Source organism: Hydrogenovibrio sp. JE_KL2 (assembly GCF_009296185.1).
Lineage (GTDB): Bacteria > Pseudomonadota > Gammaproteobacteria > Thiomicrospirales > Thiomicrospiraceae > Hydrogenovibrio.
This window is the reverse complement of record NZ_WBJR01000007.1, coordinates 1-57,671: the sequence shown is the minus strand read 5'-3', so window position 1 is coordinate 57,671 and position 57,671 is coordinate 1. Positions and strand designations below refer to the sequence as shown.

The window sequence follows — 57,671 nt, the reverse complement described above, 5'->3', positions numbered from 1 at the left end:
TGTTGGTATTTCAGTTGTTTCGTGGCCGATTTTGGATACGCACTTTCCATAACTTCATAAACAAGGATGGATTGGATGCCGTAACCGTGTTGTCTTACACCTCTCTGGTAGGCGTTGTTCCCTTTCTCGGGGTGATTATCAGCGTGCTCTCGGTTACCGATTATTTCAAAAATCGTTCGGCGGATATTGTTAACCAACTGCTGGCACATTTGCTACCGAGCAGCTCGCCCATGGTCGAACAATATCTGCTCGAATTTTCTTCTCATGCCAGCCATTTGAAGGGCGTGGGCATCCTATTTATTTTCATCACCTTTCTATTGATGTTGTGGTCGATTGATAACAAAATCAACGCCATGTGGGACAAGAATACACAACGTAGATTGTGGATTAGCCTGCTGAGCTATTTGAGTATCGCGCTTGTCGGTCCACTGTTGTTGGTGATAAGTTTTACCATGACATCGGTTTTACCAGCATTGGGTGGTATTTCTCCTCAGATAGCCAACTCAGTTTGGTTGTTCAATCTGCCAATATTGATGAATGTGCTGGGCTTCTGGTTCCTGTTTCACTATGTACCTGTCGCCAAGGTCGCGTGGCAAGCCTCGTTCATTGGCGCACTTATCGTCTCGTTTCTGTTGGAAGTGCTCAAACAGGCATTCGTGTTCTATGTTCAGTGGTTCCCAAGCTATGATTTGATCTATGGAGCATTCGCTGCGGTACCGCTGTTTTTGCTTTGGATGTATGTGGTTTGGATGACTGTAATTTTAGGGGCCTCAGCGGTTTATGAGTTAAATCTTGCGCAAAGAGCACTCTTGAAAGAAAAGTTTGAAAGAAATCCAACTTAAAGCAGGTCTAATAACAAAAGAACAATACTCTGTTCAAAAAGCTAGAGACACGAAACTTGAAAAAAGCCCACCCCTTTTTTGAAAAATTAGTCAGAGCCTATGCCAGCGACCTGTATCGGGTGGCTTTCTGGTTGGCAAAAGACAAGCAAATTGCCGAAGACCTGGTGCAAGAGACCTTTGCGCGTGCTTGGAAGTCGATTGACCATTTGCAGGACGAGAAAGCCGCCAAAGCTTGGCTGATGACGATTTTACGAAGAGAAAATGCAAGACGTTTCGAGAAGAAAACACCGGAATGGTTGGAGATAGAAGAGGCTTTGGTGGCCGACGACCCAAGCCACGAACCGGCTGAACAACTGGCGCAGCAACAACTTTACCATGCCATTATGAAACTGGATAACGAATTTAAAGAGCCTTTATTGATGCAAGTGATTTGGGGCTTTTCCGGTGATGAAATCGCCGAACAACTCGACTTGAAGTTGGCAACCGTCAATACCCGACTTTTCCGTGCTCGTCAGCAGTTGAAAAAGTTGATGACCGATGTCCCCGGAAAAGCGCAAATGAAAGGAGGCAGTCTATGAAATCATTCGATGATATTCGTCTAGATGACATCAGCTTCCAACAGCGCCTATGGCAATCGCCAAGTGAATTGGACGATGAAATGAAAGCCTACCTTGAGCAGCATCCTCAAAAGGTCGAATTGGTGAAACAAGCCAAACAGTTTGAAGAGCGTCTGGAACAGGTATTGGATGTTCCGGCACCGGAAGGGTTGCATGAGCGTATTCTCATCAAAAACAGTTTTGAAGCGGCAGGTTCAACAGCAACATTGGCAAAAACACCCAAGACGCGATTCTTAAACTTGGCGGACTTTTCCAGATGGAGCGCGATGGCGGCGTCCATTATGGTATTGGCGATTGGCTTGTCTTTTTATGATTACCATTCCAGTCAAAACGCTTCTGCATTGCAGGGCGATGCTGTTGAAATGGAAAATGCGGTGTTGCAGCACATTGTTGCACACGCAAAAGAAGAACCGGCAATCATGACGAAGAATGCACCAGAACCAACGCCGAAAGAGCTACAACGCATTTTCAAATATGTTGGCGCAACCTTGCATAAGCCGATTGATTTCATGAGTTATGCCGGCGACTGCGAGGTGGATGGCCAAAAAGGGCTACATATCGTTCTACAGGAAGAAGAAGGCCCTGTAACGATTATTGTCTTGCCGCATCGGCAATTGAACGGCATGTATACCTTTGTGCAGGATGGACTGAAAGGTCAGATTATTCCCGTAAGAGGTGCTGTGGTTGCGATTGTGGGGGCGACCGATAAGCAATTGGCGATGGCGCAAATGCATTTCTTTAAGTCGGTAAGTTTTGGCTGATTTGAGCTAAGTTGCTCTAAGCAGGTTTAAGAGTGTGAAGGCGGGGATACCCCAACCTGGTAGATTTTGAATATTTTTCAGGAAAATCTGCCAGGTTGGGGGGCTTGTCTAAAAGATTTATAAAGCGAAATCGTTGAAGTCGTCTTTCTCGACTTTGGAGTCAACCTGACCCACCAAGTAAGAACTGATTTCCGACTCTTGAGGCGCAACCTGAACGTTGTCACTCACCAACCAGTTGTTCATCCAAGGTAGCGGGTTACTCTTGTTCGGGAAAATAGGTTCAAGCTTCAAAGCTTTGATACGGATATTGGTGATGTACTCAACGTAGTCTTTCAATATGCTGGCATTCAAACCGATCATTGAACCGTCTTTGAACAAATATTCCGCCCATTGTTTTTCTTGCTCAGCCGCTTCACGGAAAATTTGGTAAACCATTTCTTCCTGCTCTTTGGCAATATCGACCATTTCAGGATCATCCTTGCCTTCTTTCAGCAGGTTGATCATGTGTTGTGTGCCGGACAGATGCAGTGCTTCATCGCGGGCAATCAACTTGATGACTTTGGCATTACCTTCCATCAACGAACGTTCTGCGAAAGAGAAGCTGCAAGCGAAAGACACATAGAAACGAATGGCTTCCAGTACGTTCACCGACACGATCGTCAGATAAAGTGCCGTCTTGACTTTCTTACGGAACGCATCGTCTTTTTCAATGTCGATTTCTTCTGCATACATCTTGTTGGTCAGGGCGATCAACTCGTCGTAATACTCGGTAACGGTGACAGCACGCTTGACGATTTCTTCATTGGTAACGATGTCGTCGAAAATCAATGAAGGATTGGAAACGATATTGCGGATGATGTGTGTATAAGAGCGACTGTGAATCGTCTCTGAGAAAGACCAAGTCTCAATCCAGGTTTCCAGTTCTGGGATAGACACCAAAGGCAAAAGTGCGACGTTTGGCGAACGACCTTGAACCGAATCCAAAAGGGTTTGGTATTTCAGGTTGCTGATGAAAATATGTTTTTCATGTTCTGGCAAATCCGCATATTCACCGCGGTCTGAAGATAAGTCGATTTCTTCTGGGCGCCAGAAAAAGCTCAATTGCTTTTCAATCAGCTTTTCAAAAATAGGGTGTTTCTGCTGGTCATAACGAGCAACATTGACGTTTTGTCCGAAGAACATCGGCTCTTTCAATGCGTTATTGGATGAACGACAAAAAGTTGAGTAAGAATGTTGATCTTTACAGCTCATATAACCTGTTCCCGTGATATTTTCCTGTGTTTAAATGAACAACGTATCTGTTTAGTTTTATGAAAAAAACGACAGCATTTTTATGTGTTGTAAATGATAATTGTGACGAAATAGTATAGCCAAAAAACACACTTTGCAGTAAAGAAAAGCGGCAATTTTCTGTTAGATTTTTATAGAGAGGCTGGGAATCCTGCGCCAGCTCTAGCATAATAGAGAAAAAACAAGAAAGAAGTCGGCCGTTATGCGGTCATGAGGAGGTCAGTTTTGGATAAATTGTCTTGGATTCAGGGTCGAAAAATTGCGATTTGTGAACCGGATGCAACTCGCGCGCAGCAAATGAAAGCTATGTTGGCATCGTTTGGTCTGGAAATCGCACTTTTCTCGACGCCGGAAGAGGTGACCGTCGAAATCAAACGACGTCACTACACGACACATCGGATTTATCTGACAATATTGATTGACTTTAATTTAGCCAAAACCGCTGAAGCCGAGTGGATGGCTGTCACCCATGACAATCCGAGTATTCTCGAAACACCGATTGGCTTGATGTACGAGCCGCAACATATCGATGACGCGCAAGCCATGCTCAATAAGAAACAGGTGCGTTTCATGCTTCAACAACCTGTGTCCGAAGATGCACTGTATAGACTGTTGAAATTACTGAACCGCTGGAAAGGCAAGCAGCGCCCCATGGCAAATAAAGCAGAGGCAGCTGCTAAGTTGAGTCGCTAGTCGATACAATCGCTCGATTAATTGATTTTCGCTTCTAAAATTTCCCAGCGTTCAAACGCCTGCTCCAGCTCCGCTTCGTGCTTTGCCATATCGTCCAACACTTGCTGATAACCTTCCTGCTGATAAAAGTCTGCTTCAGACATCTTTTCAGCGGCTTGCTCCAATGCCTGCTCCAAAGATTCAATCAACCCCGGAAGCGCGTCATATTCCCGTTGCTCATTAAAGCTGAGTTTCTTGGTTTTGGGTTTGTCGGTTGCCGCAGGACTGGCGTTGTTTGCTTGCTTATCGGCAGTAGATTTTTCATTTGCCGCATGCAATGCTGTGAAACCTTCTGGACGCTGGCGTAACCAGTCATCATAGCCACCGACATATTCATTGACGATGCCCGGTGCATCGAAAACAATCGAGCTGGTCACCACCGAGTTCAAGAAAGCACGGTCATGGCTGACGATGAGCACGGTGCCTTGATAGTTAAGGAGTAACTCTTCGAGTAGTTCGAGCGTTTCAACATCAAGGTCGTTGGTCGGTTCATCGAGAATCAGCAGGTTTGATGGCTTGGCGAATACGCGCGCCAACAATAGGCGGTTGCGCTCTCCACCGGACAACGCTTTAACCGGCTGGCGAGCACGTTCCGGCGAGAAGAGGAAGTCCTGTAAATAGCCCATGACATGCTTACGTTGCCCGTTGATTTCGATATAGTCGGATTCTTCCAGCACGCTTTCAATCACTGGCGCTTCTTCATCCAGTTGCGCACGATGTTGGTCGAAGTAGGCGATTTGCAAATTCGTACCCAATTTGACACTGCCGGATTGCGGTTCCAGTTTGCCCAGTAGCAGGTTGAGCAGGGTCGATTTCCCGCAACCGTTTTCTCCGATAATCCCGACTTTATCGCCACGCATTACCATGGTGGAGAAGTCTTGAACAACGGTCTGGTTCGGCCAAGCAAAAGACAGGGCTTCCACTTCAATAACTTGTTTACCGGATTTATCGCCAACATTCGATTGCAACTGCGCCTTGCCTTGAACACTACGACGCGCTTTGTGTTCTTCTCTAAGCTTTTCCAAAGCACGCACACGCCCTTCATTACGAGTGCGACGTGCTTTGATGCCTTGGCGAATCCAGGTTTCTTCTTGAGCCAGTTTCTTGTCGAATTCGGCATTGGATTTTGCTGCGGCTTCCATCTTTTCTTCTTTGCGCTGAAGATAGGTTTGGTAGTCACATTCCCAGTTGCTCAGGCTGCCACGATCAAGTTCAACAATGCGTGTTGCCAGCGCTTGCAGGAAAGCACGGTCATGCGTGATGAACACCAGACTGCAATTCAGGTTTTTCAGAAAATCTTCCAACCATTGGATGGACGGAATGTCCAAGTGGTTAGTCGGCTCGTCCAGCAACAAAATATCCGGCTCTTGTACCAGTGCTTTTGCCAGTAACACGCGGCGTTTCATCCCGCCGGAAAGGGAAGAGAATTCGGCATCGGCAGGCAAGCCAAGTTTGGAAATCACGGTTTCGACACGTTGACTGAATCCCCACCCATCGGCAGCTTCAATCTTCTGTTGCGCCTTGGTCATTTTGTCCAGCACTTCGTCGGAGTAGTTTTCAGCTACCTCATGGCTCAATTGATGGAATTGCTCGATCAGTTCGCCAATATCACCAAGCCCTTGAGAGATGATGTGAAACACGCTGCCATGCATATCATGCGGTACTTCCTGCTGTAGCTTGGCGATTTTGACACCATCCTGCACGATACGACTGCCGTCATCGGCTTCAATGCTGCCCTCAATGACTTTCAACAGAGTGGATTTCCCTTCACCATTTCGCCCGACAATACAGACGCGCTCATTCGGCTCGATCTGAAAGTGGATATGGTCCAGTAAAGTTTGGGTGCCGTAGCTGAGTTGCATGTCGCGTAAGAAAAGTAGAGCCATAAACCGAGTGTCGCCTAAGTGGTTAATATTCAGGGTGATTAAAATTCAGGGCGTTATTATACCAATGCGCCAGATAGGAAGCAGGATAAGAAAGGGGATGTCCGCAGAAATCTGCTAAAAGCCTGTTACAAGATGCTTAAAATGACATTCCCAGTCGACTTGGTGCGCACAATGCGGATTTTGTACTCCGACTGCCTTTCCCAAAATTTGATGATTGCCAAGGTCGAGTCCGGCGAAGAAGCCCATAAATTGAAGAGTAGCAGACAGTTTTTATGTTTCAGGCTTTTGAGTTGATACAAGAAAGCTTCATCACAAAAAACGTCTGGCATGGCATCGCCATCATATAGGTCAACAAGTACTGCCGAATAACTGTCACCGTTTTGTACCGATTCGTCGATAAAATCCAGCGCATCGCGATGATGCACGAAGATGGCCGGGTCTTCCGTCATATAGAAATAGGTCTTCGCAGCCTCAATAACCGCTTCACGAAGCTCCACCACATGGTGTTGTGCTTTCGGCCAGAAACAGTGCAAGTGGTTGGTCAGTAAGCCGCCACCCAGACCAAGCATCAATGTCTTTTCAACAGCATGCTTTTGCGCAAATTCATCCAATAAATCCAACATGCATTGTTGGTATTCAAACGCCAAGGTCATTGGCGCTTGGAAGAACAGACGACTTTGTTCCACCGGCGAGTCGAAGTACAAGCTGCGGGTGGTATCCGTGTCGATCACTTGTATCAAACCGTGTTCATCCCGCACGGAATGAATCAGTCGACCCTTTGCCGGATAAGACACTTTTTTTATCATGAATTTAGACAGTTTTTTCAGCAAGGTTTCGGTTCCAAATAGTGGTCGATTACTGCAAATACCACAAACGGGCTTTCAGCCCCATGCTGGTGGTGAAGCCGACTTCCACAAACTGTATCTGACCTTTTTTGTCGACGATAAAGCTTGCCGGCACCGCGCGAGCGCCAAAGGCTTTCATCAGCTTGCCATCTTGGTCATTCACAATCAAATTAGGGTTCATGCCATGTTCTTTAGCAAACGCCAGCAGTTCGGCATCCGTACCCGATTGCGTGGCGATGTTGATGACATTGTATTTCTCTGCGACACGTTCGATGCCGTCACGCTCATAAGCGCAAATCGGGCACCAAGTCGCCCAGAACTGAATCAAGACCGGCTTGCCTTGGTAATCCTGAATATGTACGGGCTTACCGGTGATGCTGGTGGTTTGGATGTCCGGCACTTGACCATGAATCACATCGCCTTGCATCAGGGGGCGGGCAATTAAAAACAAAATAATAGTGCCGACAATCCAATAGGTGTTTTGCACCCAAGTCTTACGCCAGAATGGCGTCTCCTCGGTTGAAGGAGGGTTGGGTGGAGTTTCTTTTTGTTGTGTATCGCTCATGGTTTGCCTTGAATTGATGTGTTTGCGTTGCATGCTATTATAAGCATCATTCACGAATATAAAAATTGGAGACAGGATTGCAAAACGATTTTTGGCATCAAATGTGGGCATCCGGCGTAGTTGGGTTTCATCAACCGGAGGTAAACGCCTATCTCAAAGCACACTGGCATAAATTACTCACTAGCGATAACAAGGCAATGGCGGGTGAAGTGTTGGTACCGCTTAGCGGCAAATCACTCGATATGCTTTGGCTGAAAGAACAGGGGCACGACATCCTTGCCGTCGAGTTAAGCTTAAAGGCTTTGGAAGAATTCATTGAAGAAAATCATCTGCACCGTCGTTTTAGCATTCAAGACTTGGCGCATGAGCGTTTTTGCGGCTATGAACTGGAAGCTATGCGTTTGTTCTGCGGGGATTTCTTTCATTTAACCCGTGAAGATTGTCAGGATGTTGTTGCCGTTTATGATCGTGCGGCGTTAGTTGCCTTGCCACCAGAGATGCGCGCGGATTACACCAAACACCTGCTTGAAATCTTACCGTCAGATACCCCAATGCTATTGATTGCCTTGGACTACGACCAAAGCGTTAGAAACGGTCCGCCGTTTGCCGTCAGTGAACAAGAAATCCACACACTGTATGGCGAGCACTACCAAATTGAAAAAGTGCAGGAAGATAAGTTTGAGCGCAAAGGTGTCGAGACGGTGGAAACAACCTATTTATTGGCGCCTTGTTCAAAGTGAAAGGAATTTTAATGGATTGTTTTGCTATTTTAAAAACATCAAAAATCTACCAGGTTGGGGGAGCAACATTCGTTTTTATTTTTTTGTTGCTTTCAAGCCATCAAGCAAGTGCCGAAAGTTCACCCCCTGTTACGGCTGAAATGGTTGATAGCTATTTAGAGCAAGCTTTGAGTACTTTTTCTGATCAAAAAATCCAACGCTATGAAAAGGGTTATTTAGAGACAGCAGGTATACGCAGTAAATACCCGCTATTACAGGATAAGAAAGAATATCTCAAAGCAGATTTGTCTATGGTCTATATGACACCAGAAGAAAAAAAAGAGTATCGAGCTGCTTTTGAGAAAAATATACAGCGCTATAGAAAACTCACCGGGTTAAACATTCGTATGACGACACAACAGGAACGAAATGCTTATTTCAATATGGTTATTACTAAGACAGATATAACCGCAATTACCAGTTATAAAGGTTATAAAAACTACTTCTAAAAATCTAAAAATCAATGGGGTCAGACTCGATTGATTTCGTGCTTAGGGTAGGGGTTATGCAAACAACTAAACACTTAGCACAATAAGCAATGTTAAAAATTTACCAGGCTGGGTATTTTTGTGTAGAAACAGGATGAGGCATCAACCATGAAGAAAAGCATCATGAATCAAAGCAAAAATACATCATTGTTTTTTCAGTTTTTGTCTGTAAGCGAAAAGAAAATTATAGGTTTAACTTTTTTAATTTGCTTGGGCGGGATTCTCTTTTATCTCGGCAATACTTATGCAAACCCAGCACCCAAAAGAACGATTGTAGATTCTTATGGACGTTGTAAGTTACAACAGGGAACTTTAGTCAACATCGATCCTAGTTCTGTTAAATATCCAACGCCTGTTTATGTTTGGAAAAAAGATGGGCATAGAGAAGTTGTTGAAAACTGTATTCCCGATTTAGATCAAAAATTAGTAAAGTCACTTTCTAAAAAGCGAAAGGAACAACTCGTCACAAATTTCTTTGCTATTTATCGAATGACTGAACACAGTAATAAAGATCCCAATCTTTATCCTAAGGATGTTGATGATAGTAAAGACAACAGGGTCAGTACGGCTTTCTTGCTAATGCAGAAAGAAGTTCAGAAGGGTTCAGAGTTAGCCTATCTGGATATGCATTTGCATGATTACTATAATTTGGATATGGGGAATTATCCTCTTCAATTTTCAGAAGAAAATCCCTATTATCAGCGTTTAAAAAAATTGGCTTATAGTGGTGATGCAGATGCTATGTGTTTGTTCAGTCAGCGCATTCCAACGCCATTTGCTGGATACAGTGATTTAATTCAGAAAAGTAGAAAAACAGAAAATAAAACTCTTCAAATAAGACGTTTTAAACAAGGGCCTAAAGATAAATGGATCAGAGGTATTATAAAGGCTGCTGAAATGGGATCTGGGCAGTGTATGAAGTTCTATTCAGATTTTTTGCTAGGCAACATTATGGGAGTCAGCTATGCAGAAATTATTCCGAAAGATAACATACTAGGCAAACATTATCTTATTAAAGCTGGGCAAAAAAATAATCAAAATGCTATGTTTGCTTTAGCGTACAACTATGGGAATGCGGCTAACGGTTTTTCTTATAACTTAGGCAAAGCCAAGTGTTGGGCAGATAAGTTATCAATGGCAACTTCCGAGCTGAACTATCGCATAGCGGGTCTTAGATACAATATCAAAGGCGATATCTATTTGGCGAAACTAAAAGGTATTGCGTTAAACCAATTTAATAGTTATGACCCAGACAACAACTGTGAATTAATGAAATAAAGCATTAAGGCATGATTTCATTGAAGTTCTCAAAATGAGGGAAACCTTTGGGGTCCACTTTATCCATATTCGGGCTAACGTGCGTGGCCGCAACACAGTATCGAATACCAAAGTCTTGTGCGGTTTGCAGTGCGTGGATATTGTCATCAATCAACAGTGTTCTTTGCGGGTTGAATGGGAAGTCTGACTGGATTTTACGCCAGATATCGGCGTTTTCCTTAGGTATGCCATAGTCATGTGCCGAGACCATGGCATCGAAATAATCACCGATTTCCGTCATTTCCAATTTAATTGCCAAGCTGTCTCGGTGGGCGTTGGTGACCATAATCACTGTTTTTCCCAATTCCTTTAGGCGTCTCAAGAAAGTCATGACTTCAGGATGTGCTTGAATCATGTGCTTCAAGTCACGCTTCAATTCGGCAACGGGGAGTTGTAGTTCTGTTGACCAGTAATCTAAACAGTACCAGTTCAAAGTGCCGGTTTGTGAGTGAATCTTCTCATGGATGATTCGGTTGGCTTCATCAATGGTGAGGTTATTTTCATTGGCATAAATCTCCGGTAGATAGGTCATCCAGAAGTGCCAGTCGAAATGTAAATCCAGTAGAGTGCCGTCCATATCCAATAAAACGGTATCGATGGTTTGCCAGTTAATGGTGGTCATAAGTGTGAGTGCTTTGCCTATTTTTATCTTGGGTTGAAAGGGTTTTTATCGCTTTTTCAGTTGCCTTTCACTATGATTGCATTATGAAAAACGAAAATCCTTCAGAACAATTTCCTCGTATTTTAGCGAAAAACGAAACGGTTAAGTCGCGGATTTTTACCGTGGAAACCATGGCGTTGCAATTTGCCAATGGCGTTGAGGTGGAATACGAGCGACTTATCAGCTCCAAAAACGGTGCGGTGCTATTGGTACCGGTGTTGGAGGATAAGATGGTACTGATCCGCGAGTATGCGGCTGGCGTTGAGCGCTATGAGCTAGGCTTTCCGAAAGGCAAAATCGATGCGGGTGAAGGCTGGGAGCAAGCGGCTATCCGTGAGAGTCAGGAAGAGATAGGTTACTTCCCGCAAAAGGTTGAGTTGCTGGATTCGTTGACCTTGGCGGCGGGTTACATGACACACCATACCCATATTGTTTTGGCAGAAGAACTGACACCACAAACCGCAGAAGGCGATGAACCTGAACCTTTGGAGGTGGTTTATTGGCCGTTGCAAGAGTGGCAGAGCTTATTGGCGCATCCTGAGTTTTCGGAAGGACGGGCTTATGCCGCTTTGATGTTGCTGTTGAACTATAAGGGCATTATTTGAGGCTATGTTGAATTGCCCCAACCTGGTAGATTTTATGCAAAAATCTACCAGGTTGGGGTAGCTAGGAGTAAACCTAGATTAAGCTTTCATAAAGCTGTCGATGCGGTTTAGTGCTTCAACCAAGTTTTCCATGCTGGTGGCAAAAGAGATACGCAAGTAACCTTCAGACCCGAAGCCAGAGCCCGGAACGGCGGCAACATCCACGTCTTCCAAAATCGCTGTAGCGAAATCGGCATCCGATGAAAAGCCTTTCATCTTCATGGCATCTTTTACATCCATAAACGCATAGAAAGCACCTGCTGCTGGAATACACTTGAATCCAGGAATCTGATTGATGCGTTCTACCACGAACTCATGACGTTTTTTGAACTCAGTCAACATGACTTGGATGCATTCTTGAGGGCCATCCAATGCTTCAACTGACGCATACTGCGAAATAGAGCAAGGGTTAGAGGTGCTTTGCGATTGTACTTTACGCATTGCAGCAATCAAATCTACCGGGCCACCTGCATAACCGATACGCCATCCTGTCATTGAGTAGGCTTTTGATACGCCGTTCAATACCACAGTGCGATCCGTCAACTCTGGAGAAACCTGTAGGATGTTGGTGAATGGCATATCGGTTAACAAGATATGCTCGTACATGTCATCTGACGCGATGATGATGTTTGGATGTTTTTTCAACACATCGCCGATGGCTTTTAACTCATCTGCCGAATAAACCGCGCCCGTCGGGTTGGATGGACTGTTTAGTACGAACATTTTGGTTTTTGGGGTGATGGCCGCTTCCAATTGCGCCGCGGTGATTTTGAAACCTTGTTCAATGCCCGCTTCGATAATGATTGGTTCGCCGCCTGCCAACAATGCCATGTCTGGATAAGATACCCAGTAAGGCGCAGGGATGATGACTTCATCACCATCGTTCAACACGCCTTGGCACAGGTTGTAGAAACTTTGTTTTCCGCCGGATGACACTAGGATTTGATTCGCTTCAAAGTCTAGCGCGTTGTCACGTTTGAATTTGGCGATGATGGCGTCTTTTAGCTCAGGAATGCCGTCGACTGCCGTGTAACGCGTGTGCTCCTTTTCAATCGCCTCGATCCCCGCTTTTTTAATATGCTCAGGGGTTCCGAAATCCGGTTCTCCGGCACCTAGGCTGATAATGTTACGGCCTGCGCGACGAAGTTCTGCTGCTTTTGCGGTGATGACAAGGGTAAGGGAAGGTTTGACACGGTTGACTCGATCAGACAGTCTAGAATTTGAGGGCATTGTTTTCGGTTCTCATCCAAATTTTTAGCTAGAATAGTTTCGTGTTATATTTCGTTGCTTTGCAAACTTTAAGATCAAAATTTGACCAAATTTTTTCGACTGGCAAAATGCTGTGTTAAATACTTTGTGGAAACAAGTATTTAGCAAAGAGTTTTGATGGCTAGTTCACATGTTTTAGGTATATAAAGCACAACCCACATTTTACAACCAATTGCTTTATTTTTTAAGTAAATTTTTGACGTTTACGAGTGTTTTTTCATGGCGAAAAGCTTTCAGATTTCATCACAATATCAGCCTTCTGGAGATCAGCCGACAGCCATCGCGAGTCTGGTGGAAGGTTTGGAGGACGGCGAAGCCTTTCAAACCTTGTTGGGTGTGACCGGCTCCGGTAAGACGTTTACCATGGCAAATGTCATAGAAAACGTACAACGCCCGACCATTATTTTGGCGCACAACAAAACGCTTGCAGCCCAGCTGTATGGCGAGATGAAAGGCTTTTTTCCGAAAAACGCGGTGGAGTATTTTGTCTCCTACTATGACTATTATCAGCCAGAAGCCTATGTGCCGGCATCCGACACTTACATTGCCAAAGATTCCTCGGTCAATGAACAAATTGAGCAGTTGCGTTTGTCTGCCACCAAGGCATTGATGGAACGTGAAGATGTCATCGTGATTGCCACGGTATCGGCTATTTACGGTTTGGGTGACCCGGACCAATACCTCAAAATGATTTTGCAGTTGCGTTTGGGCGACCCGATTGCTCAGCGCGATATTCTGCGCCAGCTTTCCACCATGCAATACACCAGAAACGATATGGAGCTTTGGCGCGGGACTTTCCGCGTGCGCGGCGATGTTATCGACATTTATCCGGCGGAGTCGGAAGAGTATGCCGTGCGCATTGAGCTGTTTGACGACGAGGTAGAAAGTCTGGCATGGTTTGATCCTTTGACGGGGGAGATATTGAGCCGTCCATCACGCATCACGGTTTATCCGAAATCCCACTATGTCACGCCAAGAGAGCGGATTCTGCAAACCATCGAAGTGGTGAAAGAAGAGCTGAAAGTTCGATTGGATGAGTTGCGCAGCTTGAACAAGCTGGTTGAAGCGCAGCGTTTGGAAGAACGCACCCGACTGGATATCGAGATGATGCAGGAGTTGGGTTATTGCTCCGGTATCGAAAACTACTCACGCTATTTGTCTGGCAGAAATGCGGGAGAGCCGCCGCCGACTTTGCTGGATTACTTACCGAAAAATGCATTGATGTTCATTGATGAAAGTCACGTGACGATTCCGCAAATCGGCGGTATGTACAAGGGTGACCGTTCCCGAAAAGAAAATCTTGTGACTTACGGTTTCCGCTTGCCTTCGGCGTTGGATAACCGCCCGATGCGTTTTGATGAGTTCGAGAAAATTCTGCCACAAACCATTTTCGTCAGTGCGACGCCGGGTAACTATGAAGCAGAACATCAATCCAAGGTGGTTGAGCAGGTGGTGCGTCCGACTGGATTGCTTGATCCGGTGCTGGAAGTGCGCCCGGCCCTGACGCAGGTGGATGACCTGTTGGGTGAAATCCGCCTCAGAGTTGAGGATAATGACCGTATTCTGGTGACAACGCTGACTAAACGCATGGCAGAAAATCTAACCGAGTACCTGGAAGACCATCAGGTTCGTGTTCGTTATCTACACTCGGATATTGATACCGTTGAACGGATTGAAATCATTCGTGATTTAAGACTCGGCGAGTTTGATGTGCTGGTCGGGATTAACCTGTTGCGAGAAGGGTTGGATATCCCGGAAGTGTCTTTGGTGGCGATTTTGGATGCTGACAAAGAAGGTTTCCTACGTTCCGAGCGTTCTTTGATACAGACCATTGGTCGTGCGGCACGAAACGTCGCCGGGAAAGCGATACTTTATGCCGATAAAATTACGGATTCAATGAAGAAAGCCATCGGTGAGACAGAGCGCCGCCGCGCCAAGCAGATTGCTTATAACGAAGCCAAAGGTATCCAGCCTCAAGCATTGAATAAAAAAGTCACGGATATTCTGGAAGACTCGCCTTATGCCGCAAAAGGCATGAAACGTGCTGGAAATCAAAAGGTTGCGGAGCAAGCAGGCGATTATGACAAGGCTGTGCTGGCGAAGATGACGCCTGCGCAAATCGCCGCGCAGATCAAGGCATTGGAGAAAACGATGTTTAAAGCGGCGAAAGATTTGGATTTTGAAACCGCAGCGCAATTAAGAGATGAAATCAAACAGTTAAAAAGTTCTATGGTCGGTGTTGGGGATTTACGTTAAAATAGCAAGGTTAATCAATAGCGTAGACCAGAATAGATACAAGAAAAAAAGCGTCAAGTGCTGTTAAATCATTCAATAAAAAAACAAATTTAGACAGGGCAACAAGTGTCGGAAAGCATTGGAAAAGGGAATTTGAAAAACGGGTTTTTGGTATTTGGCTGGATGATAAGCATTTTTTGCTGTCAGGTAGCCTTGGCACAAGAAAGCAATAAAGATTACACAGAGCGCTTCACTCAAGCTGAACAAATGGCGCAATCCGCGACCAAAGAGGGAGCTGATAAAGCCATTGAGCTATGGAAAGGGATGTTGAAAGACTATCCGAACGACTTGGCGGTATCGAACAATTTGGCGGCGACTTTGATGAAAGAGAAAAAGTACGCCGAAGCGCAGAACTATTTGGAATCGGCATTGAACGCCGACCCTAAAATCGCCATCATTATGGCGAACTTGAACGACATCTACGCCTATCAAGCGCAGTTGGCTTATCAGTCCGTGTTCAAGCCTTCTGAAATCAACTACCCGAAAGGCAAGTGGGTTGCACTGACAAGCGAGACGGTGAAGACACCGGAAAAGGCGCAGTTGGAAAAAGCGAAGAAAGACATGCAGCGCGTGTTGAACCGTGTGGAGAATTGGCGTGTCGCTTGGTCTTCCAAAGACGTGAAATCTTATTTGAGTTTTTATGACAGCAATTATCATTCGGATAAGTTCACCAATCACAAAGACTGGGCTAAGAACCGTGAAAATAGCCTTAAGCGCCCAAAATATATTAAAATCCATTTGAGAGACGTAAAAATTGTACCTTTGGCAAACCATACGTTCCAAGTCAGTTTTGTTCAGAATTACGATTCCAATCGTTTTAAGGATTCGGTGAAGAAATATCTGGTTTGGCAGGAAGTGGGTAAAAGCTGGAAAATCATTCAGGAAAAAGTGGTTTATGACTAATCGGTTGCGAATCTCATTGAGCGCACCACGTGCGCGCCTTATTGCCTGTTGCCTGTCGGGAGCTCTCTTTTTGCCTTCGATTGCAATGGCGGAAAGCGCTGAAACACAATTGCTGAGTGGCTTTAAGTCTATCCACGACTATTCGTTCAATCAGGCGATGCAACACATCGAAACCCTGGCAAACGAGAATCCGAAATATCAGTTGGCGCAATTGATGAAGGCCGACTTCCTGGCGATTAAAGCCGGTAAGTCTCGTTGGATTCAAGAGTACCGCAAAGCCTATCCAAAGAAAGTTCACTCATTACTTGAAGAAGCCAAGGTTCGTTGGCAAGCGACAGGGTTGACGCACCAAACCGAGTCGGAAATCCTTGGGCAATTTGTATTGAAGTCGAGCACTCAGCCTTACCTGATCATTGTTAATTCTGAAGCGCATCGTTTGTTTTTGTATCAACAAACTGCGGGTGCTTACCATGAGGTGGCTAACTACTATGTTTCCATTGGTCGTAAGGGCACAGGAAAACAGACCAAGGGAGATTTGAAAACGCCAATCGGTGTCTATCAAATCGTCAAACAATTATCCGATCGTCAGTTGCCGGAACTTTATGGTGTGGCGGCTTTGACATTGAATTACCCGAACCAATGGGATAAACAGTTGGGTAGAACCGGCTCCGGTATTTGGTTGCATGGTACTCCTCGCTCAACCTATAGCCGCCCACCGATGGCGAGTAAAGGGTGTGTGGTGTTGAACAATCCGGCAATGGCAGATTTGATTGACCGCTATCGTCTACCACCGGAAACGCCGGTAATCATCGCGACTAAAGCTGAAGTGTTGCCAGTGCCTAGCGATGCTGCAGAAATTCTTCAGTCCAATGACAAACAGCAGGTGTTGAGCCGCATCAATGAATGGTTGCGTGAACAACAGGAATATGAGGTTGACTGGTCTAAAGTGGGCGTCTTCCACTACCCTGGGGAAAAGGATATGTACTATGTGACTTTCCCAACCCATGTGAAGGGTAGAGAGCAAATGGTCGAGCAGTTCTGGAAAAAGACAGCCAGTCAAAATGGTTGGCAGTTGGTGTTGAAAGTGCAACAAACCAGCCCATCTCAGAAAACACAGGTTGCTTACAATATAGCCAGTCGTTAATGCTGGTTGTTAAAGCTCTATCGCCAGGCATTTTTAAGTTTGGCAGTATCATGCCCCGCGCGTTTCAAGCAATATTCGATTAACCCCAACCTGGCAGATTTTTCGGGTAAGTTACCAAAAATCTACCAGGTTGGGGGTTACGGATTACATATCTTCTTCGCGTTGTTTGATCTTATCGTTTACCCACTCTTCCAAATCTTCCAGCATATTATGGATTTCTCGGTCATTAGGCATACGCCCTGCGGATTTTAATTCCAGCGTCAATACCGGAATATTCAAGTATTCCCCCGCGTAACGCCCTAGAGACCCTGGGTAAGTACCAAGTTCTCGTCTCTTGAGGTGCCCGATTTTGTTGGGTTGAGCATGCTCAGGCCCATCGTAATCCAGCAAGCCATAAGGGGCGTGGATGGAGATGATGGCATCTGGTTGATAGGCCTTGATGATTTTGACTATCCACTGGGTTTCCGGCTCACTGTTGGCTGTGGGACCTGGGTAACGTCGAGGGCTGGAGTGGGTGTGATTTTTCCATGATTTAAGTGCGAGTTTTTCCCAATCAGGGGAAGGGAAGTTGCGGTTCAGGTCGACACCATGAGCGTTGATACGCGTGGAGTTTTTTTGCAAGAGTCCGTCCGGGTTGGCAACGGGCAAAAACAACCAATGATAAGGCGTTCTGTTTTCAGGCTTCAACAGTGCCTGCAACCAGAGGTAGGTGATACTAATCGCTGCATACTCGTCGCCATGAATACCGCCGATAAACAGGATTTTACCTTTAGGCGGAATGTCGCTGTTGGGGAGAATTTCACGGGTAGTCAAAGGTTTGTGTTTAACCGAGTAGTCCGATACATGAAGGTGTAGGGAAAGACAGCCTTGGTAATCAATGGTTCTAAGCTTGTTCGACAGGTCTTTACACAGGTGTTTAATCACAAGATTCGGGTCGGCTTGTTCCGTTTGCGCTTTCGCTGTTTCTGGCGTGTTTTCAGCTTGCGGCAGGGTTGCCTTGGCATAAGCCGATTGTAATGAACCGAAAAGCACGGTCAGCGTCAAAATGGAACGTGAAAGCAATACCGAAAAACGCATAAAGTTAAGAGTCCTGAAGGCTTAAATTAGAGGGGGTATTATCCCCGTTTGTGGTTTCCTGTGCAAAGCGTTGGCTTTCCAATTTAAGCTTTAAGCGCAAATCGTTCAAGGAATCCGCATTGCGAAGGGTGTCTTCGTAGCTGATTTTCCCTTCTTCATAAAGGGTAAACAATGCTTGATCAAAGGTTTGCATACCTGGTTCGGCGGATTGTTTCATCGCTTCTTTCAGCTCGGCGATTTCCCCTTTGAAAATCAAATCAGCGATACGCGGTGTGTTTAGCATGACTTCCACCGCTGCGATGCGACCACCATCTTGTTTTGGAATCAACCGCTGGGAAACAATGGCTTTCAAGTTCAGCGATAAGTCCATCAGCAGTTGAGCGCGGCGCGCTTCTGGAAAGAAGTTGACGATGCGTTCGATGGCTTGATTGGCATTGTTTGCATGCAGTGTCGACAGACATAGGTGTCCTGTTTCCGCAAAATTCAATGCGTGTTCCATGGTTTCCTGAGTGCGAATTTCACCGATTTGAATCACATCGGGTGCTTGTCTCAGAGTGTTTTGCAAGGCCTCTTCATAAGAGTCGGTATCAATGCCGACTTCCCGTTGGGTAACGAGGCATTTGCCGTGAGGGTGGATGAACTCAATTGGGTCTTCGATGGTGATGATATGACCTTGTGAGTGATGATTTCGGTAGTCAATCAAGCTTGCCATGGAGCTTGATTTACCGGAACTCGTCGCGCCCACAAACAGGATGAGTCCACGTTTTTCCTGAATGATTTCGGTCAGTATATCTGGCAGATTCAAGTCTGCTAAATTCGGGATGTCGCTGCGAATCATACGGATAACACTGCCGACATAGCCCTGTTGGAAAAACGCATTGACCCTAAAGCGAGCGCCATCGGCAAGACGGTAGGCAAAGTTGCTTTCCTTTGTTGCTAGGAACTGTTGCTGCTGTGCGTCGGTCATCAACCCTAAAACCAACTGTTTGCAGGCGTCAGGGGAGAGTTCGCCTTGCGTTATGGGAATCAGTTGTCCATCTTTTTTCATGGAGATGGCGCATCCCTGGGTGATGAATAAATCCGAACCGCCTTGCTGTACAAATGCCGATAGCAAGGTCTGGATTTGGGAAAGGGTTTGTGAATGGGTCGCTGGCATGGATTACAAGAAATCTGCTTTGTTGATGGCCTTGCTGCGCGCTTCGTCCTTGCTGATGATGCCGTTATTGACCAATTGTTTCAAGTCTTGATCCAAGGTTTTCATACCGACTTTATTAGAGGTCTGAATCATGGAGTACATTTGCGGCACTTTGTCTTCACGAATCAGATTGCGAATTGCCGAAGAGCCAAGCATGATTTCATGGGCAGCCACACGACCACCGTCCACTCGTTTTAATAGGGTTTGAGAAATGACGGCCTGTAGAGATTCGGAGAGCATGGAACGCACCATGGATTTTTCTTCGGCAGGGAAGATATCAATGATACGGTCAATGGTTTTGGCAGCGGAGTTGGTGTGTAGTGTGCCGAACACCAAATGCCCGGTTTCCGCAGCAGTCATCGCCAGACTGATGGTTTCCAAATCGCGCAACTCACCGACCAGGATAACGTCCGGATCCTCACGCAGTGCCGAGCGCAATGCATTACTGAAACTTTTGGTGTCGCGGTGAACCTCACGCTGATTGATCAAGGCATTCTTTGGTGGGTGAACGAACTCAATAGGGTCTTCAATCGTCAGAATATGAACGTTTTGCGTAGCGTTGATATAGTCGACCATGGCTGCCAGCGTTGTCGATTTCCCTGAGCCAGTTGGTCCCGTTACCAAAACCAGGCCTCTTGGCATGAGTGCGATGCTCTTGAAGATTTCTGGTGCGTGAATGGCATCTAGTGACAATACAGTACTGGGAATGGTACGAAAAACAGCACCCAATCCGCGGTTTTGTTGGAAAACATTGACGCGGAAGCGCGCTATATTCGGCAGCTCAAAAGAGAAGTCGACTTCCAAATGTTCTTCAAACTGCTTGCGCTGGAGGTCGTTCATCACTTCATACACCAACGATTTAACCGATTCATCCGTTAAATGATCGGTATCGAGTTTTTGGATATCGCCATCTTTTCGCAACATGGGCGGCATGCCGGATGACAGGTGTAGATCGGATGCGCTCTGTTGGACGGAAAATTCTAGAAGCTGGGTAATATCCATTGCGTTGTGCCTTTGTATAGCCTTTATTTATAGGGTCTTATTTTGAAGGTGGAATTTTGTGGATGGTGGGTTCAATTCCTAAGGCTTTATACTGTCGCCAGCGTTCACGACCTCTTTCGATCAAAGCTTCGGATTGATCCAGTACTTCAATGGTTCGGGTGTATTGTTTGAAGTCCTCGGCAAAGTCGGTGTGCAGATTGAGCAGGACATCTTCGCAAGGCTCTGAAACCTGTTGCACCCAAAGTTGTATCGGCGCCGAAACGTCCAATGCTATTGCATGAGGAATAAAGGCTTCCGGGCGAAACTGCCACAGGGCGATATCAAGACGTTGAGTTTCTTGATCGTTGCCACAGCGAATGTCGCATAGACGGTTTTCGCTGTAAATCTTGTTCACCAACTTGGTGATGAAAGCATCTCTTTGTGCGGTTTCAGTACTTTCCAAGACGTAGAAAAGTACGTCTTGGCTGTTGCTTTGGGTGCCTGTCTGTTGTGACATGTCTTGGTTGTCTCAGTGAGTCTGTGCGTTTAATCTACTTGTTTTAGCAGGTATTCAACCAACGCAGGAACCGGACGGCCTGTGGCACCTTTGTTACCGCCGCTTGTCCAAGCAGTGCCGGCAATATCCAAGTGTGCCCAATCAATATCTTTGGTAAAGCGAGCAAGGAATTGCGCGGCGGTAATAGTCCCTGCCGGACGGCCGCCGATATTCGCCATATCTGCAAAGTTGGATTTCAACTGCTCGTCGTACTCTTCGCTCAGCGGCAGTTGCCAGAAACGGTCGTAGGTGGTTTGGCTGGCTTCAACAAGGTCGTTCACCAAATTCTGGTCGTTACCCAAAACTGCGGAGATGTGGTGTCCCAAAGCAATGATACAAGCCCCTGTCAAAGTCGCCATATCAATGATTTTACTTGGCTTGTAGGTTTGTTGCGCATAGGTTAAAGCATCACATAAAATCAAGCGTCCTTCGGCATCGGTATTGAGAATCTCAATGGTTTGGCCGGAAAGGGAAGTGACAACATCACCTGGTTTGATAGCATTGCCGGACGGCATGTTTTCAGTTGCGGGAATGACACCCACAACGTTGATTTCAGGCTTAAGACGGCCTAGGGTTTCAAACACACCCAATACGGTTGCCGCACCACCCATGTCATATTTCATTTCATCCATGGCAGCGCCGGGCTTCAAAGAAATACCGCCGGTATCAAAAGTCACACCTTTTCCGACCAACGCAATCGGTGCTTGGGATTTATCGGCACCTTGATATGACAAACAAATCATCTTTGGTGGCGTGATAGAACCTTGAGCAACCGCCATGAAAGAACCCATGCCCATGTTGATCATTTGTTCCCTTTCAAGGATGTTGCAGTCAAAGTCGTAATCTTTCGCCATTTGTTTTGCAGTTTCTGCCAAATAAGAAGGGGTACAGAAGTTACTCGGCATGTTCGCCAACTCTTGAGTGACCGCCATGCCTTCAGCCGTGGCTTGCGCCTGATTGATTTTAGCTTGCCATTCGTCACGGGCATTAATCATGTAGGTGACTTTTTCCAGGCGAACTTCTTTAGGTTTGAACTCTGCGCTGCGGCTGACATGAGTATATTCATAAAGACTTTTTTGTGTTGCCAGTGTCAGGTGGTAAAGCACGCCGGCTTGGTTGATTTTGTCTGAGAACACACTTCCGGCAAGGCTAAGCAGGTTGACTGCACCGGATTTGGTGATGGCTTTCGCCATGGCGTCTGCCGTTTCGGTCAGAGATTTTTCAGTCAGTTTTTCCGGTGTGCCGAACCCTACTAAACAAATGCGGGAAAAGCCTTTTTGATCGAACAGCATCAGACTTTCTCCCGACTTTCCTGCGAAGTCTCCTTGCGCCACCAATTTGCTCACCAAGTCTGCCAGATCCCAGTGGGCAGCAGATTCCGGTACGGAACCATCATCAAAAACAGGTAATAATAAGGTGTCGAAGTCTGCGCTGTCAGCAGAGGATTGAAGAGAGAAGTCGATATGTTTCATGGAATCCAATAGCCTTTCTTTAGGTTGATATTTACTGTCGAAGACAGTCACTATCATGATTATTTCTGGGATTAAGGTATAATTTTGCCATTCTTGGTCGACACTGAATAACGCATTTAACATTTTGTGGGATGTTTAAGTGGGTAGACTCTAGGCGTGGGTTGTAGGTAAAGGTGCTTCCTTTGCCAAGAGCCACAACAACGAGTATGCCCGCTTAAACGCCCATCCGATGGAGCGTCACCAGCTTTCCTCAACATCGTTGGCTTTTCTCATGCTATCCAGGTAGCCTTTCAAAAGGCCGCCTCATTGAGAAAAATCTGGTTTTGCCAAAATTTAAATGTATTATTCAGTGTCGACCACTTATTTTATTCATCTATTCTAGCGTTTGGCGGTGTTTTTTGCGAATACTTGATAAGTATCTCTATAAAGAATTGTACGCAACCTTTTTTGCCGTATTTTTGGTGTTGTCGTTAATTACTTTCGGAACCGAAGCCACCAAGCTGTTGGCGGTTGCGGTTGATGGTGAAATTGCGCCGTCTGCTGTCCTTCGTGCCTTACTCTATAAGATGCCGCCGGCACTAGAAGTTATTTTGCCACTGGTTGCTTTGTTGTCTGTGATGTTAGCGGTGGGGCGCTTGTATCAAGATCAGGAAATGGTGGTATTGAATAGTTGCGGTATTTCTCCCGGTTATTTCCAGAAAAGAGTATTTTGGTTCTTGCTGCCTCTTGCGCTGATGACCGCATGGATTACCCTATATGTCACGCCATGGAGTTTCAAGCAGGAAAGAATGTTGATGCTTGAAACACAGACGGCAACGCCCTTAGCGCTACTAACCCCCGGAAAGTTTAATGAATTGCCGAATGGTGAAGGCGTTTTTTATGCTAAATCCATTACGGATGACAAGCAGTTGCAATCGGTTTGGGTGCGTTTGCACAACCAAGATCGCGATGTATTGATGGTTGCACCGAAAGGACAGTTTGAATGGATAGATGGCAAGCTAGCGTTGGTGCTGTTCAATGGACACAGCTATGAAGGTTTGGTGAATGGCGATACTTTTACTGTGCGAAACTTTGCCCGATTTGAAGGCTTTTTGCCGGAAATCCAAGGGGCTATGCCGAAAAAACAAAAGTATGAGACGCCCACTGCGGAGCTTTTGTCGTCGTCTTCGTTAGAAGATCAAGCACTACTACAATGGCGCTTAGTGACACCACTATCAATTGTCGTTCTGGGACTGCTTGGATTGAAGATGAGTAAGACTGCGCCGCGAGAAGGGCGCTTTTCTAAAGTCTTCTTGGCACTGGTGCTGTACGTCGTGTTCAATCAGTTGTTGGTGACGACGCGTGATTCCATGGAGCATGGTGTTTTCCCGGTGATGATCGGGCTATGGCCGATTCCTCTTCTTTTCCTGGTGTTTGCCTTGTATCAAGGCACTCTTAAGCCCAGTTGGTTCGAGTTACCTTCGTTGCATCAAATGCAAAATAAACTGACCCGCAAAGCAACGGCAAAGGGCGAATAGCGCAATGAATCTTATTGAACGATATTTGGGACGTGTTTTGGTGAGCTACACCTTAATCGTATTGATGGTCTTGCTCATTATCCTCGGCTTTTCCGAATTCATGATTCAGCTCGGTAAGTTGAATAATCACTATACTTTGGCAATGGGATCGCTCTATACCTTACTGAAGCTCCCCGTTTACGGCTATGAGATTTTTCCGGTGGCGTTACTAATTGGTACGCTGTTAGGGTTGGGCGGCTTGGCGAACCATGCCGAGTTGACCATTTTGCGCGTGACGGGCTGGTCGATTCGCCGCGTATTTTGGGGCGTGATGAAGTCTGCGCTCATATTATGGTTTGTGGTTGCTGTGATTGGTGAGACGGTTGCGCCGCATGCTGAAGCTTATGCGAAAAAAATGCGAAGCGAAGCGTTGAATAGAGATTTTTCCATCGGCAGTTCCGCAGACTTTTGGATGAAAGACGAGGATGTGTTTGTTCATGTCGGCAAGGTGATTTCCGAGCGTCAGTTCTTCAATATCACGCTTTACACTGTTAAAAATGATCGTTTGGAGAAAAGGGTTTTTGCCAAAAAGGCGGAATTTATACCCAATAGTGAGCATCAATGGCGTTTAACGGGCGTGACGGAAACCGCTCTGGGCTGGCAGAAAGAAACCTTGCCGGATTTACCGATTCTCCAAGGCAAGAGCAGTTGGCAAAAACTGGATTATCAACAAAAGCAGATGAAGACGATGCAGGTGTCTTTGCCGGTGAACCCCGAACTCTTGCAGAGTCTGCATGTTGATACTCGTTACATGGGGATTGTTGATCTATACCGTTATATCAACTTCTTGGAAAAGAATGATTTGGATGCCGAGTCCTATCGTCTGGCATTTTGGCGAAAAATTGCGATGCCGTTGGTCATTATCAGTATGGTGTCTTTGGTGTTTCCGCTGATTTTCGGATCACAGCGTCAAGTCAGTATGGGGCAACGGGTGTTTGTCGGGATTCTGATCGGGATGTCTTTTCACCTGCTGAACCAAATCTTCGGTAACCTGAGCGTGGTTTACCATATCTCTTCAGTTCTCGGTGCGTTCTTGCCCGCAGTAACCTTGTTTGTCATTTCGCTGTTCTTGATGAGGCGGTTGCGATAAGTTAAGGCTTGTTTTCCACCCCAACCTGGCAGATATTTAAAATCTACCAGGTTGGGGGCGGCATTAATAATCCAGTTGGATTTTGACTTGCTGGTAAACCGTATCGACAGTAATGGCATCCATGCATACCGGTTCGGTGCAAGGCGTTTTACGGTGGTTGGCGGCACTGACACAAGGCGAGCAGGCAAGGCCCGCAAAAATGGGCGTGCTGTTGCCGAGTGAACCGTAAAGTTTAGGGGTTTCCGGCCCAAACAATACAAAGGTCTTTAGTGGCGTGATGGACGAAAAGTGTCCTGGGCCAGAATCGTTCGTTACCATCAAGTTTGAGATGGTGTATAGAATCGGCATTTCCAGCAGCTTGAGTTGACCCGCAAAGTTCACGCAATTAGGGTGATTGACCTGTTTTCTGAGTTCTTCTGCTTCCGGCTGCTCGTTTGGTGCGCCGGTAATCAATACCAAAACATCCGGGTAGTCATTTAAGATGCGTTGCATCAATTCGATAAAGTTTGCTTTCGGCCAACGGCGTTGTGGCAACAAGTCACTCGCATTGGGATTGATGAGAACAATACGATGTTTGTCTTGCTCATAATCCAAATGACAGTGCTTGATTTGTTTATGGATGCGCGCTTGTTCCGCCTCGGTAAAGGTGACTTGATCAAGTTTGGTATCTTCATCGGTAATAAGTACTTTCGAGAAGGGGACTTCTGCTGTTTTTGCTTCCAGCGCATAAATCAATGAGATGAAATTTTTGGCAATATGGATATGTGGGTTATAGCTTACCTTGTGGGTCAGCATTTCTCCGCGATAAAGCCCTTCGCCATGAAAGTTATGGTATCCCACGCGATTCTTAGCACCACTGAATCCGGTCAATAAAGCCGATACCCGAGAGAAGAGTTCTAGGTCGATTGCGGTATCGATTTTGTGCTTACGGCACCAGAATAAATAGCGGATGGCATCACGCATCAAGGTGAAAAGATTGTCTTCACAAAGGGTAAAGATGTTGTCTTGAGGAATGGTTTTCAGCAAATCCAAGCTGGGTTTGTTCTTTTTAAAGATGACGAAGAACAGATTGGCGTTGAAGTGCTTTTGCGCGCGTTTCATTGCCGGATCGGCGATGATGGTGCTACCCATTTCAGACAGTTCGACAAATAGGATGTTTTTGGGCGTGACGGGCTTTTGTCCGGTGATCCAGTGAATCAGCTTCAACCAATAAGTTGCTAAAAATGTGAGTGGAATTCCAACATGGTGGTCCACTTTACGCATCATATCAACATTCATTTTCGCAAAAGTTCCCTAATTTCTTATGTGAAGCATTATATATGGCAAGGTTGCGTTATAAAAACTTATGTTTACTTTTTAGGTAATAGTATAGCCCTGGTAAGGCGCTCAAAATCAAAATGAACCCATAGAGCAGTGACATGGCAAGAACTTGGGTTTGGTCAACGCCAATCAGTAGGAAAAGTGCCACCAAAGCGCCTTCACGAACCCCCCAGCCTGCAAAGGAAATCGGTAGGATGGTCAGCAAGATGGCTGGCGGAATCAATACCAGATAAGTGACCAGTGGTTCATTGATGCCCACGCTGTGCCCGATACCGAAAATACAAACCATGGACAATAGATGCGTTAAAACCGATAGCCCCATTTGTTGGCTGATACGCTTTGGCGTGCGATAAATGAATCGGAAGCGATTCGATAACTGATAAAAAATACGGGTGATTTTATAGCGGTCAAACAGGGCGACTTTACGAATCAACAACAAAACCACTAAACCGACGATCCCTAAGATCAAGACAATATTGATACTCCAAAAGACTTCTTCAGGCAGTAGGTTGCTTTCAATCAGATTTGCCGCCAAGTTCAGCAATAACAAACCGACCAAACCGACAACACGGTCGATAAACACACCATAGAAAGCTTCTTTCACCAAACCACCGTTGGCAGAGACTTCTGCAATACGGTAGGCATCCCCACCGATGCTGGTAGGTAATACTTGGTTGAACAGACTGCCTTTGAAGTAGCTGCGGAAGTAGAAGGAAAATGGGTGGTCGAATTTCAGCAATCCCATAATCAGAGACCAACGGTAGGCGGCAACACTCTGACTGAGAATCTGCATGACAAGCGCGGCGACCAGTAACCCGATATTGGCGGATAAAATGGTATTCAGTACGCTACTCATTTCAAACTTATAAAAGATAAATCCGATAATGGCGGCAGATAACAGCAGTTTAATGATATTGCCCAAAAGTGTCTCCAAGCCGTTTTGGTGTTTTTTGTGAAGGTGTCAATAACAGTCGGGTATTATCGCAAAAATAGAAGCCGGGTTGATAGAATTCCTCGCTAAAGTATTCTATTCACGCATATTTAGGGGGTTGGAGTCTCTTGTCGAATGGCTTTTTGCACACTTGGCAGTTGTGCTGCCCAACCAGCATAAGCGGGCTCTTGAAAGCCTTGGCAGAAAAACAGGCGATAGGTGACGATGATGTGGTTGTGCGCTTCAATCGGCAGGGTTTTTTCCAACTGGCAGGTTTTGAAGTGCCCGGGTTCGTTCAGTTTCAAAGTTTTGCTTTCATAGTTGGGAACGATGACGATACCATCGCTATTGGCTTTCGGGTTGCCGAACCAGAGGTCAAACTGGTCGAAACGGTTGTCGGTCACATACACAGGCTGCGGGTAAGCATACCAGCCGATGCGGCTTGCTTGTGTCCAGTTAGCGGCGAAGAGTGGGGCGTTGCCATGTTGTTTTTGTAGTGCCTTGGCTTCTGTTATGGCGAGCTGCCATCCATGCAGATCGCGCACAGGATTGTCTTTAGATTTGAAAGGCATCCACGGGCTGTAAAGCTGAGTATTGAGCAGGAGTGCCAATACCAGACTGAGACCACTGAAAAAATAAACGAACCAACGCAAAAGCTTTGATGTCCAATGCTGCCACGCCCAAAAAACAACAGCAGGTGAGATGAACAGCCAAGCCAGTTGTGTCCAATGCGGCAGGCTCATTTCATAGCCGGAGTTCATGGCAAATAGCAGAATCGTCGGTAATGAGAAGGCGGCGAGCAGTTTGTTCGAAGGCGAGTGTGACAACCATGCGGTCAGCATCAGCCAAAGTCCCAGTAAATAGAGTGTTGGCGTATATAAGCCGAATTGTGCCAGTTGTGTGCTGATGACTCTTGTCCAAGACCAATCTTGGTTGTGGGTACCATGGTGTATTTGATACAGAAAAGAAATCCAATCATGGGTTGCATTCCAGTAAAGCACTGGGGTAATCATGATGCCAGCCAAAACAACTGCTAGCCAAAGCCCTTTGTCGGTTAACCACTTCCAACGGCGTTCCATCAGAACGATCAGCACCAACGACACCACCAAAATGACAGACGTATATTTTGAAAGTCCTGCAAACCCTATCCAGAACCCGAGCCATAGCCAAAATTTCAATCTGGGAATGCGTTGTTCAGTTGCATCACGTAGGTTCAGTAGTTGCCAGACAACCATCAGGCTGGCAAACATCAACGGTGTGTCCGGCAGCATTGAGGTGGCAAGCAGCTCAAACATAAAAGCCGAGTTGACGAGTGCCAGCGTCCAGAACCCTACCCAACGGAAGCTTGGGTATAAGCGGCAGGCTAAGTGGTAGAGCACGAAATTTGAGGCGGCGAAAAAGGCGATGGGAATGATGCGTAATCCGAAATCGCTATGCGAAAAATGGGTGGCAATCGCATTCAACCAGCCGACCATCGGCGGATGGTCGAAATAACTCCAGTCCAGTTTCAGACCATAAAGCGCATAGTGTGCTTCATCGACACTTAAGTTCACTCGACCAGCCAGCACCAAATGCCAAGCGGTCATCGCCACAATCAACAGCAATGCATAGCCGTATGCCGGGTTGTGATGGAGGTTGTGTCGGTAAAATGGATTTTGCATTGGTTTGATTATGTTTGGTTGATAGCGTCTGCTAACAAGGTTTCATGTATCGGTATTTTCATATATTGGCGTCTTATAGGGCTCTCCGGCGATTTCCCGCACCAGTTTCGGCACAAGATACCCCGGTAATTCTTTGCGGAGCGTTTCGAAAATCTGCCAGGTTGGGGGGGGGTCCACTTCAAAATGCGCGGCACCTTCGACCCTATCCAGTAGATGACAATAATAAGGTAATACGCCTTGTGAAAAAAGCTTTTTGCTTAATTGCTTTAAGGTGTCGGCAGAATCATTGACGCCTTTTAGCAGAACCGATTGGTTAAGGAGTGTGACCCCAGCCTCTCGATAGTGCTGGAATGTTTGATGTGTTTCATCACTCAACTCGTTAGGGTGATTGCAATGCACGACCAATACCTTATTGAAACGAGAAGCCTTGAGTGCTACCAGCCAATTGGTCATGTTGGCGCGTTCGGGGGCGACCACCGGTGTGCGGCTGTGGAGGCGCAAGGTTTCCAAATGCGGAATTTGTTCCAGTTGATGAAGGAGTTCAATCAATCCGGCTTCAGATAAAGTGAGTGGATCGCCGCCACTCAATATAATCTCATGGATGGAAGTATCCGCCGCCAAGTGCTCAAGTGCCTGTTGCCAATGGCGTTTTTTCGCCTGCTCATAAGGAAAGTGGCGGCGAAAGCAGTAACGGCAGTGGATGTCGCACTGCGGGCTGGTAATCAGCAAGGCTCTGCCCTCATATTTATGCAACAGACTTTCGGTTGGGTTGGCGTTTAAATCGCCAACCGGATCTTGAGAAAAGCCTTCGGCAGTTTGCGCTTCTTCAATGCTCGGCAGTATTTGGCGGAGCAATGGATCGTTAAGATTGCCTTTTTCGATTTGTTGCGCGAAATGCACCGGCACTTTCAGCTTGAAATCAGAGTCGAGCGTTTTTCGTTGCAGGATTTCCAGCGGAATGTCTATCTGGGCGGCAAGTTCGTCTAATCGTTGAATAATCATGATGTTATGTGGTTAAAAAGTTGTTTGACATTGGGCACCTCGAAGAACCTCCGATGGATTCTGGCAACGCCAAGTTTGACAGAACAAGGCGTGAAGTTGAAGCAATGTCTAGACCTTGCAAGACTTCGCAACGCTGGGCTGTCAAACTTGGCTAAGCCCCTTCGGGCGAGGCTTAAAGGCCGCTTCTTCGTTGTTGTGCGTCTTGACCTTAGAATGACTAAGATCGGCAACGCACGCCTAGAAGACGTGGCCTTTGAGTCTCGCAGAATCTCATTGGTGGTTTTTTGAGGTGCCCATTATGTGAAAGTCAGCGATTGCCCATTAGACGACGCATAAGTTAAAATATGCCGCTTATTTTAGAGGTTTTAGCGGTAAGCGCAAATCCAATCGGCGGCGCGGCTTTAAATCGCCTCACAATATTATGACAATCAAATAGGTGAAATATGGCTAGTATTAGCACAAGTGAATTCAAAAACGGTTTGAAGTTTTTAATGGATGGTCAGCCTTGTACCATTATTGACAATACAATCGTTCAGCCAGGTAAAGGCCAGGCGTTTAACCGCGTGAAATACCGTAACTTGATTACCGGTAAAGTATTGGAAAACACTTTTAAGTCCGGCGAAAAGGTTGAAGGTGCAGATGTTATCGATACCGATTTGCAATACCTTTATAACGATGGCGAATTTTGGCACTTCATGGATCCGTCTTCATTTGAGCAATATCAAGCGGGTCCAGCGGCAGTCGCAGATATGGAAAAATGGTTGGTTGAGCAAGATACTTGCACAGTCACACTTTGGAATGGTGATCCGATTGCGGTTAAACCCCCTAAGCAAGTTGTGTTGGAAGTGACTGATACAGATCCAGGTCTGAAAGGGGATACGGCAGGAACCGGTGGAAAACCTGCAACTTTGTCTACAGGTGCGGTTGTACAAGTCCCTTTGTTCATCACCATTGGTGAGAAAGTCATTTGTAATACTGAAACGGGCGAATACGTTTCTCGCGCGAAGTAAGTGATTTCTCACAAAATCGACATCTTGAAAAAACGCTCGGATGCTTTGCATAAGCTCCGGGCGTTTTTTTATGCGCAAAATGTCACCGAAGTGGATACCCCAATCCTGTCTCGAGCGGCAGTGCCGGATGTACACTTGGCTTCATTGCAAACGAGCGTTGATTTGCCGAATGTCGGGCAACAGCTAACCTATTATTTACATACTTCATCGGAGTACCCGATGAAGCGTTTGTTGTGTGAAGGTATAGGAGATATCTATTATCTCGGTAAGGTTTTCCGTAATGGCGACTTGAGCCCACGACATCAACCTGAATTCACCATGATTGAATGGTATCGCTTGAATTATCGCTTGAAGGATATGGTTGAAGAAACCTTTGCGGTCGCTCAACAGTTACTCGGTGACGTGCCAACACAAGTCATGACTTATCAGCAGGCATTTGAGCGCTTTGCGGGGATAGCGGATATTCACCATACCTCTGCCGAGGTTTGTCTGAATTGCTTAAAGCAAAACAATGTTCCCGAGATTATCGGTGTGGATGCCGACGATAAACCGCTTTGGGAGCAGTTGGTCTTGACCGAAGTCATCGAACCCCTACTGGGTCTGGGTCAGTTGACTTGTTTGACGCATTTTCCGGCAAGGGATGCTTCCTTGGCGCGTATTTCGCCAGACAATGATTTGACTGCTGAGCGTTTCGAGATTTTCTACCAAGGCATGGAGCTGGCAAATGGTTACCATGAATTGCAGGATGCCGATGCCTACCGCCAACGTTTTGAAGCGAATCAAGCCTTACGCCGCCAAAACGGATTGGCTGAAGTGCCGATTGATGAAGCCTTATTAGACGCTTTGTCTTCACCCGGGCTGCCGGACTGTTCCGGCGTGGCAATGGGCTTTGATCGTTTGTTTGCCTTGTCTCAAGGTAAGCAAGACTTGTCGGATGTGCTTGCATTCGGCGCGCTTGATGCCTGATGCACGAAGGCTCTTTTCCAGAGTTTATCCAGCCTTTTTCAGCCTAAACGGTCGATAATGCTATCGAGGGCAGAGGACTTGACAGCCAAGGTATAATAAATAGACCTTATCTAAATAGATTCAATGTGGAGTTAAAAAGTATGTCAGATTTGTCAATGGTTCAACGTTCGGTGATGACCCTGTTTTCAGACCCAAAAGGCCCAAGCTCTCACCGCGTGCGCTTAATGGCAAAAGAAAAGGATATCCCGATGGATATCGTTGAAGTGAACCTTGAAGAAGGCATGCCGGAAGACTTGATGGAACTAAATCCTTACGGAACGCTACCGACTTTGGTCGACCGTGATTTGGTACTGTACGATCCACAAGTCATTATCGAATATTTGGATGAGCGTTTCCCACACCCACCATTGATGTCTGTTGACCCGATTTCCAAAGCCCGTTCACGTCAAATGCTTCGTCAGATCGAAGTTGAGTGGTATCCATTGGTAGAAACCATTCAAAGCAGCCAAGACGAGAAAGAAGTCAAAGCGGCACGTCGTAACCTGCAGGAAAGATTGATTCAAATGATTCCTGTTTTCGAGCATCAGCCATTTTTCTTGAATGAAGAATATTCTTTGGTGGATATCAGCTTGGCGGTGTTAATGTGGCGTTTACCTTACCTTGGTATTGAGCTACCTAAGTCAGCGAAACCGATTACAGATTACGCTAACAAAGTCTTGTCTCGTGAAGTCTTTATGGAATCTTTGTCCGACGATGAGTTGGATATGAGAGATGTGGTTTAAGCGAGCGACGGATGATTTCTAACCGCCCTTATTTGATTCGTGCGATGTTCCAGTGGATTGTTGATAATCACTGGACACCGCATGTTCAAGTAGACGCGAACTATCCTGGGGTCGTGGTGCCGCAGCAGTATGTTCAAGAAGGCATGATTGTGTTGAACATTCATCCTGAAGCGGTGCGAGAGCTGCAAATGGATAACCATCTGTTTCGGTTTAAGGCTCGTTTTCAAGGTGTGGAGCAACAAATTTTCTTCTCCCCTGATGCGGTGCTGGCGATTTTTGCTCGTGAAAACGGTCAGGGAATGCCTTTTCCTCCAGAAGCTTACCCAGAGGAAGCGGAAGACCATGCAGTGGAAGATGCGCCAGAAATGAGCGAATCGAATGCTGTAGACAAGCCTAAAAAGGCATCTAAAAAACGGCATCTGACAATCGTCAAATAAATCGAGACCTTGCTCGTGCAAGCTCTCGATTTCAGTTTCGCCCCCCCCCAACCTGGCAGATTTTTTCGCCTTACCCCTGCGGGCGGCGAGTTCGGTGTTTCTCGTCTTACCCTTCGGGTGGTGAGTTACTCATTTGTGAAAAATCTACCAGGTTGGGGGTTCTATTGAGCTATCGCCTAACCGAAAGGTCGAATCAACTTTAATGCAGGAAATGTCTGTTGTATGCGTTCGGCGTCTTTTTGCAAAAACATCAGTTTCAGGTTCGGGCCTGCGTCCATCGTAAAGTAAACTTCTACGCCAGCTTCGCGCAATGCCCAAACCATTTGCATGGCTTCTACCGACTCTGGTTGCCAGTAGAGAATCGGCGGCCAAGTGGCAATCATCGTGGCATGCATGCTGAGCGCATTGTTTTCTGCCAACGCACCCAGTTGAGAAAAGTCCTGTTGCAAGATGGCTTGTTGGATGGCTTGAACATCCTGCTCGGCTTTTTTCGGCCAAGCTTGGTAGAGTTCGCAATGTTTCACTGTTTGTTGCATGCCAGCGGTAGAGCCGACCTTTTTCGCTTTCAAGTCGATTTCCAGTAAACCGATACAAAATTCTGGCCAAGGCGCATCAATCGGTTCGGCAAAACTGTCTAGGCCATTTTCTGATTGTCCTTTATGCCAAATGACAAACCCGTCATAAATAGAACGGCTGGCGCTACCGCTGCCGAGGCGAGCCAATAGTGACAATTCCTTTTTAGGCAGTTGCCAGTCAAAGCAGTCGTTCAACGCCAACACCAAAGCGGCATAGCCGGAAGCCGAAGAGGCCAGTCCTGCGGCAGTGGGTACGGTATTTTCGGTATGGATATCAAAAAAAGTATCCGGCGTCTCACGGAAAAAATCCAGAAACTTGGATAGGCGTATAGCAAAAGCATTGTCTGGCGTGAGGCGCTCGCCATTCAAACAAACACAATCTTGATGCAAGGTGTCGTCTGCCTGTATTTTGGTTTCGGTACCCAGTCCCGGCAAAGAAATAGATAAACTGCTGTTGGTGGGTAGGTTGAGTTCAACTTGGCGTTTCCCCCAGTATTTGCTGAGCGCGATATTGACGTCGGCAGCTCCTTGCCCGATTTTCTTCGGCGTTTTGTGGGGGATAAGCTGATTGATGAAATCTTGTGGTAGGTTCATAGGGTCTGAAATTTAAATGCTAGTTGGTTTGTAAGTCAGTTTGTTGTACGGTCATACCTTGGTAGTCGGTTGCGATTTCGATATGTTGGTAGTCTGCCAACGCGTTGTTATGGTGACGAACCTGCATGCCAAGACCCAAAACACAGTCTCCCAGGCCAGACCCTGAAATTTTACTGGCTTGCACACCAGGAATGCTTCGCAATTGATAGACAATGTGTCCAAGGGTGTCATCGTTGACGCCTAGAGCATCCATGAGTCCTTGGTAGGTGTTGATCAGCTGGTAAAAGCCAGACATATCTTTTCTTTGCAGCGCATCAAAAGCTTGGCTGGTGACTTTGCCCATTATCTTATATAGGTTTTTAAGAATATCGGGTTGGTAAAGCCAGTCACGATGCACTTTGTCCAAGACCTTGGCAGTAGGCGTTTTGTAGCCACTGTAAACCAGTGTTGCCGGCAGAGAAGCATCAACAGGAATGATGGTCTGTTTTTTCGGGTCGAACAAAATCACACCACCCGCTAAAGAAGCTGCCAAATCGGTTCCCGAACCTCTGCCTTGGATTTGATGGATGACTTTTAAGCCATGGCGGAAAGTCTCGATAATGCCGTAGGATTTACTCAGATAAAAATGCAACCCGCCCAGTGTTGCGGCCAATACAGCCGCAGAGCTACCTAAGCCTAAAGTATGTTCAAACTCGCTGGTGACTTTGATGTTAAAGCCTTTGTCGAGTTCTCGGCGCAGGTTTCTAATGGGGTAGAGAATCCATTTGAATGCCGAATCTTCGGGAATAGCGTGCAATTTATCCAAGTGGATCAGGAAGTTTCCGAGAGAGGATTCAATCGATATTTGCATGTCGTCTCGTGTTTGCCAGTCAAGTGTCAGGCGTTGTGAAACCGACATGGCTATGGCTGGGTAACCATGAACGACACTGTGCTCTCCGATGAGCATCAGGTTTGCAGGAGCGCTGCTAGACCAATTCACAATGACTTCCTTTTGGGCTTAAGTTGATTGCGATGCAATTATAGCCATAGCGGTAGCAAAGCTCCAGAGGTGGCAGAGGGCTGAGACAAAGCAGAACGCCGCCATTTTGCCCTTTGTGGTTTCCTGCACCACAGACCTTGGCGACTTGGTCTGGGTTTTGTTCCAACTCTTTGATAAAGCGTTTAACTTTATCTGGGACGATACCAATTTCTTCGAGCAAGGTTTGGTTTTTCTGAATACTTTCCTTCAAGCAAAAACTATCTTGGTCTTGCCATGCATTGCGGATGTCTTCAGTGATTTGGGTAAAGTGATTCCATATCGGGTGTTCGGCGGGAAAACGCGACTTTACGTGATTGACGACTTGCCCTGTGGTGCTTTCCGGTGTGCCGGTATCTATCAGCCACGCATTGAAATTATGTGCTGTTAGTGGCTGAAAAGGCTTGTTTTGTTGATAGTAAAGCAAACCGCCCTGGAAAATCGTGGTGGGATCAATACCGCTTGAATGACCATGCTGACGGGACTCGATGGTTTTTGCCAACGAGAGTATCTCTATCGTATTAATGGCCTTGTGGTGATGTTTGAACAAGCTGTGGAGCAAACTGACGATGACGGCGGCGGAACTTCCCAAACCTTTACCTAGCAATCCGTGGCCATAAATTTTGATGTCCCAATGCATGGATTGCAGTTTGAAATGGTGGTGGAAATGATGCAGGGTGGTCAGTACCAAATCTACGGGCTGCTTCAATACACTACGGATGGACATGGCGCCAGACTCGAAAAGTTGGTAGCGGCTTTCGATATCAATCGCCATTTGCTGCCAAATCGCAAAAGGAAAGGCATGCTTTTGGTGACAGTCGACCAGTTCGATTTCCACAAAGGGATATTGGTGAGCATCAATCGCTTCTGAGGTGACTTCACAGAACATGGGTAAGTCAATCGCCATGCTGATCGCGGGACAACCATTGACGACAGCATGCTCGCCGCTGAGTATCAATTTAGCAGGTGCTTTACATAGCGTTTTCATACTGTCTTCATACTGTTAGGCATTTACAAAAGGCTTGGCTCAAGGGCATAATTAATTTCATTCTACGAATGATTATAAACGACAAAGTTTCAATAGAAGCGTTTTCATTCTAGGATGGGAAAATCAATCTATTTGCAGGTTGGTAATCATCCCAGCAAAAACTACAAAAAACCAAAGGAGTGTAATTTATGAAACTTAAACTAAGTGCTGTGCTATTTGCAGGCGTGTTGAGTGCACTGCCGACTATTTCAGCCGCTCAAGATATGGCGGTTAACGTTAGCCGTTTAACGCTTGATGTTGCCAATAAGATTGCAATGGCTTCAATTGAAGCTTGTCGTGAAAAGGGCATTCCTGTAAGCGTAACCGTCGTGGATCGAAATGGTATCCCTCAAGCGCAATTGCGCGACACTATGGCACCACCTGTTTCTTGGAATATCAGTTTCAAGAAAGCTTATACCTCTGTCATGTTCAACGTTAAAGGTTCTCAAATGGAGTCCCGCTCAAAAAGTCCTTTGGTGAACCTGGGTGAAGGTTTAGCATTCATGGCGGGTTCAGTACCGATTCAAGCGGGTGGTAAGCTTTACGGTGCAATCGGTGTCAGTGGTGCGCCGGATGGTAAAGACGATGAAAAATGTGCAGCTGCAGGTTTAGGCGCTGTCATCGATGACCTAGAAATGATGTAATCTTTTCTGTTTTCGATTTTAAGAAAAAACCTCATTTGTATTTTGCAAATGAGGTTTTTTTGTGCTCAAAATCTGCATTTACTACAGTGCTTTCTAATATTAAAACTTAATAATATTTTTATCTCTTTTACGGGTATAAATAAAAATATATTCTTTTTAATCAATTACTTATCGATAAATTTTTCTTCGTAAAAATCCGTAGAAAAAACCTTTATCATTCTATTAAAAAATTCACTTATCAAAACCTATCAAAAAAATTGATTCTTCTAAATTCCCTTGGTTAAGATAGCTGCCGTCAACCTTCTGACAGATATTTTTTCAATGGAGATAGAGTTATGTTGGATCAAACAAAATATAAAAACGTTCAAGCACAATTAGCACAAAAGAAAGAAAAACAAAAAGGTGCAAGCATGATTGAGTATGCCTTAGTCGTTGCTGCAGTTGTTGCCTTGGCTGCAGTTTTCTTTGGTACAGATGGAACAATCAGTCAAGCTATGAAAACTAAGATGACTTCTGTTGCTGGAGATATTACAGGTTCAGAAGCATCGGCCGGAACAGGTGGTACTTCTGGAGCAGGTGATACTTCTGGATCGGGTAATTAAGATTTAAGGCATAGCTAATTGATTTTACTGACACGTACTTGTGAAAAAGATTGATTTTAAGCATCAAAAAGGGGCGGTAATGCTGGAAACAGTATATGTTCTGCCAATTATGGTGCTGACCATTTTGATGATTGTCGAAATGATCAACTATGCGAGTGATACTCTGGTATGGAATGAAAATATGAACAACCTATACCAGAGGGTTATGACAGACGCCAATCAGGGGAACTCCTTACCATTTAAATCTTCAACAGGGATGTTGAAGTGTAGTGGCGGGGTGGTAACTGCTACTGCGGATGCAGCTGACTTGATGCGAAATCAACTATTTGATTGGTTGCAATCCAAATACCAATTGACTGGTGGAACGGTGCCGATTACTGCTGCCGATATCACTGTTCAGTTTGATCAAGTAAGTAATGACGCTGGGCAAGCATATTATGTGGTTCAGGCAAAGTACCCTGTTCAAACCATTGTATTACCTGAATTAAAGAATATATTCAGTAATTTTTCGATATCTGGAACCAGTATCTACGACATCAATTTTAGCTGCCAAGCCAGTCCTTAGCTATGAAGGTCTCGCCTTCATCAAACGAATTTTTTGGAAAGTAATTATGAAGCTGAAAACCAGTGATTGGTTGATTTACGGCTCTGCTGCCCTGTCTGCAATTTTGGCAGTGGTGTTTGTTTATGGTTATGTGCAGAACCGTGTAGAAGATGCCAAGGCTCATGCCCAAGTCAAAACAGTCACCATTGTTCAAAAGCCAAAACTACTGTCTGTTGTTGTGGCCAATCGAGATATTTATCGTGGAGAAAAAATCGATGTTGACGATCTTAAAGTTTTAAGTGTGCCAACAGACGGTGTTGTGGTAAATGGCGTAATCACCAATCCACAGGATGCGGTGGGGCATGTTGCTTTTCAAACTATTTATGCTGGCGAGTGGATAATCGACAAAAAAATCGGTTCTGACAAGTCAGTGCAAAAACAAAGTGTTGAAGCCTTGCTGTCTAAAGGTGAGCGCGCTATTCGACTTCCGGTTGATGCGAACACTGGACTGCTTGGGATTTTGAATCCAGGAGACCATGTTGACATCATCAGTGTTTTTCAGAGTGTTGATGGTAAAAAAATGATCAGTCGAACGATTTTGCAGAATATTCCTGTACTGTCGATTGGACAAGCCAACCGTATGATCGTTCCTGGCGCGAATAGTTCTGCTGTTTCTAAAGAAGCTGAAGCTGAAAAAATGACTAAAAAATCTATGATTGCGTTGGAAGTGACGACCAAGCAGGCAGAGCAATTGGCTTTGGCAATGAATGTTGGCGCAATTCACTTGATGTTGCGGAATCCTTCCGACACAAATTTGGTCGATACTAATGGGGTCAACCTAAAAGTGATGGAGCAAGGTAAAGGTCGCCCACCTAAGTTTAAACCTAAGACCAAGCGAGACGTGATTGAAATTATGCAGGGTGGTGATGTTCAAGAGGTAATTACAAAATGAAAGCATTGAATAAACTTTTATCAAATACGTTGAGTATGCTGTTACTTTCAATGTTGTCATTCCCTTTGCTGGCGGCGGAGAAATCCTATAGCTTAATGGCGACAGAGAGCATTATCGTCAAGTTCGATTCGCCGATTAAGCGAGCACTGATTGCCAACCCGGATTTGGCGAATTTAAAAGTACTTAACGCCAAAGAATTGTTGGTGAGTGGTAAGCAGGCAGGTCGCACAGAGGTGATCGTTTGGTACCAAAATACGCCCAATCAAGGACATAACATTGTTCTGAATATTTCGCCAGATGCGTCTCGTCGTGCGGAAATATCCAAAACGGTTAATGAGCTTATTTCTCAACTTGACCCTGATAAAACGGTTAGCTTTGAGTTGAAAAATATTTGGATAGATTCAACCTCATCGGTCAGGCGTGAGCTTGATAATCTTGGTAATCAGATTGACGATGATGCCACACTTAAGGTTAAAGCCGGTGAGAACAAGGATATATTGCAGCAAACTCAAAAGGCAGGGCAATTAAGTATCCGCCCGATTGCTGGGAATTATATGGTTTTACTGAAGGGAACTGTGCCTCACAAAGCGCGTAAAAAGCGTATTCAAGCGGTAATTTCTTCACTCGGACTGAGTGTCGTTAATATGATTAAGGTTGTTGGCAAAGACCAGGTCAAGTTGTCTGTTCGCGTCGCAGAAGTGACGAAGGGGAACCCTTTCAGAAGCGGTATGGCGATTCGTGATAAAAAAGACCGTTTTGGAATTTTTCCGCCAGGAAATTTAGGAACACAGGCCTTGTTCAGTTTGAATAATTCGCCATCAAATGATGCGAAAATTGCCTTCCCTCAGCCTGACGGATTTCAGTTAGGGTTCAATCCTCGAAATGGCAGTATATTTGGTGTTTTATCTATTTTGGAAGGGCATAATTTGGCACGAGTCCTGGCCAAGCCTGAGTTAGTGGTGCAATCAGGTGAAACCGCATCCTTTTTGGTTGGAGGAGAGGTGCCTATTCCAACAGCTCAGAGTCAAGACACTATTACTGTTACCTACAAGGAATATGGCATTCGTTTACGGTTCAGCCCAATCATTACCGAAGATGGAAACATACAGTTAACTGTTGCGCCAGAGGTCAGCAATATTGATGAATCAGCTGGAGCGCAAACGGGGAATGTTATTGTGCCAGGATTTAAATCGCGTAAAGCGAATACCACCATTACTCTAGCGCCAGGTCAAAGCTTCATTATCGGCGGATTGTTATCTGATAATTTACGAAGCCAAGTGAACAAAGTCCCTATTTTGGGGGATATTCCGATTCTAGGCACACTTTTCCGCTCGACTTCCTATGAGGAAGATAAGTCTGAGTTGGCGATTCTGGTGACACCAACCTTGGTTGACCCGATTGGCGCGGGTAGGAAAATAGTATTACCGGGAGAAAATGTCACCCGAGCCAGTGATTTTGATGGCTTCTTTTTAGGGAAAGTGGCTAAGGTACTTCCAGAAGGGGAGTCTGCATTGCCGAAGAGTATGGTTAAAATTGGATTGGAGACAGTGGAATGACACAGCAATTGTCGACGGCATCCATTGCCCTGAAACAAGCGATCTTTATCGGACGTGATGAGGATCTTGAAGAAGCGGTACGAGTTGCGATCATGTCCAAGTTCCAGATAGAGCGTATGGACGAACTGCCGCATATTTGGCCAGACAGTGTTGACTTGGTGATGATCGAATATGATGGCGAGGCGCAGTGGACACTTGAAAAAATCAACCAGATTTTGACCCTATCAAAGGGCGTGACTCTTTATGTCTTGTTGAAAGAGAAGGATGCAGATTTCATTATTGAAGCCAACCATCAAGGGGTACAGGGCTTTATCGAGTGTCCGAATGAAATTTTTCATATTCTGTCGATTTTGCATATGCAAGAGCGCCGACGCAAAGGTAAAAACGGTAATGTTTCCTCATTGTTCAGCTTAAAAGGTGGGGTGGGTTGTACGGCTTTGGCAACCAACATTGCAGCGCAAATATCAGGTATGACTGAAAACAGAACGGTGTTGGTCGATTTGAATATGCCTTTAGGAGACACTGCTCTCTATTTAAATATGGAGAATGATCGTCTCTATACCATTACAGACTTTATCTACAACTTGAATCGTTTTGATGAAAATCTGATTTATAAGTCTTTGTCTCAACACGTATCATCAGGATTGTATCTATTACCTTTACCATCCGACATTGGAGAGTTGGATAATCTGAATGCGGATATGATTAAGACGATTATTCAATCGCTAAGAAAATACTTTGATCATGTCATTATCGATTGTTCTTCAGATTTGTCTGATGTAACCCTGAGTTGTTTGGATGAGTCAGATAACATTGTTTTGGTGACAGAGCCATCCCTGTCTTCTATTAGAGCAGTCAATGCAGTGATTCGTCTGACTCAACGACTAGGTTATATCAAAGATTCACTCAAGTTAATTATCAATCGAGACACTTCTAATCAAGATGAAATGATGGAAGAAGTGATTGAAGCTTTAGGGGTAGATAAGGTTGCTAGAGTCTCGAATGATTACATCGGCTTTAATGAATCCTTGAAACAAGGGGTCTTGTTAAAAGAGTTTAACCCTGAGTCTAAAGTCAACAGACAGTTAATTTGTATAGCAAATATGTTACATAACGGCAGTGTGACAATGGAGGTGTCATCTTCGACTCTAGAAAAAGTTGTTGTGGAGCAACCTTGGGAAAAACTGAGTCGACTTCCAAAAATGTTGGCACAGCGATTCAAGAGCATGCGTAGTAAGCCTGTTGGTGAAGCGGTGTAGAGGATTGTTGTATGGGAATTCGAGAAAGGTTACGACAAGTTGAGCAGGGACGACAAACTGAGATTACTAATCCTGTTGTTGAAGAGGTTACCAAACATGAGGTAGAGCATACCCCGGCGCTTGAAAAGCGTAATGTTCAAAATATCTCTTTTCTAGAGATTAAAGAGCGTTGTCAAAAACTGGCTGCTGAAGATGAGGCTTTCTATGAAGCCGACAGTAAAGAAACACGTAATGAACTACGCCCTAGATTGGAAGAATTGGTACGCGAAGTCGCTTCTGAAATGGGTTACCCACTGACAGAGTTAGAAGTACGTCAGTTAGGCTTAGAGCTGTTGGATGAAATTTACGGGCTGGGGCCTATTGAACCCTTAATGGCAGATTCAACCGTATCGGATATTCTCATTAATGGCTATAACAAGATTTATGTAGAGCGTCGCGGAAAACTTGAATTGACGGATGTCTCCTTCATCAGTGAAGAGCACCTTCGAAACAAAGTTGATCGTATGCTTTATAGCACTGGACGCCGTGTAGATGAATCTTCCCCGTTAGTCGATGCCCGTCTTCCTGATGGGTCGCGTATTAATATCATTATTCCGCCTTTATCAGTAGACGGGATCTCCGTTTCCATCAGACGTTTTCCCGAACAGCACCTACGTCCAAAGGACATGATTGCCTTTGGTACGATGACCGAAGAGATGTACCAGTTTTTAGATTATGGCGTTAAATCAGGATTGAACATTTTAGTATGTGGTGGAACGGGTTCAGGTAAGACCACCACTTTGAACATGCTTTCCGGATTGATTCCCGTGAATGAAAGAACCGTCACCATCGAGGATAGTGCCGAGTTGCGTATGCAACAAGACCATGTGGTACGTTTGGAAACCCGACCACCTAATGCTGAAGGTCAGGGAGAAGTGTCCCAGCGCGAGTTGTTGAAAAATGCGTTGCGTATGCGCCCTGATCGTATTGTTTTGGGGGAGGTTCGTGGCGGAGAAGTTTTGGATATGCTTCAAGCGATGAACACAGGACATGATGGCTCTTTGGCAACGCTTCATGCTAACAGCCCGCGAGATTGTATTGCGCGTTTAGAGTTAATGATTAACTTGAGTGGTGTCGATATTCCTGCAGCGTCCATTCGTAAACAGATTGCCAGTGCCATCGATATCATTCTTTATGTCAATCGTAGTCGTGATGGGAAAAGACGGGTTGAGTCGATTACAGAAGTGGTTGGGGTTGAAGAAGAAAACGTCGTGTTGCAGGAGATTTATACGTTTGAAAACAAAATTGATCCTGTTAATGATCGTATGTATGGCATCTTCAGTGCGACCGGTGTGCGCCCAGCTTGCGGCAAGAAGTGTGAAGCCATTGGGGTGTCGATGCCGGAGTCTCTCTTTAGCTTTAAAAAAGAAGTGTACTGATTGTGGATATTGGTTTTCTGTTTTTAATTGTTGCCATCCTAGTGCCATTTATTGTTCTGGCAGCAGGATTGTCATGGCAAAAAAAACGCGATAACGCTCATAAATTAGAGCGTTTATTAAGGCGAGCAGGCATTGAATCCGAGCAACAAAAGAAACGCTATCGAACGCTTTTTGAAGTTCGTGGTGCAAAAACTTATTTAGGTTTAAAAAACTGGCTTAAGAAAGCGGGTATTAACGATCAAAAAACTCTCTATCAGCTCGCAGGAATACAAGTTTTATTGCTGTTAATCAGTAGTTATTTTATTGTGTCTCGCATTCATGTAATGGAACCAAAGTTCATTCTAATCACCTTTATGGCCCCTTTATTGCCTGCCGTATATGTTCTGTTTAGGAAGCAACAACGCCAAACTAATATGAAAAAACAATTTCCTGAAATGCTCGATGCATTGGTAAGAGCACTTCATTCCGGTTATGGGATAGACGGTGCTTTGAACATGATTGCCAATGAGTTCTCTGCACCGCTTGGGCAAGAAATGAAAGAGGTCACCCGACAACTGTCTTTGGGGATCAATATGAGAGAAATTCTAAGAGAGTTTCAAACAAGAGTTGAACTTCAGGAAGCGCAGTTTTTTGTGGTGACTTTGATTATTCAACGCGAAACGGGTGGGCAGTTGGCTGCTGTCTTAACCGAATTGTCTAAATTGATGCGCAGAAGGGAAATGTTTTTGGCAAAGTTGAGAACCATGACAGCAGAATCCAGATTTACAGCAATTTTTATTGGAGCGGCGCCCCTACTTTATTTGGCATACAAATACTTATTTGATTACAAATCCATGCAGTTTTTTCTTGAAGACCCGACAGGGCAAAAGATGTTGTTCGTTTCACTTACTCTCATTGGGGTGGGAACGCTGCTTTTGAGAACAATGTTAAGGATTCGTTTCTAATGCTTGGGTTATTGTTTCTTGTTGCCTGTTTAATATTTCTTTCAACTTTCTTGTTGGCAAAACGTTTGTCCTCCAGTCAGCAGCAGCAACTGGAAATAGAGCATCTCAAAGTTAGGGTCGGCATCTTAAACCGTTATGTAGAAGAAAAGCAGAAAGAGCAGCGTGCTTGCTGGTGGTGTAATCTCGGTAGAGTATTGGGGTCTCCCGGTAAAAAAGAGTTGGAAAAAACTCGTGACATGCTCATTAAGGCAGGCTTTAGAGATGATCATCACATTGGTGCATACTTTTTTATTAAGTATGGTTTTGTCCTATTTATAGCATTAATTGGTTTGGGCCTGTGGACCTGGTTTAACGCCAAAGTAGAAATTGCTTTGATTCTTCCGGTTATTGCACTCTTGTTGCCAGAAAGAGTTTTGATTGAAATGGGTAAAATGCGCCTCAATCGAATTAAGGATGCATTACCTGATTTTCTCGATATGGCAAATATTTGTATGAATGCCGGGTTGAGTTATCTTGTCGCGTTTAAACGAGTGACTGAAGAACTCGACGAAATGTATCCTGAAATCTGTTACGAATTTCAATATTTGCTGGATCAAATTCAGATAGGTGTGCCACGACAGGAAGCTCTCAAGCAGTTTGCAGAAAGAAATCCTTCCGACGAAGTGAAAGAGTTAATTCAGGTATTGGCGCAAAACGAAAAACTGGGAACTCCGATTGGCCTTGCCCTAAATGAGTTTTCTCGACGACTATATCAACAGCGTGAAAGTAAAATCGAAGAAAAGGCCGCAAAAACCTCTGCAAAAATGGCCATTATAATTTTGCCATTTTTGATGTTGCCTTACTTTATTTTAATGATTGGCGAGAAGATGGTTATGTTAGGGAGAAGTTTTTGATTAAGTCTAGCATCAAACATATTGGCCTTGGATTAACTTTGGTATGGCTTGCCGGGTGTTCATCATCTCCAAGCGTTCCAAGTAAACCAAAGCCTTCGGAAATACCGATTGATCAGGCGGAACCTTTAGCCAGTAATTTGTCTGAAGATGATGAATACAAATTTGGACTAGACTTGGTGGCATTGGAGGTTCGTAATAAGCAATTCGATCGTGCAGACAGACTTCTGAATAAGCTTAAAAAATATAAACCTGATGACGTTAAGGTTTATCGACTGTACACCGATTACTATGAAGCTAAGCAAAATTTAGATATGGCTTATGTTTCAAGTCAACAGGTGATTAAACAGTCAGGTAAGACAAAAAGTGATGAGCAGCGTTTTGCCAAGTTCGCACTGATGACAGATCACTACAAAGAAGCCGAGGCTATCTACCATCAATGGTTGGAAGATGCTGATTCAAGCACTTTGGAAGTGGTAGCACTGAACAATCTCGGGTTCAGTGCGCTACTGCAAAAACAATATAAGAAGGCTAAGGATTATTTTGAACAAGCGATTCAAAAAGATCCTCTCAATGAAAAAGCACGTAATAACTTGAAATTAATTCAAAGGGTTGACCCTAGCTAAATGGAGAAAAGAATGGACGCTCGTCAACGAAGACACGCACAAAGAGGCTCAATTAGTTTACTGGGGGTATTAGGTATTCTGGCAGGGGTTTCTGCATTGGTGGGTATCATGGAGCTGGCAAATGCCAAGATCCTAGATAGAAATCTAGATAACTACGCTCAATCTTTAGCCCCGATTGCCTTACGCTCGGAAATTGCTCTCAATGCGATCATGATTCAGAACGGTGTTTCGCGAAATATTGCCAAAGAAACCGTACAGGGAGCGCTTGATAGCGTAACACCTAAAGGAACGGTGCAGGTGCACCTGGCGTTTGGCAATATTGTTGATGGTGTTTTTGTCCCTTTGTCCAGTAATGCTAACAACCCAAAACAGAACCTATCCGCAACGGATACTGTACCTGATTTTGCTGCGGTTGCCGTACAACTGATTGGACAATCCACCTTTGGTTTGGTTCCGGAAGGTAGAGCGATTTATGGCTTGACGAATGATGACAAAGATTCTCCAGAGGTTGCCAGTTGTTATTGTGACAATCGCTATGATGATTGTATGCAGCAGCCGACAGCGAATAACGTGATGGGGGATCCAAACACTGATGCTAGAAGGCGATACTGCGAAACTGGGTTTGCGCCTTCAAATAGTGGCGGATTAGTAGGTGCAATTTGGGGGGGAACTCCTAAATATACAGCAGTGGATTCCGTTCAATTTTCTCCGCAATGGGTGGGCAAAGCCTACACGGATGGTACGCCATCAACAGACACAACCAGTCAGGCATGGCAGAATGTGAAAGTCGATGCTCCCCTTGTTATTTCAGGGGGGACCAATCCATTTCCTGAAGCGAGTTGGGATGCTGCCAGTGCGACTTGGATAACACCTAGTCAACCCATGGAATACACAACAGTTAAGCATACGTTTTTTGGTACAAAAACCACGGTCAATAAGATAAGCGGTACTTTCTATGTAGGTCGTTCTGGCACTTGTGCCGACCCGAGTCAGGGCTTCTTCGGGGGGATTTTAAGTGCAGTTCAAAGCTTCATGGTAGGGAACACAGACTGTTTGAGATATACCGCAAACCCGACCTCTCAGTATCAATTTGCGAATTTCTTGCAGCCATTTATGAACTCAATCAACAAGGGCTTAGGTGCGAATCAGCATTACTACAGCTGTCGGGATTTTAGTGGATTAACAAGTTCTCGAAATGGCCTAATACAAATTATGAGACGTATCTGGACATCTCCGCTACAAAACTGGGGTAGCTTTTATCAACAAACAGGCTGTTCTGCCAAGCAGATGAGACAGTTCAGCTTTTTAATTTGGACGGGTTGGGAAAAGGTGTAATCAATGAAGAAGATGCTACAAAAAATAATAATCGTAACCGGTGTTTGCCTAAGTTCCACAGCTTGGAGTGGTGAACCAATCGTCTCATCATCAGAGATTGATAATTACCATGGTTATATAGGCGTTGGCTACAACCACCCGTTTATAGGCATTACCGATTACAAGCAGACGGAGTCGGATGGTATTTTATTGGTATTTGGTCACAATTATAGACCTTGGTTGGATCTAGAGCTTCGTGCGTCCACCGCGACAGGCTATAAAAAGGTGAATTCAAAGACATCAGGGCAGCCTGACCTGTCAGTCAGACAAAACTATAATGTTGCCGGGCTATTTAAGTTCAAGTGGCAACCTGTTCGAATGTTGGAGTTCAGTCTTGATACTGGGTTGAACTACATGGATTACGAAAAAAAGATCGGCACGGTGAGTTCAAATGAGTATAAAACAGGTTTGGTACTAGGGGCAGGGGTTGGGCTGCATATCACCAAAACATTCTCTATCAATGCCGATTATCAATCTTATCAGCGTGACACTTTCCTGAAGACAGATACAACTGATAATACTTGGTCGGCAGCAAACTTGTCCTTCCAATATCATTTTTAGACTTCTGTGTAGCATGATGGTTTCTATTTTGACTAGAAACCATTATAATGCGCACTTCTTTCGAGACACATCTCTATACGGATAGCTGGCTGAGCGGTTGAAGGCGCACGCCTGGAAAGTGTGTAAGGGTTAATCGCCCTTCGGGGGTTCGAATCCCCCGCTATCCGCCATTACCTTTAGCTTTACTCCGACCCCAAACATTCATTAGCAACTTTTCGCAGTCCTTTTCTTACTTGAAAGTATGACTTTTCCTAGCGCTATAATGATTAAATTATCGCTTAAAATTTAGAGATGACTATGCTGGAAAAGCACGATGTGAGTGGTGGTTTTAGATCCTATAGCTTTAAAGATATTAATAGTACAGAAAATAATGCCACTATTGAAAAGTGGGCAAAAGATTTTTTCGACAGTGATTCCTGAAGCAACCGATTTCTTTTATCAAAATTTGATGGGAAACCCTGAAGCGGCAAAGTTTCTCTCAACAGAGTTGGTTCAAAACTGCTTGAAGAATGACTTGAAGGTCTGACTGCACCAGTTGCTTTCGCCCAAGGTGGATTTTGAGGAAATAGGGCGGGTTGTTGAAGCTCAATATCATGTCGGATAGATGCATTGCTCGTATCAATATTCCGATGTCGCTGGTCAGCACCTCAATGTTTCTTATCAAGTACAAGTTCTTTGCTGCGGTTTATGACCGCGACAGTGTTGATGCCGACAATAAGTTGCGCCTAATGATTTTGCTGGATACCTTGCTGGTGAAGAGTTTGAACTTAATCAACGAAGCTTACTTGCAGAATCTCAATAGGATTCAATCAGAGATTTCTTGATGAAAATCTGCCAGGTTGGGGGGGAGATAGGGTTTCTAAGTTTGCTGTCTTTCGTAGATGCGAATATGGTTTTCAACCGCTTTTAAACGGTATGCCCCTTTGTTTGTTAAAGGCAGTTTGATGTTTTCGACGGATAAATCCACTGAGTGGTAAAACGCCAGGTATTGCTGATAACTCAGCGCTTGGCGTGAATCGATTTGTTTTTTGTGGCTTTCCGTCATCAAATATTGACGATAATTCGGCTGGATAATGCCGCTGAAAAATTCCGCAACGCAGCCAGAACCATAACTGAAAAAGCCGAAACGCTTGCCTTCCAAAGGTGCTTGGGCATTGTCTAAGAAAGAACAGAATCCGATATAGAGTGATGCGCTGTAACTATTACCGACAATGCGGTTGTACACTTGACCCGCATCCGTCTGACGTTTGAAAGTCTCATCATCAATCTTTGCACCGACTTTTTTGATTAGGGTTTTGTGTGCCTTTTCCGTCATGCGCGAGAAAGGGATGTGATAACAAAATGCGTCAATATCATCAAAGCCGCGTCCCGTCTCTTCCACAAAATTATCCCAAGCATGTTTCATGCTGTTCAAATAGACTTTGGTCGAATACTTGCCATCCACCAAGGCCGTTTCGCGGTGGTTTGGGCGCCAGAAGTCATTGACGTCTTCGGTGTAGTAACCTGAACCAGGCTCGATTTCTAAAATGCGCGGGCTGTCAGTCACCAGCATCGCAACGGCACCACAGCCCTGAGTCGCTTCGCCGGAGGAATCGACATCATATTTCGCAATATCGGCGGCGATGACCAGAATCTTTTCTTTCGGATTGGCGGCGACCATTTTCGTTGCCATTTGAAGTGCTGCCGTGCCGGCATAACAAGCATGTTTGAACTCCACCACACGACAGCGATTCGGCAGCTGTAGCAAACCATGCAAAAAAGCACCTGCGGACTTGGATTGGTCTATGCCGGATTCAGTGGCAAACAGAACGGCAGTGATATCGTTCTTCTCAATTTGTTCTAGGATCGGAGCCGCCGCTTTTGCCGCTAGGGTGATGATGTCTTCATCCGGTGGCGCAATAGACATTTTTTCCTGACCGATGCCGATGGTGTATTTTTCCAAATCCACGCTTTTCTCTTTGGCAAACGTATCCAGCCCCAAGAAATAGTCTGAGGTGGAGAAATGGATTAAGTCGATACCAACGGTCATTTTAGAGGCGTTCTTTTCTTTATTGTCTATTGAGAATCAAATTGTCATTTAAAAACAGCTGCGAGCGGTCCGAAGCACCCAATAAGAACTGCGCCGTGCGGAATTCATTGGCAAACTGCTGTATTTTCGCCACGGTCGCTTCGGTGGAGTCCATTGCTGGTTCCAGAAAAGGTGCCGCGATGCCGCAAATTTGGGCGCCCATTATAACTGATTTCACCATATCAATGCCATTGCGAATGCCGCCGCTGGCGATAAAATGCGCGCGGTCTTGATATGGACGGGCTTGTAGGAGAGCTTGTGGTGTCGTCAGACCCCAATCCTGGAACAAAACGCCTAGTTCTTGCGCCTTGATGTCGCCATGACGATGCGCTTCGATTCGGCTCCAAGAGGTGCCGCCACGTCCGGCCAAATCAAACCAGTTGATTCCCGCTTGCAATCCTTTTTCGATATCCGTCGCGGACAAGCCGCATCCGACTTCTTTGAGGATAATCGGCACAGGGAAGTCGGCAGCAAGCTGACGGATTTTATCGAGCAAGCCGGTGAAGTTTTTATCGCCTTCGGGTTGAATCACTTCCTGTAAAGGGTTCAGGTGAAGGTAAAGCGCATCCGCTTCAAGGGTTTCGACCATGCGCAGGGCATCATCGCGACCAAAACCGTAATTCAATTGCACCGCACCCATGTTTGCAATCAGTGGCACGGTTGGGGCATAGCGTCTTAGCTTGAAGCTTTCTTCCGCCGAGGCATCTTCAATCATCACTCGTTGCGAGCCAACGGCCATAGCTACTTGCATGGCTTCAGCCGCCTCTGCAAGGGTTTGATTGATTTTCATCAGGTTTGCTGACCTGCCGCCGGTCATTGAAGAAATCAACAGCGGAAAGGAAAGGGGATTGCCTAAGAATTCTGTCTGGGTATTGATGGCATCAAAGTCGCACTCCGGCAAGGCACTGTGGGAGAGCTGAATCTGATCGAATCCGCTTTGCTGACGCTCGATTTGAGGGTCATCCAATATCGTTTGGATATGATCCTGTTTGCGTTGATGAATAAAGTCGTTTTGGCGGGTCATGAATGAATTCCGTTGAAACAAATAGACTGAATCAATTAGACGTTCTTTGCCGAACGTTCCAGCTTGATGTGCGCTGCCATCAGCTCGCCGGGGTTGGTTTGTGCGGCCAATAAAGACAGCTCACCACATAGCGCCGTTGCGCCAGCAATGCAAGCCAAACGGCGGGCGTTTTCGCCCGGTTCTGCATCTGGGTTCAGGCAGCCGAGTTGTTCCAGGTTTTGCTGGACGAATTCAAGCCCTTTGCCGTTACCAACACTGCCGACAATCAGGTTCGGCAGGGTAGTGGAAAAATACAAGTCCCCATCGGCAGTCACTTCGACATGATTGATGGCTTGAGAACCTTCGACGATATTGGCGGCATCCTGCCCGGTGGCAAGATAAAAGCCGAGCAGCATATTCGCAACATGGGCGTTGGCGCTTCGCAGCCCGCCGGAAACGATACTACCAATCAAATCTTTTTTGATATGAAGGTCAACCAAAGCTTCCGGTGTGGTTTTTAAAAAACGCTGACAAAGTTTGCGTGGAATGGTGGCTTCACAAACCACGTTTTTACCACGCCCTAGGATGCCGTTGACGGCGGACACTTTTTTATCGGTGCAATAGTTGGCGGAGATGGAAACGTAGGATAAATCCGCGTAGGTTTTCAATAGCCAAGGAATTAATTTATCGGCAGCATTGGTTACCATATTATGCCCGGAAGCATCGCCGGTAGTTAGTTCCAAACGTAGATAAATCAGGTTGCCAATCACCTGCCAGTTGAGGTCGATTAATTTTGCAAAGCGACTGGACTCGGAGATAACAGTTTGCAACTTGTCTTGACGTTGTTGTATGTGTCTTAAACGCTCACGGGCAACGCCGGCATCCGGTGCTTCCAACAGAATGGAGCGAGACATACGTTCGTCCATTACCGTGACGCGGATACCGCCACTGTGGTGGGTTACGCGCGCGCCACGAGCCACTGAAGGCCAAAGTGGTGTTTCGTAAGTTGCCATCGGAACCATCAAATCATCGGTGCAAACATCACCAATCAATTTGAAAGGGCCTACAGATTGCATAGGAATCTGTGCAAAATTTGAAGTTTGATTCATCGATTCAGTCGTCATAGTGGGTTATTATATATCGGATTTTTTCATTGTAATGGCGAATGTGGTGAGAAGATGTTTTTTGTGAATCGCCGTCCGTAACGCCAAGTAAATTGATTGGGAAAACCTCCTTGGAAAAAGTGATCAAACCAGTGTCGGATAAAGGGACTCGCGCCGTGAATATTGGTGTTTACAAGAAAATTGCCTATGGACTGAGTTTGTCGGTGTTTTTCCTGTTGTCCGGGTGTGGTTCCAATCAAGTGCATCAATCCCCCCCTGCAACCTCAAGCGATACTGCTGTTTCCAGAATTCCGATTGCCAGTACCTTGACTTCCAATGCAATCCAAATGGGGCTGAAACCTTGGCGTGATGCCGGCTATACCGGCAAGGACGTGACGGTTGCGGTTTTGGATACGGGAATGCCTGTCTGGGACATTAATGATCGAAACATTCCTTTGTCCGCCAACCTTCGTTATGATGCGGATTTCACTCATGACCAAATCGTCAAAAACAGTGACACTTCCATCTATAACGCCAACCATGGTGATGATATGTCGCAAGTCATCGGTTCCGCCACTTATGGTGCTGCACCGGACGCCAATATTCTCAATGGCGTGATTGCCGATACCAACGGCAATGCGAACCGTACATCGATGATAAAGGGCGTTGAATGGTCAGTAAATCATAGCGCGGACATCATTAATTTGTCTTTCGGCTATGGTGCGTTGGTTAGTTATACCGGTTCGGCGCACAGCAATATTGAGAGTGAGCTGAATAGCATCAAAAACCAAGCGGTCACCAGTCAGGTTGCTATCGTCCATTCCGCAGGAAATGATTCCAAAAGCGTGTCTTCGCTGTTAGTGACCACCTCCGGTTATCAGGATTGGGTCAAATCGAATGCCAAGAGCAATATCCTGATCGTTGGTGCCACCTACGACAATAAAACACTGGCGTATTTTTCCAATTATGCTGGTTCTGATACCGATGTGCAGGCACGCTTTGTGGTGGCACCGGCACAAAGCGAAGTGACGAACGGTTATAGCACCTTATATTCAGTGGGCACATCCGGCGCGGCGGCGAATGTTTCCGGGGCGTTGGCGGTGATGAAACAGCGCTGGCAAAGTCTGACGGGCGTGCAGTTGGAACAGATCATTATTGATACCGCGAATCGCAGTTTTACCGGCTACTCGGCAGCGACATTCGGGCAGGGGATTGTTGACCTTAAGTCTGCCTTTTCGCCTGTGGGTAAGACAACGGTTCCGGTTGCCAGTGTAACGACATCGACCTCTACGGCCAGTGTCCCTTTATCTTCAGCCGTGGTGACTTTGCCGGCAGGCTTCAAAACGGTGAATGCCAGTACCGCATTTGTAGACAGTTATGGTCGTGACTTCACCTTGCACTATGAAACGCCGGTGCAGACCTATCAATCCGGTTTGGATAAAACCGTGCGTGCTTATGTCGATGCGCCGGTGAATTATCATCAGCAACTTAGCCCAAATTTGCAGTTAGGGTTTTCAATGACCGGCACTCACAGCAATGAACGTCAGGATAGCGGATTATGGTTTTTGGGCATGGCATCGGGCTATCAACAGAATCTTAATACGTCAGTTTTGGGGCAGGTATCCTTAACCGGGCATTTTTCAGGCATGTCTGTGGGAATGAGTGCCACCGCGCCGAGTCCGAATCAAGCAAATCATGTCACTGCCATGGCACAAACCGAGCCTGCGGTGCAAGGCATGAAAGCCAGCCTAGGGTTTAAAGGGTTGCGTATCATGCCTTACTGGTTGGCTTCAGAGAATACCAGTGCTTTTACGGGCGCGCAGACCGAGACGCTTTCCGGCGTGCAAACCGAGTATCAGCATAACGGCTGGTTGGCTGGGCTGGATTGGTCACGCCAAACTCAGCCGGGACAAAGCTTAATCCAAAACTATAATATTGATAGCCAGAAATACTACGCCGGTTATCGAGCGCAGCTGAACCCCCGTTGGCGTGTTGGTTTGCTGGGTTTTTGGCAAAACGACAACGCGCGTATCGGCTATCAGCACCCGCAATCAGTCGGAGATGGCAGCTTGCGTTATGTGACGGATAACTTGGCGTCTAACCGCAGCATTTCAGGGGTTTCTGCTGCCTTGAGCGTAGGGCATCTGCAAGCGGCATTCCTCTCCAGTAATCTTGACCAAGAGTTCTTTCTTGGCTTTAAAAAAGCGTTTCATTAAACCGCTATTATCAAGTCATTATCTCATCAGGAAAAATACTGTGTTTCAGGTATAATGTCGCCCCAAATTCATAGAGATACTTGATTTAAATGAGAGTTTTGCACGAGTGGAGCGCGAAAGAAAAATGAGAAAAAATTTGTCTGATTGAGGCGGAAAACGCAGCTAATAGTTTGCTCTTAGCAAGTTTTTCAACATACAAAGAACTCGACGCCCAGAGGGGTAAGTCGAGAAAAATCAGGCGAATTTTAACCATTTTTATTCATGAATCCATCTCGTGTAAAGCTCTCTAAATATAAGCTAAAGGAAATAAAACAATGGCAATGGCAACAGCACGTCACATTCTGGTAGATTCAGAAGAAAAAGCGTTGGAATTGAAACAACAGATTTTGGATGGAGCGGATTTTGCAGATGTGGCAAAAACCAACTCTCAATGTCCTTCAAGCCGCAGTGGTGGTGATTTGGGTCAGTTCGGTCCTGGGATGATGGTTCCTGAGTTTGATAAAGTTTGTTTCAGCGCGGATGTCGGGTCTTTGGAAGGTCCTGTTAAAACGCAATTCGGTTATCACTTGATTGAAGTAACAGACAGAACAGAGTAATTCATCTCTTAGCAAGCGACGATCTTTGCATATGCGTTGATAGGTCGTCGCTTTCATCCTCTCCCTTATTTCATGAGGGCGTTCCACACTCGCATTTCATCCCCCCAACCTGGCAGATTTTCGAGCGGTTTTGTTTTGTCGCGTTTTGAGTCGTATAATCTAACTTTTATGCGTAAACAGGAATGGTCATGTCAAAGAAAATTCGTTGGGACAAACATGTCGCTGCCATTTGGCGAGCAAAAAAAGGCAAGTTCAAGCCTGTCGAGGCATTAGACCCTATTAAGCTCTCAAACCTTTTGGGCATTGAGCGGCAAAAGACCCTGTTTTGTCAAAACCTGCAAAGCTTCATTGCCGGGCAGCCTGCCAATCATGTGCTGCTTTGGGGGGCGCGGGGCACAGGAAAATCCTCTTTGATGAAAGCGGCGTTGAACCATTTTCATGACCAAAGCTTACGTGTGATTGAGTTGGAGAAGGAAGATATAGCCGACCTTCCCGAAATCAGCGATCAAATCCGAGATCTACCTTGGCGTTTTGTGATTTATTGCGATGATTTGTCGTTTGATGATGGCGACAATAGTTACCGTTATTTGAAAGTGTTGATGGAAGGTTCCATTGAACTGCCGGCGCGTAATATTTTGATGGTCGCCACTTCTAACCGCCGCCATCTGGTTGCCGAGCACCATCAGGATAATCTCGATACCCAAACCGCCAATGGCGAGATTCATTTTGGTGATCGTTTGCAGGAGAAGCTGTCACTTGCCGACCGTTTCGGGATGAGCCTATCATTTTATGCGCCAGATCAAGTGTTGTACCTAGAGATGGTTGAAGCCTTGTTCAAGGAGGTGAATATCGAACACTCGCCAACGGAGCTTGAACAGCTGCACTTGGAAGCCGTACGTTTTGCCACGGCACGCGGCAGCCGAAGCGGACGTATCGCCAAGCAGTTTTTCCAGGACTATCTTGTGCGTAATCCCATTCAAGATTAGGGCGACCAGATGAACCGTTTTTTTAGCACCGCCACTGCCTTCGCCAACCGCTTCGTTGAACGCGGGACTCAGTCTTTACGACTGGTTATTTTCGGGTGGTTGTTGGTTTGGATCGTTTTACCGGCACAAGCATCGAATGCCGCTATCGCTATGCCGGATGCGTTCAGTGCCGAGACAGCGCAAAAAATTCTACAACAAGGTGGCAATGCCGTAGATGCCGCGGTGGCATCTGCCTTTGTGTTGGCGGTGACCTATCCCGAAGCCGGTAATATCGGTGGGGGCGGCTTTATGACGCTTTATGCCAGCGAAACCGCTAGGTTTCAACCGCAAGGCGTACAGTCAGTCGGCACAGATAAACACGCCTACTTTCTGGATTACCGCGAAAAAGCGCCCAAAGCCGCAAGCGCCAATATGTATTTGGACGACAATCGAAAAGTTATTCCTTATCGCTCGCTGATTGGTTATCAGGCATCGGGTGTGCCGGGAACGGTGATGGGGCTGTGGATGGCGCATCAACGGTTTGGTTCCATGCCTTGGCGTCTGCTTCTACAGCCGGCAATCGACTATGCGCAAAACGGTTTCATGGTGCCGTCGGAACTGGTCACCACGCGTAAGTGGTATCAACACTGGGTGGCGGATAAATCAGAAGACTTGAATTTCAATCAGTACTTTTCTGGGCTGAAAACGAATCACTTGTTTAAACAGCCTGAACTGGCTTCAACCTTGAAACGCATTGCTGAAGAGGGCGCGGATGACTTCTATCACGGTGAAACCGCCATGGCGATTGTCAAACAAATGCAGGCGCATGATGGGCTAATCACGCTGAAGGATTTAGCGGATTATGAGGCCAAGTGGCGTGCGCCAATTCAAGCTGAATGGAAAGGTTACACTCTGGTCTCTGCCCCACCTCCGAGCTCCGGTGGCGTTGCTTTGGTTCAGTTGCTGAAGATGAAAGCACTGTTGGAGCCTGAGTATCGCCGTCAATTGGCGTTGGCGAAAAAAGAGGGCATTCCCGAGCAAGCATTTGAAGCCCATTTTTATGCAGAGATGGAGAAACGGGTTTACGCTGACCGAGCCAAATATCTCGGCGACCCTGACTTTGTCGAAGTGCCTGTGAAGCAGTTGATTTCCGATGATTATATTTCCCATCGTGCAGAAGGAGTGGAGTGGGATGGCCCCTCCGAAACCGAGAGTATCCAACCCGGCAAAATCGAATCGCCGGAAACCACACATTTTTCCATTGTCGATTTTGATGGCAACGCTGTATCCAATACTTATACGCTGAATATGCCGTTTGGTAATGGTGTGGTGATAGAGGGTTGCGGTTTTCTGATGAACGATGAAATGGATGATTTCAGCAGTAAACCGGGGGTTGCGAATGTGTTTGGTGTGGTTGGTGGGCATGCCAATGCCATTGAGCCGGAAAAACGTATGCTATCTTCGATGACACCGACGATCTTGCTTAAAGACAATCAGGCGGTGATGGCGGTCGGCACACCAGGCGGCTCCACCATTATCACCTCGGTGTTCCAAACCATTGTCAATACGTTGAACAAACACATGGATGCCCAGGATGCGGTGAATGCAACACGTGTGCATCACCAACTGTTTCCAAAAGACCAGATCGACTACAACCCAAGCTTGCCAAAGGCTACCAAAGACGCATTGCGATTGATGGGCTACACGGTGCGCAAAAACGATTATATGGGGGATGTGCAATTGGTGGTGAAACGTCAAGGACAATGGCAGGCGGCATCTGATAACCGTGGACGGGGCGAAGCCAAAGTGTTTGCCAAGGCGCCGGCACAACCTCTGGAAGAAGATGAGTCTTCTGACGAACAACAGATGCCTGAATCAAAAATGGAATAACCTTTCCCCAACCTGGCAGTTTTTAGACAAATGAAGCACTCGCCGCCCGAAGGGGTAAGGCGAGAAACGAAGCACTCGCCGCCCGAAGGGGTAAGGCGAGAAACGAAGCACTCGCCGCCCGAAGGGGTAAGGCGAGAAACGAAGCACTCGCCGCCCGAAGGGGTAAGGCGAGAAA

The 57,671-nt window shown here is 45.8% G+C and carries 56 protein-coding genes and 1 tRNA gene (1 of these 57 running past the window's edge); 36 read left to right on the top strand and 21 right to left on the bottom strand.

Annotation, left to right across the window (positions count from 1 at the left end; all coding sequences use genetic code 11):
* The 3 genes in view from F8R13_RS11255 to F8R13_RS11245 are tightly spaced (at most 56 nt apart) and all read left to right on the top strand, a layout consistent with a single transcriptional unit that may run on beyond the window.
* Nucleotides 1–842: the 3' portion of a YihY family inner membrane protein gene (locus F8R13_RS11255; RefSeq protein ID WP_152834642.1), read on the top strand. Its footprint begins 10 nt before the window's first position; 842 of the gene's 852 nt are visible here — the last part of the coding sequence; the start codon falls outside the window, past its left edge; it ends in the stop codon at nt 840–842.
* A 56-nt stretch (nt 843–898) separates the two neighbouring features.
* The gene (locus F8R13_RS11250; protein ID WP_152834640.1) at nt 899–1,420 is read left to right on the top strand and encodes a sigma-70 family RNA polymerase sigma factor; all 522 of its coding nucleotides are present in this window, start codon (nt 899–901) and stop codon (nt 1,418–1,420) included.
* Nucleotides 1,417–2,220 carry a DUF3379 family protein gene (locus F8R13_RS11245; protein WP_152834638.1) on the top strand — a complete coding sequence of 268 codons (804 nt, stop codon included), beginning with the start codon at nt 1,417–1,419 and terminating at the stop codon, nt 2,218–2,220. The genes F8R13_RS11250 and F8R13_RS11245 overlap by 4 nt, the downstream gene beginning before the upstream one ends.
* A gap of 117 nt (nt 2,221–2,337) precedes the next feature.
* On the opposite strand, the gene nrdB is transcribed toward F8R13_RS11245, so the two are convergent.
* Complete coding sequence (gene nrdB, locus F8R13_RS11240) at nt 2,338–3,471, bottom strand: class Ia ribonucleoside-diphosphate reductase subunit beta (protein ID WP_152834636.1); 1,134 nt, start codon at nt 3,469–3,471, stop codon at nt 2,338–2,340.
* 264 nt (nt 3,472–3,735) lie between these two features.
* Here nrdB and F8R13_RS11235 point away from each other — a divergent pair, with 264 nt between their 5' ends.
* Nucleotides 3,736–4,203, top strand: a complete 468-nt coding sequence (locus F8R13_RS11235; RefSeq protein WP_152834634.1) for a hypothetical protein — start codon at nt 3,736–3,738, stop codon at nt 4,201–4,203.
* Between the two features lie 17 nt (nt 4,204–4,220).
* Here the strand turns inward: F8R13_RS11235 and F8R13_RS11230 are convergent, their stop codons facing one another.
* From F8R13_RS11230 to F8R13_RS11220, 3 genes are all read right to left on the bottom strand, one after another.
* The gene (locus tag F8R13_RS11230; protein WP_152834632.1) at nt 4,221–6,128 is read right to left on the bottom strand and encodes an ATP-binding cassette domain-containing protein; all 1,908 of its coding nucleotides are present in this window, start codon (nt 6,126–6,128) and stop codon (nt 4,221–4,223) included.
* 125 nt (nt 6,129–6,253) lie between these two features.
* Nucleotides 6,254–6,934 carry a hypothetical protein gene (locus F8R13_RS11225; RefSeq protein ID WP_152834630.1) on the bottom strand — a complete coding sequence of 227 codons (681 nt, stop codon included), beginning with the start codon at nt 6,932–6,934 and terminating at the stop codon, nt 6,254–6,256.
* A 49-nt stretch (nt 6,935–6,983) separates the two neighbouring features.
* Complete coding sequence (locus tag F8R13_RS11220; protein ID WP_152834628.1) at nt 6,984–7,538, bottom strand: redoxin domain-containing protein; 555 nt, start codon at nt 7,536–7,538, stop codon at nt 6,984–6,986.
* A 77-nt stretch (nt 7,539–7,615) separates the two neighbouring features.
* Between F8R13_RS11220 and tmpT the strand changes: the two genes are divergently transcribed.
* From tmpT to F8R13_RS11205, 3 genes are all read left to right on the top strand, one after another.
* Nucleotides 7,616–8,278, top strand: a complete 663-nt coding sequence (gene tmpT / locus F8R13_RS11215) for a thiopurine S-methyltransferase (RefSeq protein WP_152834626.1) — start codon at nt 7,616–7,618, stop codon at nt 8,276–8,278.
* Nucleotides 8,279–8,289: 11 nt separating this feature from the next.
* A complete protein-coding gene (locus tag F8R13_RS11210; RefSeq protein ID WP_152834623.1) occupies nt 8,290–8,766 on the top strand; it encodes a hypothetical protein in 477 nt (158 codons plus the stop codon).
* A 147-nt stretch (nt 8,767–8,913) separates the two neighbouring features.
* Nucleotides 8,914–10,083, top strand: coding sequence for a hypothetical protein (locus F8R13_RS11205; RefSeq protein WP_152834621.1), 1,170 nt, complete (start codon nt 8,914–8,916; stop codon nt 10,081–10,083).
* A gap of 4 nt (nt 10,084–10,087) precedes the next feature.
* Here the strand turns inward: F8R13_RS11205 and yrfG are convergent, their stop codons facing one another.
* Nucleotides 10,088–10,744, bottom strand: coding sequence for a GMP/IMP nucleotidase (yrfG, locus tag F8R13_RS11200; RefSeq protein ID WP_152834619.1), 657 nt, complete (start codon nt 10,742–10,744; stop codon nt 10,088–10,090).
* An 83-nt stretch (nt 10,745–10,827) separates the two neighbouring features.
* Between yrfG and nudE the strand changes: the two genes are divergently transcribed.
* The gene (gene nudE, locus F8R13_RS11195) at nt 10,828–11,388 is read left to right on the top strand and encodes an ADP compounds hydrolase NudE (RefSeq protein ID WP_152834617.1); all 561 of its coding nucleotides are present in this window, start codon (nt 10,828–10,830) and stop codon (nt 11,386–11,388) included.
* A 78-nt stretch (nt 11,389–11,466) separates the two neighbouring features.
* Here nudE and F8R13_RS11190 read toward each other — a convergent pair whose 3' ends face one another.
* Nucleotides 11,467–12,657 carry a pyridoxal phosphate-dependent aminotransferase gene (locus F8R13_RS11190; protein WP_152834615.1) on the bottom strand — a complete coding sequence of 397 codons (1,191 nt, stop codon included), beginning with the start codon at nt 12,655–12,657 and terminating at the stop codon, nt 11,467–11,469.
* 258 nt (nt 12,658–12,915) lie between these two features.
* On the opposite strand from F8R13_RS11190, the gene uvrB reads away from it, so the two are divergent.
* From uvrB to F8R13_RS11175, 3 genes are all read left to right on the top strand, one after another.
* Complete coding sequence (gene uvrB, locus F8R13_RS11185; RefSeq protein WP_152834613.1) at nt 12,916–14,952, top strand: excinuclease ABC subunit UvrB; 2,037 nt, start codon at nt 12,916–12,918, stop codon at nt 14,950–14,952.
* A 105-nt stretch (nt 14,953–15,057) separates the two neighbouring features.
* Nucleotides 15,058–15,894, top strand: coding sequence for a tetratricopeptide repeat protein (locus tag F8R13_RS11180; protein ID WP_152834611.1), 837 nt, complete (start codon nt 15,058–15,060; stop codon nt 15,892–15,894).
* 70 nt (nt 15,895–15,964) lie between these two features.
* Nucleotides 15,965–17,038, top strand: coding sequence for a murein L,D-transpeptidase family protein (locus F8R13_RS11175; protein WP_253806445.1), 1,074 nt, complete (start codon nt 15,965–15,967; stop codon nt 17,036–17,038).
* A gap of 144 nt (nt 17,039–17,182) precedes the next feature.
* Here F8R13_RS11175 and F8R13_RS11170 read toward each other — a convergent pair whose 3' ends face one another.
* From F8R13_RS11170 to F8R13_RS11150, 5 genes are read right to left on the bottom strand one after another with little or no spacing between them, the layout of a single operon-like run.
* On the bottom strand, nt 17,183–18,115 hold the full coding sequence (locus F8R13_RS11170) for a M14 family zinc carboxypeptidase (RefSeq protein WP_152834607.1): 933 nt from the start codon (nt 18,113–18,115) through the stop codon (nt 17,183–17,185).
* A gap of 4 nt (nt 18,116–18,119) precedes the next feature.
* A complete protein-coding gene (locus tag F8R13_RS11165; protein ID WP_152834605.1) occupies nt 18,120–19,271 on the bottom strand; it encodes a PilT/PilU family type 4a pilus ATPase in 1,152 nt (383 codons plus the stop codon).
* A 3-nt stretch (nt 19,272–19,274) separates the two neighbouring features.
* On the bottom strand, nt 19,275–20,312 hold the full coding sequence (locus tag F8R13_RS11160) for a type IV pilus twitching motility protein PilT (protein ID WP_152834603.1): 1,038 nt from the start codon (nt 20,310–20,312) through the stop codon (nt 19,275–19,277).
* A gap of 37 nt (nt 20,313–20,349) precedes the next feature.
* Nucleotides 20,350–20,808, bottom strand: a complete 459-nt coding sequence (locus F8R13_RS11155) for a DNA polymerase III subunit chi (protein WP_152834602.1) — start codon at nt 20,806–20,808, stop codon at nt 20,350–20,352.
* Nucleotides 20,809–20,837: 29 nt separating this feature from the next.
* Nucleotides 20,838–22,376 carry a leucyl aminopeptidase gene (locus F8R13_RS11150; protein ID WP_253806444.1) on the bottom strand — a complete coding sequence of 513 codons (1,539 nt, stop codon included), beginning with the start codon at nt 22,374–22,376 and terminating at the stop codon, nt 20,838–20,840.
* A gap of 341 nt (nt 22,377–22,717) precedes the next feature.
* On the opposite strand from F8R13_RS11150, the gene lptF reads away from it, so the two are divergent.
* Nucleotides 22,718–23,836, top strand: coding sequence for an LPS export ABC transporter permease LptF (gene lptF / locus F8R13_RS11145; RefSeq protein WP_152834600.1), 1,119 nt, complete (start codon nt 22,718–22,720; stop codon nt 23,834–23,836).
* Nucleotides 23,837–23,840: 4 nt separating this feature from the next.
* Complete coding sequence (gene lptG / locus F8R13_RS11140; protein ID WP_152834597.1) at nt 23,841–24,965, top strand: LPS export ABC transporter permease LptG; 1,125 nt, start codon at nt 23,841–23,843, stop codon at nt 24,963–24,965.
* A gap of 63 nt (nt 24,966–25,028) precedes the next feature.
* Here the strand turns inward: lptG and F8R13_RS11135 are convergent, their stop codons facing one another.
* The 4 genes from F8R13_RS11135 to epmB all read right to left on the bottom strand — a co-directional run bounded on the left by F8R13_RS11135 (nt 25,029) and on the right by epmB (nt 29,879).
* Nucleotides 25,029–26,231, bottom strand: coding sequence for a glycosyltransferase family 9 protein (locus F8R13_RS11135; RefSeq protein WP_253806443.1), 1,203 nt, complete (start codon nt 26,229–26,231; stop codon nt 25,029–25,031).
* Between the two features lie 67 nt (nt 26,232–26,298).
* Nucleotides 26,299–27,207, bottom strand: coding sequence for a lysylphosphatidylglycerol synthase transmembrane domain-containing protein (locus tag F8R13_RS11130; protein WP_152834594.1), 909 nt, complete (start codon nt 27,205–27,207; stop codon nt 26,299–26,301).
* A 119-nt stretch (nt 27,208–27,326) separates the two neighbouring features.
* The gene (locus F8R13_RS11125) at nt 27,327–28,877 is read right to left on the bottom strand and encodes a glycosyltransferase family 39 protein (protein WP_152834591.1); all 1,551 of its coding nucleotides are present in this window, start codon (nt 28,875–28,877) and stop codon (nt 27,327–27,329) included.
* Between the two features lie 42 nt (nt 28,878–28,919).
* Nucleotides 28,920–29,879 (bottom strand): EF-P beta-lysylation protein EpmB, encoded by a 960-nt coding sequence (epmB, locus tag F8R13_RS11120; RefSeq protein WP_152834589.1) that lies wholly within the window; start codon nt 29,877–29,879, stop codon nt 28,920–28,922.
* Between the two features lie 443 nt (nt 29,880–30,322).
* Between epmB and efp the strand changes: the two genes are divergently transcribed.
* The 4 genes from efp (at nt 30,323) to F8R13_RS11100 (ending at nt 33,074) form a co-directional block, all read left to right on the top strand.
* On the top strand, nt 30,323–30,889 hold the full coding sequence (efp, locus tag F8R13_RS11115) for an elongation factor P (protein WP_152834587.1): 567 nt from the start codon (nt 30,323–30,325) through the stop codon (nt 30,887–30,889).
* Nucleotides 30,890–31,855: an EF-P lysine aminoacylase EpmA gene (gene epmA / locus F8R13_RS11110; protein WP_371414954.1), complete on the top strand. Its 966-nt coding sequence runs from the start codon at nt 30,890–30,892 to the stop codon at nt 31,853–31,855. It abuts the gene before it with no gap.
* A 140-nt stretch (nt 31,856–31,995) separates the two neighbouring features.
* Complete coding sequence (locus F8R13_RS11105) at nt 31,996–32,637, top strand: glutathione S-transferase N-terminal domain-containing protein (protein WP_152834585.1); 642 nt, start codon at nt 31,996–31,998, stop codon at nt 32,635–32,637.
* Between the two features lie 11 nt (nt 32,638–32,648).
* On the top strand, nt 32,649–33,074 hold the full coding sequence (locus F8R13_RS11100; protein ID WP_152834583.1) for a ClpXP protease specificity-enhancing factor: 426 nt from the start codon (nt 32,649–32,651) through the stop codon (nt 33,072–33,074).
* A 176-nt stretch (nt 33,075–33,250) separates the two neighbouring features.
* Here F8R13_RS11100 and mvaD read toward each other — a convergent pair whose 3' ends face one another.
* The 3 genes from mvaD to F8R13_RS11085 are packed head-to-tail and all read right to left on the bottom strand — an operon-like array spanning nt 33,251 to nt 36,246.
* The gene (gene mvaD, locus F8R13_RS11095) at nt 33,251–34,243 is read right to left on the bottom strand and encodes a diphosphomevalonate decarboxylase (RefSeq protein WP_152834581.1); all 993 of its coding nucleotides are present in this window, start codon (nt 34,241–34,243) and stop codon (nt 33,251–33,253) included.
* Between the two features lie 19 nt (nt 34,244–34,262).
* Nucleotides 34,263–35,222: a GHMP kinase gene (locus tag F8R13_RS11090; RefSeq protein WP_152834579.1), complete on the bottom strand. Its 960-nt coding sequence runs from the start codon at nt 35,220–35,222 to the stop codon at nt 34,263–34,265.
* Nucleotides 35,209–36,246, bottom strand: a complete 1,038-nt coding sequence (locus F8R13_RS11085) for a mevalonate kinase (protein WP_152834577.1) — start codon at nt 36,244–36,246, stop codon at nt 35,209–35,211. The genes F8R13_RS11090 and F8R13_RS11085 overlap by 14 nt, the downstream gene beginning before the upstream one ends.
* Nucleotides 36,247–36,434: 188 nt before the next feature.
* On the opposite strand from F8R13_RS11085, the gene F8R13_RS11080 reads away from it, so the two are divergent.
* The 15 genes from F8R13_RS11080 to F8R13_RS11015 all read left to right on the top strand — a co-directional run bounded on the left by F8R13_RS11080 (nt 36,435) and on the right by F8R13_RS11015 (nt 48,479).
* The gene (locus tag F8R13_RS11080; RefSeq protein ID WP_152834575.1) at nt 36,435–36,929 is read left to right on the top strand and encodes a heme-binding protein; all 495 of its coding nucleotides are present in this window, start codon (nt 36,435–36,437) and stop codon (nt 36,927–36,929) included.
* A gap of 335 nt (nt 36,930–37,264) precedes the next feature.
* Entirely contained in the window at nt 37,265–37,531 is a 267-nt protein-coding gene (locus F8R13_RS11075; protein ID WP_152834573.1) for a Flp family type IVb pilin, read from the top strand.
* Nucleotides 37,532–37,610: 79 nt separating this feature from the next.
* The gene (locus F8R13_RS11070; protein ID WP_152834571.1) at nt 37,611–38,096 is read left to right on the top strand and encodes a hypothetical protein; all 486 of its coding nucleotides are present in this window, start codon (nt 37,611–37,613) and stop codon (nt 38,094–38,096) included.
* Nucleotides 38,097–38,142: 46 nt separating this feature from the next.
* Nucleotides 38,143–39,027: a Flp pilus assembly protein CpaB gene (gene cpaB, locus F8R13_RS11065; RefSeq protein ID WP_152834569.1), complete on the top strand. Its 885-nt coding sequence runs from the start codon at nt 38,143–38,145 to the stop codon at nt 39,025–39,027.
* The gene (locus F8R13_RS11060) at nt 39,024–40,583 is read left to right on the top strand and encodes a type II and III secretion system protein family protein (protein WP_152834567.1); all 1,560 of its coding nucleotides are present in this window, start codon (nt 39,024–39,026) and stop codon (nt 40,581–40,583) included. Before cpaB ends, F8R13_RS11060 begins: the two co-directional genes overlap by 4 nt.
* The gene (locus F8R13_RS11055; RefSeq protein WP_152834565.1) at nt 40,580–41,842 is read left to right on the top strand and encodes an AAA family ATPase; all 1,263 of its coding nucleotides are present in this window, start codon (nt 40,580–40,582) and stop codon (nt 41,840–41,842) included. The genes F8R13_RS11060 and F8R13_RS11055 overlap by 4 nt, the downstream gene beginning before the upstream one ends.
* An 11-nt stretch (nt 41,843–41,853) precedes the next feature.
* Complete coding sequence (locus F8R13_RS11050) at nt 41,854–43,260, top strand: CpaF family protein (protein WP_152834563.1); 1,407 nt, start codon at nt 41,854–41,856, stop codon at nt 43,258–43,260.
* 2 nt (nt 43,261–43,262) lie between these two features.
* The gene (locus F8R13_RS11045; RefSeq protein ID WP_371414953.1) at nt 43,263–44,204 is read left to right on the top strand and encodes a type II secretion system F family protein; all 942 of its coding nucleotides are present in this window, start codon (nt 43,263–43,265) and stop codon (nt 44,202–44,204) included.
* The gene (locus F8R13_RS11040; RefSeq protein WP_152834559.1) at nt 44,204–45,097 is read left to right on the top strand and encodes a type II secretion system F family protein; all 894 of its coding nucleotides are present in this window, start codon (nt 44,204–44,206) and stop codon (nt 45,095–45,097) included. Before F8R13_RS11045 ends, F8R13_RS11040 begins: the two co-directional genes overlap by 1 nt.
* Nucleotides 45,094–45,720 carry a lipopolysaccharide assembly protein LapB gene (locus F8R13_RS11035; protein WP_152834557.1) on the top strand — a complete coding sequence of 209 codons (627 nt, stop codon included), beginning with the start codon at nt 45,094–45,096 and terminating at the stop codon, nt 45,718–45,720. The genes F8R13_RS11040 and F8R13_RS11035 overlap by 4 nt, the downstream gene beginning before the upstream one ends.
* 12 nt (nt 45,721–45,732) lie before the next feature.
* Complete coding sequence (locus F8R13_RS11030) at nt 45,733–47,055, top strand: hypothetical protein (protein WP_152834555.1); 1,323 nt, start codon at nt 45,733–45,735, stop codon at nt 47,053–47,055.
* A gap of 3 nt (nt 47,056–47,058) precedes the next feature.
* Nucleotides 47,059–47,655, top strand: coding sequence for an outer membrane beta-barrel protein (locus tag F8R13_RS11025; protein ID WP_152834553.1), 597 nt, complete (start codon nt 47,059–47,061; stop codon nt 47,653–47,655).
* Nucleotides 47,656–47,734: 79 nt separating this feature from the next.
* Nucleotides 47,735–47,825: transfer RNA gene (locus F8R13_RS11020), tRNA-Ser, on the top strand.
* Between the two features lie 200 nt (nt 47,826–48,025).
* The gene (locus F8R13_RS11515; RefSeq protein WP_172967758.1) at nt 48,026–48,181 is read left to right on the top strand and encodes a hypothetical protein; all 156 of its coding nucleotides are present in this window, start codon (nt 48,026–48,028) and stop codon (nt 48,179–48,181) included.
* Nucleotides 48,182–48,248: 67 nt separating this feature from the next.
* Complete coding sequence (locus F8R13_RS11015) at nt 48,249–48,479, top strand: hypothetical protein (protein ID WP_152834551.1); 231 nt, start codon at nt 48,249–48,251, stop codon at nt 48,477–48,479.
* Nucleotides 48,480–48,514: 35 nt separating this feature from the next.
* Here F8R13_RS11015 and F8R13_RS11010 read toward each other — a convergent pair whose 3' ends face one another.
* From F8R13_RS11010 to F8R13_RS11000, 3 genes are read right to left on the bottom strand one after another with little or no spacing between them, the layout of a single operon-like run.
* Nucleotides 48,515–49,684, bottom strand: a complete 1,170-nt coding sequence (locus tag F8R13_RS11010; protein WP_152834549.1) for a hydroxymethylglutaryl-CoA synthase — start codon at nt 49,682–49,684, stop codon at nt 48,515–48,517.
* Between the two features lie 19 nt (nt 49,685–49,703).
* Nucleotides 49,704–50,747: a type 2 isopentenyl-diphosphate Delta-isomerase gene (gene fni, locus F8R13_RS11005; protein WP_152834547.1), complete on the bottom strand. Its 1,044-nt coding sequence runs from the start codon at nt 50,745–50,747 to the stop codon at nt 49,704–49,706.
* Nucleotides 50,748–50,782: 35 nt separating this feature from the next.
* Nucleotides 50,783–51,835 carry a hydroxymethylglutaryl-CoA reductase gene (locus F8R13_RS11000; RefSeq protein ID WP_253806442.1) on the bottom strand — a complete coding sequence of 351 codons (1,053 nt, stop codon included), beginning with the start codon at nt 51,833–51,835 and terminating at the stop codon, nt 50,783–50,785.
* Nucleotides 51,836–51,969: 134 nt separating this feature from the next.
* Here F8R13_RS11000 and F8R13_RS10995 point away from each other — a divergent pair, with 134 nt between their 5' ends.
* The 4 genes from F8R13_RS10995 (at nt 51,970) to ggt (ending at nt 57,496) form a co-directional block, all read left to right on the top strand.
* Nucleotides 51,970–54,045 (top strand): S8 family serine peptidase, encoded by a 2,076-nt coding sequence (locus F8R13_RS10995; protein WP_371414955.1) that lies wholly within the window; start codon nt 51,970–51,972, stop codon nt 54,043–54,045.
* A gap of 314 nt (nt 54,046–54,359) precedes the next feature.
* Nucleotides 54,360–54,641 (top strand): peptidylprolyl isomerase, encoded by a 282-nt coding sequence (locus F8R13_RS10990; protein ID WP_152834541.1) that lies wholly within the window; start codon nt 54,360–54,362, stop codon nt 54,639–54,641.
* A 188-nt stretch (nt 54,642–54,829) separates the two neighbouring features.
* Complete coding sequence (locus F8R13_RS10985; protein ID WP_152834539.1) at nt 54,830–55,627, top strand: ATP-binding protein; 798 nt, start codon at nt 54,830–54,832, stop codon at nt 55,625–55,627.
* Nucleotides 55,628–55,636: 9 nt separating this feature from the next.
* A complete protein-coding gene (ggt, locus tag F8R13_RS10980) occupies nt 55,637–57,496 on the top strand; it encodes a gamma-glutamyltransferase (protein WP_152834537.1) in 1,860 nt (619 codons plus the stop codon).
* Nucleotides 57,497–57,671 lie beyond the last annotated feature (175 nt).

Coding starts and splice junctions, on each gene's coding strand:
- F8R13_RS11060 (WP_152834567.1), top strand. CDS start 39,024: ATGAAAGCATTGAATAAACTTTTATCAAATACGTTGAGTATGCTGTTA.
- F8R13_RS11010 (WP_152834549.1), bottom strand. CDS start 49,684: ATGACCGTTGGTATCGACTTAATCCATTTCTCCACCTCAGACTATTTC.
- cpaB (WP_152834569.1), top strand. CDS start 38,143: ATGAAGCTGAAAACCAGTGATTGGTTGATTTACGGCTCTGCTGCCCTG.
- F8R13_RS11100 (WP_152834583.1), top strand. CDS start 32,649: ATGATTTCTAACCGCCCTTATTTGATTCGTGCGATGTTCCAGTGGATT.
- F8R13_RS11025 (WP_152834553.1), top strand. CDS start 47,059: ATGAAGAAGATGCTACAAAAAATAATAATCGTAACCGGTGTTTGCCTA.
- F8R13_RS11225 (WP_152834630.1), bottom strand. CDS start 6,934: ATGATAAAAAAAGTGTCTTATCCGGCAAAGGGTCGACTGATTCATTCC.
- lptG (WP_152834597.1), top strand. CDS start 23,841: ATGAATCTTATTGAACGATATTTGGGACGTGTTTTGGTGAGCTACACC.
- F8R13_RS11015 (WP_152834551.1), top strand. CDS start 48,249: ATGTCGGATAGATGCATTGCTCGTATCAATATTCCGATGTCGCTGGTC.
- F8R13_RS11050 (WP_152834563.1), top strand. CDS start 41,854: ATGGGAATTCGAGAAAGGTTACGACAAGTTGAGCAGGGACGACAAACT.
- F8R13_RS11070 (WP_152834571.1), top strand. CDS start 37,611: ATGCTGGAAACAGTATATGTTCTGCCAATTATGGTGCTGACCATTTTG.
- F8R13_RS11155 (WP_152834602.1), bottom strand. CDS start 20,808: ATGTCACAACAGACAGGCACCCAAAGCAACAGCCAAGACGTACTTTTC.
- nrdB (WP_152834636.1), bottom strand. CDS start 3,471: ATGAGCTGTAAAGATCAACATTCTTACTCAACTTTTTGTCGTTCATCC.
- F8R13_RS11515 (WP_172967758.1), top strand. CDS start 48,026: ATGCCACTATTGAAAAGTGGGCAAAAGATTTTTTCGACAGTGATTCCT.
- F8R13_RS11205 (WP_152834621.1), top strand. CDS start 8,914: ATGAAGAAAAGCATCATGAATCAAAGCAAAAATACATCATTGTTTTTT.
- uvrB (WP_152834613.1), top strand. CDS start 12,916: ATGGCGAAAAGCTTTCAGATTTCATCACAATATCAGCCTTCTGGAGAT.
- F8R13_RS11220 (WP_152834628.1), bottom strand. CDS start 7,538: ATGAGCGATACACAACAAAAAGAAACTCCACCCAACCCTCCTTCAACC.
- F8R13_RS11080 (WP_152834575.1), top strand. CDS start 36,435: ATGAAACTTAAACTAAGTGCTGTGCTATTTGCAGGCGTGTTGAGTGCA.
- F8R13_RS11040 (WP_152834559.1), top strand. CDS start 44,204: ATGCTTGGGTTATTGTTTCTTGTTGCCTGTTTAATATTTCTTTCAACT.
- mvaD (WP_152834581.1), bottom strand. CDS start 34,243: ATGAACCTACCACAAGATTTCATCAATCAGCTTATCCCCCACAAAACG.
- epmB (WP_152834589.1), bottom strand. CDS start 29,879: ATGATTATTCAACGATTAGACGAACTTGCCGCCCAGATAGACATTCCG.
- ggt (WP_152834537.1), top strand. CDS start 55,637: ATGAACCGTTTTTTTAGCACCGCCACTGCCTTCGCCAACCGCTTCGTT.
- fni (WP_152834547.1), bottom strand. CDS start 50,747: ATGACCCGCCAAAACGACTTTATTCATCAACGCAAACAGGATCATATC.
- yrfG (WP_152834619.1), bottom strand. CDS start 10,744: ATGACCACCATTAACTGGCAAACCATCGATACCGTTTTATTGGATATG.
- F8R13_RS11210 (WP_152834623.1), top strand. CDS start 8,290: ATGGATTGTTTTGCTATTTTAAAAACATCAAAAATCTACCAGGTTGGG.
- F8R13_RS11125 (WP_152834591.1), bottom strand. CDS start 28,877: ATGCAAAATCCATTTTACCGACACAACCTCCATCACAACCCGGCATAC.
- F8R13_RS11170 (WP_152834607.1), bottom strand. CDS start 18,115: ATGCGTTTTTCGGTATTGCTTTCACGTTCCATTTTGACGCTGACCGTG.
- F8R13_RS11085 (WP_152834577.1), bottom strand. CDS start 36,246: ATGAAAACGCTATGTAAAGCACCTGCTAAATTGATACTCAGCGGCGAG.
- F8R13_RS11075 (WP_152834573.1), top strand. CDS start 37,265: ATGTTGGATCAAACAAAATATAAAAACGTTCAAGCACAATTAGCACAA.
- F8R13_RS11165 (WP_152834605.1), bottom strand. CDS start 19,271: ATGCCAGCGACCCATTCACAAACCCTTTCCCAAATCCAGACCTTGCTA.
- F8R13_RS11150 (WP_253806444.1), bottom strand. CDS start 22,376: ATGATAGTGACTGTCTTCGACAGTAAATATCAACCTAAAGAAAGGCTA.
- F8R13_RS11055 (WP_152834565.1), top strand. CDS start 40,580: ATGACACAGCAATTGTCGACGGCATCCATTGCCCTGAAACAAGCGATC.
- F8R13_RS10990 (WP_152834541.1), top strand. CDS start 54,360: ATGGCAATGGCAACAGCACGTCACATTCTGGTAGATTCAGAAGAAAAA.
- F8R13_RS11230 (WP_152834632.1), bottom strand. CDS start 6,128: ATGGCTCTACTTTTCTTACGCGACATGCAACTCAGCTACGGCACCCAA.
- efp (WP_152834587.1), top strand. CDS start 30,323: ATGGCTAGTATTAGCACAAGTGAATTCAAAAACGGTTTGAAGTTTTTA.
- F8R13_RS11160 (WP_152834603.1), bottom strand. CDS start 20,312: ATGGATATTACCCAGCTTCTAGAATTTTCCGTCCAACAGAGCGCATCC.
- F8R13_RS11105 (WP_152834585.1), top strand. CDS start 31,996: ATGTCAGATTTGTCAATGGTTCAACGTTCGGTGATGACCCTGTTTTCA.
- F8R13_RS11190 (WP_152834615.1), bottom strand. CDS start 12,657: ATGCCCTCAAATTCTAGACTGTCTGATCGAGTCAACCGTGTCAAACCT.
- F8R13_RS10985 (WP_152834539.1), top strand. CDS start 54,830: ATGTCAAAGAAAATTCGTTGGGACAAACATGTCGCTGCCATTTGGCGA.
- nudE (WP_152834617.1), top strand. CDS start 10,828: ATGAAAAACGAAAATCCTTCAGAACAATTTCCTCGTATTTTAGCGAAA.
- F8R13_RS11135 (WP_253806443.1), bottom strand. CDS start 26,231: ATGATGCGTAAAGTGGACCACCATGTTGGAATTCCACTCACATTTTTA.
- F8R13_RS11000 (WP_253806442.1), bottom strand. CDS start 51,835: ATGAATCAAACTTCAAATTTTGCACAGATTCCTATGCAATCTGTAGGC.
- F8R13_RS11030 (WP_152834555.1), top strand. CDS start 45,733: ATGGACGCTCGTCAACGAAGACACGCACAAAGAGGCTCAATTAGTTTA.
- F8R13_RS11245 (WP_152834638.1), top strand. CDS start 1,417: ATGAAATCATTCGATGATATTCGTCTAGATGACATCAGCTTCCAACAG.